The 57,671-nt window shown below is 44.3% G+C and carries 43 protein-coding genes and 3 pseudogenes (2 of these 46 only partly in view); 35 read left to right on the plus strand and 11 right to left on the minus strand.

Annotated features, from left to right (window positions below; genetic code table 11):
• The 6 genes from pcrA to BBR47_RS03825 form a co-directional block, all read left to right on the plus strand.
• Window positions 1-2,025, plus strand: partial view of a DNA helicase PcrA gene (gene pcrA / locus BBR47_RS03800; RefSeq protein ID WP_012684426.1) — the 3' portion only. The gene continues 324 nt to the left of window position 1, outside the view; 2,025 of the gene's 2,349 nt are visible here — the last part of the coding sequence; its start codon lies beyond the left edge, outside the window; the stop codon is at window positions 2,023-2,025.
• 54 nt (window positions 2,026-2,079) lie between these two features.
• Complete coding sequence (gene ligA, locus BBR47_RS03805; protein WP_012684427.1) at window positions 2,080-4,095, plus strand: NAD-dependent DNA ligase LigA; 2,016 nt, start codon at window positions 2,080-2,082, stop codon at window positions 4,093-4,095.
• 20 nt (window positions 4,096-4,115) lie between these two features.
• The gene (locus BBR47_RS03810) at window positions 4,116-5,042 is read left to right on the plus strand and encodes a WD40/YVTN/BNR-like repeat-containing protein (protein ID WP_041749234.1); all 927 of its coding nucleotides are present in this window, start codon (window positions 4,116-4,118) and stop codon (window positions 5,040-5,042) included.
• A 41-nt stretch (window positions 5,043-5,083) separates the two neighbouring features.
• Window positions 5,084-6,151 (plus strand): CamS family sex pheromone protein, encoded by a 1,068-nt coding sequence (locus tag BBR47_RS03815; protein WP_012684429.1) that lies wholly within the window; start codon window positions 5,084-5,086, stop codon window positions 6,149-6,151.
• Window positions 6,152-6,426: 275 nt separating this feature from the next.
• Window positions 6,427-7,974 carry an L-glutamate gamma-semialdehyde dehydrogenase gene (gene pruA, locus BBR47_RS03820; protein WP_012684430.1) on the plus strand — a complete coding sequence of 516 codons (1,548 nt, stop codon included), beginning with the start codon at window positions 6,427-6,429 and terminating at the stop codon, window positions 7,972-7,974.
• Between the two features lie 155 nt (window positions 7,975-8,129).
• Window positions 8,130-9,035, plus strand: coding sequence for an MraY family glycosyltransferase (locus tag BBR47_RS03825; protein WP_231850552.1), 906 nt, complete (start codon window positions 8,130-8,132; stop codon window positions 9,033-9,035).
• On the opposite strand, the gene BBR47_RS03830 is transcribed toward BBR47_RS03825, so the two are convergent.
• Window positions 9,036-9,956 carry a diguanylate cyclase domain-containing protein gene (locus BBR47_RS03830; protein WP_012684432.1) on the minus strand — a complete coding sequence of 307 codons (921 nt, stop codon included), beginning with the start codon at window positions 9,954-9,956 and terminating at the stop codon, window positions 9,036-9,038.
• A 159-nt stretch (window positions 9,957-10,115) separates the two neighbouring features.
• Here BBR47_RS03830 and asd point away from each other — a divergent pair, with 159 nt between their 5' ends.
• The 6 genes from asd to BBR47_RS03860 all read left to right on the plus strand — a co-directional run bounded on the left by asd (window position 10,116) and on the right by BBR47_RS03860 (window position 19,338).
• Window positions 10,116-10,958 (plus strand): archaetidylserine decarboxylase, encoded by an 843-nt coding sequence (gene asd, locus BBR47_RS03835; protein WP_012684433.1) that lies wholly within the window; start codon window positions 10,116-10,118, stop codon window positions 10,956-10,958.
• 1,760 nt (window positions 10,959-12,718) lie between these two features.
• Window positions 12,719-13,009, plus strand: coding sequence for an Asp-tRNA(Asn)/Glu-tRNA(Gln) amidotransferase subunit GatC (gene gatC / locus BBR47_RS03840; RefSeq protein WP_007717539.1), 291 nt, complete (start codon window positions 12,719-12,721; stop codon window positions 13,007-13,009).
• A gap of 32 nt (window positions 13,010-13,041) precedes the next feature.
• On the plus strand, window positions 13,042-14,514 hold the full coding sequence (gene gatA / locus BBR47_RS03845; protein ID WP_012684434.1) for an Asp-tRNA(Asn)/Glu-tRNA(Gln) amidotransferase subunit GatA: 1,473 nt from the start codon (window positions 13,042-13,044) through the stop codon (window positions 14,512-14,514).
• A 4-nt stretch (window positions 14,515-14,518) separates the two neighbouring features.
• Entirely contained in the window at window positions 14,519-15,955 is a 1,437-nt protein-coding gene (gene gatB / locus BBR47_RS03850; protein WP_012684435.1) for an Asp-tRNA(Asn)/Glu-tRNA(Gln) amidotransferase subunit GatB, read from the plus strand.
• Window positions 15,956-16,088: 133 nt separating this feature from the next.
• Complete coding sequence (locus BBR47_RS03855; RefSeq protein ID WP_012684436.1) at window positions 16,089-17,660, plus strand: YcdB/YcdC domain-containing protein; 1,572 nt, start codon at window positions 16,089-16,091, stop codon at window positions 17,658-17,660.
• A gap of 19 nt (window positions 17,661-17,679) precedes the next feature.
• Window positions 17,680-19,338, plus strand: coding sequence for a YcdB/YcdC domain-containing protein (locus tag BBR47_RS03860; RefSeq protein WP_012684437.1), 1,659 nt, complete (start codon window positions 17,680-17,682; stop codon window positions 19,336-19,338).
• 53 nt (window positions 19,339-19,391) lie between these two features.
• Here the strand turns inward: BBR47_RS03860 and BBR47_RS03865 are convergent, their stop codons facing one another.
• Entirely contained in the window at window positions 19,392-21,152 is a 1,761-nt protein-coding gene (locus BBR47_RS03865) for an RNA polymerase sigma factor (protein ID WP_012684438.1), read from the minus strand.
• A gap of 281 nt (window positions 21,153-21,433) precedes the next feature.
• Here BBR47_RS03865 and BBR47_RS03870 point away from each other — a divergent pair, with 281 nt between their 5' ends.
• Window positions 21,434-21,988, plus strand: coding sequence for a hypothetical protein (locus BBR47_RS03870; RefSeq protein WP_012684439.1), 555 nt, complete (start codon window positions 21,434-21,436; stop codon window positions 21,986-21,988).
• A gap of 171 nt (window positions 21,989-22,159) precedes the next feature.
• Here BBR47_RS03870 and BBR47_RS03875 read toward each other — a convergent pair whose 3' ends face one another.
• Entirely contained in the window at window positions 22,160-23,062 is a 903-nt protein-coding gene (locus tag BBR47_RS03875; RefSeq protein WP_012684440.1) for a DMT family transporter, read from the minus strand.
• Window positions 23,063-23,115: 53 nt separating this feature from the next.
• Between BBR47_RS03875 and BBR47_RS03880 the strand changes: the two genes are divergently transcribed.
• Entirely contained in the window at window positions 23,116-24,624 is a 1,509-nt protein-coding gene (locus BBR47_RS03880; protein ID WP_081437215.1) for a PLP-dependent aminotransferase family protein, read from the plus strand.
• A gap of 44 nt (window positions 24,625-24,668) precedes the next feature.
• On the opposite strand, the pseudogene BBR47_RS30040 reads toward BBR47_RS03880, so the two are convergent.
• Window positions 24,669-24,833: pseudogene (locus BBR47_RS30040) on the minus strand (zinc ribbon domain-containing protein YjdM); the annotation flags it as partial.
• A gap of 86 nt (window positions 24,834-24,919) precedes the next feature.
• On the opposite strand from BBR47_RS30040, the gene BBR47_RS03885 reads away from it, so the two are divergent.
• The 5 genes from BBR47_RS03885 (at window position 24,920) to BBR47_RS03905 (ending at window position 28,748) form a co-directional block, all read left to right on the plus strand.
• The gene (locus BBR47_RS03885) at window positions 24,920-25,258 is read left to right on the plus strand and encodes a hypothetical protein (protein ID WP_012684442.1); all 339 of its coding nucleotides are present in this window, start codon (window positions 24,920-24,922) and stop codon (window positions 25,256-25,258) included.
• A 111-nt stretch (window positions 25,259-25,369) separates the two neighbouring features.
• On the plus strand, window positions 25,370-25,840 hold the full coding sequence (locus BBR47_RS03890; RefSeq protein WP_012684443.1) for a hypothetical protein: 471 nt from the start codon (window positions 25,370-25,372) through the stop codon (window positions 25,838-25,840).
• A gap of 28 nt (window positions 25,841-25,868) precedes the next feature.
• Window positions 25,869-26,597: an ABC transporter ATP-binding protein gene (locus BBR47_RS03895; protein WP_012684444.1), complete on the plus strand. Its 729-nt coding sequence runs from the start codon at window positions 25,869-25,871 to the stop codon at window positions 26,595-26,597.
• The gene (locus BBR47_RS03900; protein WP_012684445.1) at window positions 26,597-27,778 is read left to right on the plus strand and encodes an ABC transporter permease; all 1,182 of its coding nucleotides are present in this window, start codon (window positions 26,597-26,599) and stop codon (window positions 27,776-27,778) included. Before BBR47_RS03895 ends, BBR47_RS03900 begins: the two co-directional genes overlap by 1 nt.
• A 67-nt stretch (window positions 27,779-27,845) precedes the next feature.
• Complete coding sequence (locus tag BBR47_RS03905; protein ID WP_012684446.1) at window positions 27,846-28,748, plus strand: DMT family transporter; 903 nt, start codon at window positions 27,846-27,848, stop codon at window positions 28,746-28,748.
• Window positions 28,749-28,820: 72 nt separating this feature from the next.
• On the opposite strand, the gene BBR47_RS03910 is transcribed toward BBR47_RS03905, so the two are convergent.
• Window positions 28,821-29,795: an ROK family glucokinase gene (locus BBR47_RS03910; RefSeq protein WP_012684447.1), complete on the minus strand. Its 975-nt coding sequence runs from the start codon at window positions 29,793-29,795 to the stop codon at window positions 28,821-28,823.
• 141 nt (window positions 29,796-29,936) lie between these two features.
• Here BBR47_RS03910 and BBR47_RS03915 point away from each other — a divergent pair, with 141 nt between their 5' ends.
• Together BBR47_RS03915 and rlmD are read left to right on the plus strand one after the other, a co-directional pair.
• Window positions 29,937-30,827 carry a diacylglycerol kinase gene (locus BBR47_RS03915; RefSeq protein ID WP_012684448.1) on the plus strand — a complete coding sequence of 297 codons (891 nt, stop codon included), beginning with the start codon at window positions 29,937-29,939 and terminating at the stop codon, window positions 30,825-30,827.
• 118 nt (window positions 30,828-30,945) lie between these two features.
• A complete protein-coding gene (gene rlmD, locus BBR47_RS03920; RefSeq protein ID WP_012684449.1) occupies window positions 30,946-32,403 on the plus strand; it encodes a 23S rRNA (uracil(1939)-C(5))-methyltransferase RlmD in 1,458 nt (485 codons plus the stop codon).
• Between the two features lie 204 nt (window positions 32,404-32,607).
• Here the strand turns inward: rlmD and BBR47_RS03925 are convergent, their stop codons facing one another.
• Complete coding sequence (locus BBR47_RS03925) at window positions 32,608-33,291, minus strand: site-specific integrase (protein ID WP_012684450.1); 684 nt, start codon at window positions 33,289-33,291, stop codon at window positions 32,608-32,610.
• 58 nt (window positions 33,292-33,349) lie between these two features.
• On the opposite strand from BBR47_RS03925, the gene BBR47_RS03930 reads away from it, so the two are divergent.
• From BBR47_RS03930 to BBR47_RS03970, 7 genes and pseudogenes are all read left to right on the plus strand, one after another.
• Window positions 33,350-34,897 carry a type I restriction-modification system subunit M gene (locus tag BBR47_RS03930; RefSeq protein ID WP_012684451.1) on the plus strand — a complete coding sequence of 516 codons (1,548 nt, stop codon included), beginning with the start codon at window positions 33,350-33,352 and terminating at the stop codon, window positions 34,895-34,897.
• Window positions 34,894-36,129 (plus strand): restriction endonuclease subunit S, encoded by a 1,236-nt coding sequence (locus BBR47_RS03935; protein ID WP_012684452.1) that lies wholly within the window; start codon window positions 34,894-34,896, stop codon window positions 36,127-36,129. The genes BBR47_RS03930 and BBR47_RS03935 overlap by 4 nt, the downstream gene beginning before the upstream one ends.
• A 1-nt stretch (window position 36,130) precedes the next feature.
• Window positions 36,131-37,327 (plus strand): AAA family ATPase, encoded by a 1,197-nt coding sequence (locus BBR47_RS03940; RefSeq protein WP_012684453.1) that lies wholly within the window; start codon window positions 36,131-36,133, stop codon window positions 37,325-37,327.
• 36 nt (window positions 37,328-37,363) lie between these two features.
• Window positions 37,364-40,462: a type I restriction endonuclease subunit R gene (locus BBR47_RS03945; protein ID WP_012684454.1), complete on the plus strand. Its 3,099-nt coding sequence runs from the start codon at window positions 37,364-37,366 to the stop codon at window positions 40,460-40,462.
• 139 nt (window positions 40,463-40,601) lie between these two features.
• A pseudogene (locus BBR47_RS03955) lies at window positions 40,602-41,468 on the plus strand (IS3 family transposase).
• A gap of 1,327 nt (window positions 41,469-42,795) precedes the next feature.
• The gene (locus BBR47_RS03965; protein ID WP_012684459.1) at window positions 42,796-43,446 is read left to right on the plus strand and encodes a hypothetical protein; all 651 of its coding nucleotides are present in this window, start codon (window positions 42,796-42,798) and stop codon (window positions 43,444-43,446) included.
• Between the two features lie 84 nt (window positions 43,447-43,530).
• Complete coding sequence (locus BBR47_RS03970; RefSeq protein WP_007718590.1) at window positions 43,531-43,776, plus strand: hypothetical protein; 246 nt, start codon at window positions 43,531-43,533, stop codon at window positions 43,774-43,776.
• Between the two features lie 461 nt (window positions 43,777-44,237).
• Here BBR47_RS03970 and BBR47_RS03975 read toward each other — a convergent pair whose 3' ends face one another.
• On the minus strand, window positions 44,238-44,750 hold the full coding sequence (locus tag BBR47_RS03975) for an SMI1/KNR4 family protein (protein ID WP_012684460.1): 513 nt from the start codon (window positions 44,748-44,750) through the stop codon (window positions 44,238-44,240).
• A gap of 374 nt (window positions 44,751-45,124) precedes the next feature.
• On the opposite strand from BBR47_RS03975, the pseudogene BBR47_RS31925 reads away from it, so the two are divergent.
• A pseudogene (locus BBR47_RS31925) lies at window positions 45,125-45,289 on the plus strand (IS256 family transposase); the annotation flags it as partial.
• Between the two features lie 824 nt (window positions 45,290-46,113).
• Here the strand turns inward: BBR47_RS31925 and BBR47_RS03990 are convergent.
• From BBR47_RS03990 to BBR47_RS04000, 3 genes are all read right to left on the minus strand, one after another.
• A complete protein-coding gene (locus BBR47_RS03990; RefSeq protein ID WP_012684462.1) occupies window positions 46,114-46,623 on the minus strand; it encodes an SMI1/KNR4 family protein in 510 nt (169 codons plus the stop codon).
• A gap of 65 nt (window positions 46,624-46,688) precedes the next feature.
• Window positions 46,689-47,789: an HNH endonuclease gene (locus BBR47_RS03995; RefSeq protein WP_012684463.1), complete on the minus strand. Its 1,101-nt coding sequence runs from the start codon at window positions 47,787-47,789 to the stop codon at window positions 46,689-46,691.
• 247 nt (window positions 47,790-48,036) lie between these two features.
• The gene (locus BBR47_RS04000) at window positions 48,037-48,234 is read right to left on the minus strand and encodes an aspartyl-phosphate phosphatase Spo0E family protein (protein ID WP_012684464.1); all 198 of its coding nucleotides are present in this window, start codon (window positions 48,232-48,234) and stop codon (window positions 48,037-48,039) included.
• 227 nt (window positions 48,235-48,461) lie between these two features.
• On the opposite strand from BBR47_RS04000, the gene BBR47_RS04005 reads away from it, so the two are divergent.
• The 6 genes from BBR47_RS04005 to BBR47_RS04025 all read left to right on the plus strand — a co-directional run bounded on the left by BBR47_RS04005 (window position 48,462) and on the right by BBR47_RS04025 (window position 56,023).
• Entirely contained in the window at window positions 48,462-49,745 is a 1,284-nt protein-coding gene (locus tag BBR47_RS04005) for a helix-turn-helix domain-containing protein (RefSeq protein WP_041749235.1), read from the plus strand.
• Between the two features lie 16 nt (window positions 49,746-49,761).
• The gene (locus tag BBR47_RS31135) at window positions 49,762-49,899 is read left to right on the plus strand and encodes a hypothetical protein (RefSeq protein ID WP_162837762.1); all 138 of its coding nucleotides are present in this window, start codon (window positions 49,762-49,764) and stop codon (window positions 49,897-49,899) included.
• A 257-nt stretch (window positions 49,900-50,156) separates the two neighbouring features.
• On the plus strand, window positions 50,157-50,810 hold the full coding sequence (locus tag BBR47_RS04010; RefSeq protein WP_012684467.1) for a lysozyme inhibitor LprI family protein: 654 nt from the start codon (window positions 50,157-50,159) through the stop codon (window positions 50,808-50,810).
• A 496-nt stretch (window positions 50,811-51,306) separates the two neighbouring features.
• Window positions 51,307-51,786 carry a hypothetical protein gene (locus BBR47_RS04015; protein ID WP_041749236.1) on the plus strand — a complete coding sequence of 160 codons (480 nt, stop codon included), beginning with the start codon at window positions 51,307-51,309 and terminating at the stop codon, window positions 51,784-51,786.
• An 838-nt stretch (window positions 51,787-52,624) separates the two neighbouring features.
• On the plus strand, window positions 52,625-53,821 hold the full coding sequence (locus tag BBR47_RS04020; protein ID WP_012684468.1) for a hypothetical protein: 1,197 nt from the start codon (window positions 52,625-52,627) through the stop codon (window positions 53,819-53,821).
• Between the two features lie 6 nt (window positions 53,822-53,827).
• Window positions 53,828-56,023 (plus strand): tetratricopeptide repeat protein, encoded by a 2,196-nt coding sequence (locus BBR47_RS04025; RefSeq protein ID WP_012684469.1) that lies wholly within the window; start codon window positions 53,828-53,830, stop codon window positions 56,021-56,023.
• A gap of 131 nt (window positions 56,024-56,154) precedes the next feature.
• On the opposite strand, the gene BBR47_RS04030 is transcribed toward BBR47_RS04025, so the two are convergent.
• A protein-coding gene (locus BBR47_RS04030) for a thiol-activated cytolysin family protein (protein ID WP_012684470.1) crosses the window boundary here: on the minus strand, window positions 56,155-57,671 show its 3' portion. It continues 19 nt past the right edge of the window; 1,517 of the gene's 1,536 nt are visible here — the last part of the coding sequence; its start codon lies off the right edge, out of view — the gene reads right to left on this strand; the stop codon is at window positions 56,155-56,157.

Raw genomic sequence — 57,671 nt, forward strand, 5'->3', positions numbered from 1 at the left:
ATCAATCGCAGCTTTTCCATTTTGGATGCGGGTGACCAGTTGTCTGTCGTCAAGCAATGTTTAAAAGAGTTGAACATCGATCCGAAGCAGTATGAGCCGCGTTCGATTTTGGCTGCGATCAGCGGAGCGAAAAACGAGCTGACCGATCCAGAAACCTATACGCGTCTTGCGGGCGATCCATTTGCACAAGTGGCAGCAAAGGTTTACACGGCCTATCAGAAAAAGCTGAGAAACAATCAATCGCTGGACTTCGACGATCTGATCATGACGACAGTTCGTCTGTTTAAAGAAGTGCCGGAAGTATTGGAGTTTTATCAAAAGAAATTCCGCTATATACACGTTGACGAGTATCAGGATACAAACCGGGCGCAATACCTTTTGATTTCCATGCTGGCAGACAAGCACCGAAATGTTTGCTGCGTGGGGGATGCTGACCAAAGTATTTATAAATGGCGCGGTGCCGATATCTCGATCATTTTAAACTTTGAAAAAGACTATCCCGAAGCCAAGCTCATCAAGCTCGAGCAAAACTATCGCTCCACCAAAACGATTTTGCAGGCAGCGAACCAAGTCATTGCCAACAACAAGCTGCGCAAAGAAAAGAAACTCTGGACAGAGAATCCTGGCGGCGACAAGATCATGTGCTTCCAGGGTGATTCCGAGCACGACGAGGCGTACTTTATCGTCGATACGATTCGCAAGCAGATGGCCCAGTACAAGAGCTACGACAAATTCGCGATCCTGTATCGGACGAATGCCCAGTCTCGTGTGGTCGAGGAAGTTTTCATCAAATCGAACATGCCGTACACCATCGTCGGCGGAACCAAGTTCTACGATCGCAAAGAGATCAAGGACATCTTGGCTTATTTGCGTCTCATCTCCAATCCGGATGATGATATCAGCTTGCAGCGCATTATCAACGTACCGAAGCGAAATATCGGGGATACGACAGTAGACAAGCTACAAGCGTATGCGAACGCAAATGGTCAGTCCCTTTTCCAAGCGATTCAGGAGACGGCTTACATGGGGCTGCCTTCGCGCACGACGAATGCGATCCTGTCCTTTAATGATCTTATCTCGAATTTGATGCAAATGACCGATTACTTGAGTGTGACAGAACTGGTGGAAGAAGTGCTGAAGCGCTCTGGATACCGCGATTCTTTAAAAGAGGAGAAAACGCTGGAAGCACAGGCACGTCTGGAGAATATCGAGGAGTTCCTGTCTGTAACCCAGGAGTTCGAGCGCAAAAATGAAGACAAGAGCTTGCTTGCGTTCCTGACAGACCTCGCGCTGGTAGCAGACATCGATTCCTTGGGAGATGACGGTGCCCAGGAGGAAGTATCGGCAGAGGGACAGGTTGTATTAATGACCTTGCACAGCGCCAAGGGACTGGAGTTCCCTGTGGTATTTCTGGTAGGTTGCGAGGAAGGTGTCTTCCCGCATAGCCGCTCTTTGTTTGACGATGCCGAGATGGAGGAAGAACGCCGTCTGGCTTACGTGGGAATTACACGGGCAGAGGAGCGTCTGTACATGACATGTGCCCGTATGCGGACGTTGTTTGGACGGACGAATGTGAATGCGCCGTCTCGCTTCCTGCAAGAAATTCCGGCTGAGCTGTTGGAAGGAAATCCAGCGACAGCGGACCGAGGCTTCTCCGGCGGTGGACGCAGCAGTGCATTTGGACAGCGGGATGGCAGCGCATTTGGACGTGACACGGGAGCGAGACCGTTTGGAGCGCCCTCCTCACAAGCAGGCTCTGCTCCGAAATTTGGCAGTGCTCAGCGAACCCCAAGCAGCACACCAGCTACATTTACTCGTCCAGCGGGTGAAAAACTGCCTGGACATGGTCAAGGAGCAGGCGTTGATTGGAAGGTTGGCGACAGAGTGGCACATGGCAAATGGGGCAACGGTACGGTCGTCAAAGTAAAAGGAACAGGCGACGACATGGAGCTCGACATTGCTTTCCCAAGCCCGACTGGCATTAAAAAGCTTTTAGCGAAGTTCGCCCCTATTCAAAAAGGATAATGTGCAAATACAAATGCAAATACAGGCCAATCGCAAAAGTAAAGGATGAACGAAATGGATCGATTGACGGCGGAAACAAAAATTAAAGAATTAGCGAAACGAATTGAGCGGCATAATCGTCTTTACCATGAAGAGGATCGACCTGAGATTTCTGACCAGGAATACGATCAATTGATGCGGGAGCTAAGGGAGCTTGAAACCAGCTTTCCTGATTTGCAGTCACCTGATTCTCCTTCCTTGCGTGTAGGGGGAGAACCGCTGCCCTTCTTTGAAAAGGTCGTTCATAAGACACCGATGCTCAGTCTCGGCAACGCCTTTAATGAGGAGGACATCAGGGATTTTGACCGCCGGGTGCGTCAGGCCGTTGGCAGTCAGGCTGTCCGATATGTAGCTGAACTGAAAATCGATGGTTTGGCCGTGTCGCTTCATTATGAAAATGGGCTGTTCGTCCGCGGGGCTACTCGTGGAGACGGAACAACAGGCGAAGACATCACACAAAACCTGAAAACGATTCGTTCCATTCCTTTGCGGCTGACGAAGCCGTTAACCCTTGAGGTTCGCGGTGAGGCTTACATGTCCAAGGGAGCATTTGAAAAGCTGAACAAAGAGCGCGAGGAGCGTGGAGAAGCCCTATTTGCCAACCCGCGCAATTCCGCAGCAGGCTCGCTCCGTCAGCTTGATCCAAAAATTGCCGCATCCCGTCAACTCGATACGTTTATTTACGGCATTGGCGATTTGCAAGGGGAAACAGTGGAATCGCACAGTGAAGGGCTTGATTTGCTGGAGACGCTCGGCTTCATGGTGAATCAGGAGCGACGTGTATTTGACGACGTCGATGAACTGCTCGCTTTTATTGCGGGCTGGACAGAAAAGCGTCCTCATTTGCCTTATGAAATCGATGGCATGGTGATCAAGGTCGACAGTTACGCTCAGCAGGAGGAGCTTGGTTTTACTGCGAAAAGTCCGCGTTGGGCTATCGCATACAAGTTCCCTGCCGAAGAAGCGGTTACGATTCTCGAAGGGATTGAAGTATCTGTGGGGCGTACAGGGAATGTCACCCCGACTGCTTTATTGAAGCCAGTCAGCTTGGCAGGTACGACCGTGAAGCGCGCTTCCTTGCACAACGAAGACATTATTCGCGAAAAAGGCCTCCTTATCGGCGATCATGTTGTCGTCAAAAAAGCGGGGGACATTATCCCGGAAATTATCGCAGTCTTGCCAGAGCGTCGTACTGGAAATGAAGTGCCATTTGCCATGCCAACGCATTGTCCTGAATGCGGGAGTGAGCTGGTACGCTTGGAGGAAGAAGTGGCTCTGCGCTGCATTAATCCAATGTGTCCGGCCCTAATCCGTGAAGGCATGATTCATTTCGTGTCCCGTACGGCTATGAACATTGACGGCTTGGGAGAAAAGGTCGTGGCCCAGCTGTATCGCGACGGTATCATCCACAGTGTCGCTGACTTGTATTATTTGCACCAGCAGCGCGATGCTCTACTGGGCTTGGAGCGCATGGGTGAAAAATCCGTAGATAATTTGCTTGCGGCTATTGAAGCGAGCAAGGAGAACTCGCTGGAGCGCGTATTGTTCGGTCTTGGCATTCGTTTGGTCGGAGCCAAGGCGGCACGTGTTCTCGCGGAGCATTTTGGCAATATCGATACCATTATGCAGGCTTCTGAAGAAGAGATTACGCAAATCGATGAGATCGGGCCGAAAATGGCGGCGAGTCTCGTGAACTACTTCGCACAGCCGCAGGCTCAGGCAGTTATTGAGAGACTGCGAGCGGCCGGAGTAAACATGGAGTACAAAGGAATCCGCATTGAGAGTGGCGCAGACCTCCCATTCTCAGGCAAAACAATCGTTTTGACCGGTACCTTGACGCAAATGTCGCGGCAGGAGGCAGAGGAAGCGATTGCGCGCTTGGGTGGCAAGGTAACAGGCAGCGTCAGCAAAAAGACAGACCTGGTGATTGCAGGTGAAAAAGCCGGCTCCAAGCTGGAGAAGGCAGAAAAACTAGGCGTGGCTGTTATGGACGAAGCAGGCTTCCTGCAAGTATTGGAGAGCAACGCCTAAGAAAACGGTGGCGACAACGGATGAGTAAGGGAAGGGACGTGAAGAGCATGAATAGCTTCCTGAAATGGGGAATCGGTGTAGTAGCCATGCTGCAATTGGTTGGCTGTGGAAATAACAGCAGTACTGGCAGTAAAGAAATCAATGCGAATCCTCCAACAGTTACAGCTGCTGCTCTACAAGGGAACTTGACCTATCAGGACGTATTGGAACTGGGAGCAACGATTCACAATCTGATGATGACCGATGACGCTCGTCAAGTATGGGTTGGTACGAATGCTGGATTGTATAGCTCAGCTGGCGGTGGAACGTGGGGATCTCTCTCGACAGATTTAGAGCAGTATGCGATTGAAGGATGGTTTGTGGACCCGGATGATCCGAAGCGAATATTTGTCGGTGGAATTGATGGGGTTCTTCATTCAACAGATGGTGGTAAAAAGTGGACTTCAGTCAACAAGGGGTTACCAGAGCCAGCGAATATCACCAGCTTTGTGGGGAATCGCCGAGGAGACGAAGTACGTCTGTTTGCCTTTGTCTCGGGTGAAGGCATTTATCAATCGATGGACGGGGCCCAATCTTGGAGTCTGTGGCAGCCAATGGACCAGGAAGTATTTGCCATGGACTTTGATCCCGAACAAGACCGACTCTATGTAGCGGCCCAATTCAGCTTGCTCTATAATGAAGAGGGGCAGTGGAAGACAGAGGAGATTCCCGGAGCACAGCAGATCTATTCGCTCGCTATTAACAGACGAACTGGTACTCTCGCTGTCGCAACCGAAAAAGGTATCTATGAGAAAATCAAGGGCGAATGGCGTTTGCTGGATGCTCGTTCACCAGAAAAGCTGATTGTCATTGCTTCAGGTGGCGAGGATACAAAATGGGTGGGAATTGGCGAATCGGCGTTGATCTACAAGCTCGAAGACAATCGATGGGTCAAGTGGAACGAATGATTTGTACATCGCCCACCTTTGGATACGAAAAGGAGTAATCTATGAAAGTGAAGTTTTTGGCAGGATGCAGGTTCTTGACAGCTGTACTTCTTGTGATGGCATTGACTGGCTGCTCGCTGATACCTGGGGGCAAGGACAAAGCTCCTGAGCCTACTACACCGTCCTTGTCGGAGGTAGTGGAAGTATCCGAGGATTACTACGGAAGCATTACCCCGTACAAGCAAAACCAGACACGAGGAATGCTTGCTGATACGAAATATCGCGTCGATTTCAGTCACCTTGAATTAGGCTTGATGGAGTTTGCTCGGGAGACATACCCGACGTCCGATTATTATTTCCAAGAAGGTCAAGTGATAAAAAAAGAGCAAGTTACCCAGTGGATTGCACAGGAAAAGACGGCTGGGGCCAACGGGAAAAAGAAAAACGGAATTCTCGTGCACGTATTGGAGCATGATTATCTGAGCAAGAAGGATAAGAGCCTTGCTGGCATGGTGTTGGGCTTGTCGCTTTCGCCGAATTATCAGGATGCAACCGGTCAGGACAAGGTGTACACGGCACAAGAACTACAAGCAAAAGGTCAGCAGGTTGCAGCTCGTATCGTGCAGTCTGTACGTGCAACCAATCCGGAAGTTCCGATCCTGATTTTGATGTATCAAGTACCGGAAGTGAATTCTACTCTGGTGCCGGGGCACTTCATCATGTCAGGAACAGTAGGGGCGAATGAAGCAACGATATCCAAGTGGCTACCGATCGAAGAGGAATATTTCCTGTTCCCGAGTTCAGAGGTTGAACAGAAATACCCAGAGCAGTCGTTGCAGTACGACAAGCTCATGCGTCAATCGAAGGGCTATTTCCCTGAATATATCGGAATGACTGGTCTGGGACGTTTCATGGACGGCAAGCTCACTGAGATTACGATTACCGCCACTGCAGAGTATGACTCCAGAACAGAGGCATTGCAGTTTACGCAATTTGCAGCAGGAAGCATCAATCAGCTCTTCGACAAAAGCGTTCACGTCAACCTGTATGTACAGTCGATGAACAAACCATTGTCGATCTACATTCGACCGACAAGTGGAGAGCCGTATATGCATATTTACAGACAATAAGGAAAAGCATAAAACACCCGAATGATCTCCTGAGAAGGTGAGGAGGTCGGGTGTTTTTTTGTACACAAAAAATAACGGATTGAACAAATGTGTGAAATGTTGAACGGTGTGTGCACAAAAGTGTTCGAGATACTTCTTGAATCTTGTCGGTGATTTTTCTGCAAAAATGCAAACACTAATAGAGTCGAGCCATAAATGGTTTTGTTGGTATGATCCTTGCATATGTTTTATGAGTGATCCGAACATGGAAGATATCGATAAGGAGGCGTCACAAGATGCAAGTGGAATTCAAAAACGAGGCGTTTACCAATTTTAGTCTGCCAGAAAATAAAAAGGCATTTGAAGAAGCTCTCGCTAAGGTAGAAAGTGAGCTTGGCCTTGAGTATCCGCTTATCATCGGCGGAGAACGCATCACAACTGAAAAGAAATCCAACTCCTTCAACCCTTCTAATAAAGAACAAGTAGTGGGCGTTGTTTCCCAGGCTGATCAAGCACTGGCTGAGAAAGCGATCCAAACAGCTGCTAGCACTTTCGAAACATGGAAAAAGGTGCCTGCACAAGCACGTTCCCGCTATCTGTATAAAGCAGCAGCAATCATGCGTCGCCGTAAGCATGAGTTCTCTGCTTGGCTCGTAAAAGAAGCAGGAAAAAGCTGGGCAGAGGCTGACGCTGACACAGCAGAAGCAATCGACTTCATGGAATACTATGGCCGTCAAATGGATAAGCTGTCCCAGCGCCATGATCTGCCTCGTATCCCTGATGAAGACAACGAATTGTACTACGTTCCACTCGGTGTAGGTATCGTTATCCCGCCTTGGAACTTCCCTCTTGCGATCATGGTTGGTATGACGACAGCAGCTCTCGTAGCGGGTAACACTGTCGTATTGAAGCCTGCTTCTACCACTCCAGTAATCGCTGCGAAATTCATGGAGATTCTCGAAGACGCTGGCGTACCAGCAGGTGTTGTAAACTTCGTACCAGGTTCCGGTAGCCAAATCGGAGATTATCTCGTAGAGCACAACCTGACTCGTTTCATCAGCTTCACAGGTTCCCGTGACGTAGGTCTGCGTATCAATGAACTGGCTGCGAAACATCGTCCAGGTCAAAAATGGATGAAGCGTCTGGTTGCTGAAATGGGCGGTAAAGACTCCATCGTTGTTGATAACGACTGCGATATCGAGTTGGCTGCACAGTCCATCGTGGCTTCTGCATTCGGTTTCTCCGGTCAAAAATGTTCCGCTTGCTCCCGTGCTATCGTTCACCAAGACGTGTACGACCAAGTACTGGGCCGCGTAGTAGAGCTGACCAAACAACTGACTGTGGGTGACATCAGAACCAACGATTTCTACACAGGTCCTGTGGTTGACGAGAAAGCATACAACAAAATCCTCGAGTACATCGAGATTGGTAAAACAGAAGGCAAACTGGTTGCAGGTGGCGAAAAAGGTCCAGAATCCGGCTACTTCATCATGCCAACTGTATTTGCAGATGTAGATCCACAAGCTCGCATCATGCAAGAAGAGATCTTTGGCCCAGTGGTAGCATTCTGCAAAGCTAACGATTTCGATCATGCAATGGAAATTGCGAACAACACTGAGTACGGCTTGACTGGCGCTGTCATCAGCCGCAACCGTGAGAACCTGGAGCGCGCTCGCGAAGAGTTCCACGTAGGTAACCTGTACTTCAACCGCAAGTGCACAGGCGCTTTGGTAGGTGTACATCCATTCGGAGGCTTCAACATGTCCGGTACAGATTCCAAAGCGGGTGGACCAGACTACCTCCTGCTCTTCACACAAGCAAAAATGGTTTCCGAAAAACTGTAAGCTACACAATAAAAAAAGCTGCCTCCTTTACAGGGGCGGCTTTTTTGTTCCTATTTTGTCCACACTAAAGACAAAATGATGGGCAAAGCAGGTGAGGGTAGCTGTTTACTTATATCGTGTCAGGACTCTCCTCGTTTTTTGTTGTGTATTTGTTGATGCCGGCAGCAAATTGGCTGGCTTGGAAAACAAAGCTGCTGGATATGCCAAAGGGGAGAAAGGGACATAGCAGGCCGATCCCATTATCTGGTGGTTTGGCGATGTTTGTCGGTCTCTTGTTGGTGTCAACTTTTTTTGCAGGGGCGCAAAAAACCGTTGCAGTTTTGGCAGTTGGAGGGGCCGTGTTGGTGGCCATTGGATGGATAGACGACACGTACAAGTCGCAGAAAAAAGAATTTCCGGCACTGCCGAAACTAATGGTGCAGTTACTGGTAGCAATGATGACATTCCTCATGGATATTCGCTTTCGGGGAATCAATTTGATGTGGCTGGGGGGAGAGGAAGGGACGTACATTTCATTTCCAATCCTTGTTTCCCTGTTGATGACCGTGCTGTGGATCGTCGGCTTGATCAATATGGTGAATTTTTTGGATGGAGTCGACGGGCTTGCTGCCGGTGCTACCGCGATCTCAGCGGTGACCTTGTTCTTTTTGTCGATGCTCAAAGGTCAAGAATTAACAGCATTATTGGCAGTTGCACTGGCAGGTGCTGCACTCGCTTTTCTACGCTTCAATTTCTATCCGGCGAAAATTTTTATGGGTGATGCGGGATCGATGTTTTTGGGATTCGCTCTCGGCGTGATCTCGTTGGAAGGAACAATGAAAGGGGCTACGATCATTTCATTAGTCGTGACTGTCCTGGCAGTAGGCTTGCCCGTCGTAGACACCGTGCAGGTCATCATCAGTAGGCTTTTGGCAGGCTCCCCCATGTACCAAGCGGATCGCCGACATGTTCATCATCGGCTCATGTCCCGGGGGTTGTCAACGAAGCAGACGGTCATCATTTTGTATATGGTGAGCTTGCTGTTCTCCGTCTTGGCAGTGTTTTTGTTTTACAGTCAATAATCAAATGGGGTCAAAGAAAAAGAAACGATTACGGCCTGTCTTTTTAGCCTGATAAAGTGCTTTGTCTGCATTGCTCAACAGCTGTTCAGCTTCGCTTGCAGATGCCGGATAGAGGGCAATGCCTATGCTTGTCGAAAACGGTATGGTCCGGTCCTCAATCATCCAAGGCTCTTGCGTCGCCAGCAGGATACGATTTGCAATTTTTTCAACCTGACGTTCAGAGTGAATGCCGGTCAGGACGATGACAAACTCGTCTCCACCCAGCCGTGCGACGATATCGCCATCTCGAACAGATGACTTGAGGCGTGTAGCGAGCATTTGCAAAAACAGATCTCCTGTGTCGTGACCCCATGTATCGTTGATTTCTTTAAAGCGGTCACAGTCCAAATAGAGGGCAGCGACCATCTCCTCTTTTGATTGGGCAGCACGTAGAGCTTGCTGGAGCTTTTCGGAGAGGAGGCGCCTGTTCGGCAATCCCGTAAGCACATCATGATACGCCATATAGGCCAGCTGTGACTCCAGGTTTGTGCGCTCAGTAACATCGCGGGTAATGGAAAAGACATGCGTGCATACACCATTGCTATCGTAGACAGGAGAAAGAATGGATTCGCCAATGATGTCACCATTTGCAGTAAAATGGATCGGACTCCCGCTTTTTACAGCTTGTGTGTACATGTGCTGTAATAAGCTGGCTTTTTCATGAGGATACACGTCGTCAAACGTTTTTCCGTATGCTTCCTCGCTCAATAGGGCGACGTGCATAGCGGATGGATTCATCAAAACATAGCGAAACAGATACTCCCCGTCCGCATCTTGTTCGACAGCCATGAGAAAGAACATGTCCGACATATGGTCGAATAGACTGGTTAGGATATCACCATGCTGACTGATAAGTGTAGTAATATCGAATTTCTTCACCATAACCGATATCTCCTGATAAGTGGCTTCTTAAAATGATTATAGTATAGCAAGACTGCCGAAGAAAATGATGAACCTCTGGTAATAGTGCGGGGTTTACTGGCTGTTAGCAGAAGTGGTAAAGTAAGGGTATTGTTGTTTTACGAAGGAGCATATTTTCTTATGGGCAAAAAGCTGCTCCCAGGTCTCATCCATCGCTTGCCACAAAACGCGATGTCACGGACTATGGGCAAAATTACCGCTACTCCCTTTAGTCGATTAGCCATTCAACGATACATAAAGCACTATCAAATTGATACGTCGATCATAGAAAAGCCGGCGTCAGAATACCGTACGCTGAAGGAGTTCTTCTCCCGACGCTTGAAGCCCGCAGCGAGACCGATTGCACCTGGCCCAGATACCATCGTCAGCCCGGTAGATGGAACTGTTTCGCAGCTGGGGGATATTTGCGAAGGTACCTTGATTCAAGCAAAGGGAAAAGATTTCAGTGTGAGTGAGCTGTTGGGCGGTTCGGAGGAAGAGGCCAAGCGTTACTACGGTGGTAAATTTATCACCATTTATTTGAGTCCAAGGGATTACCACCGGATTCATATGCCAGTAACGGGCGATTTGAGTAGTTACTGCTATTTGCCTGGCAGACTCTATCCCGTTAACAAGCTCGGGATTGAAAACGTAGACCGTTTGTTTGCTCGCAATGAACGCTTGGTAACTCACATCAAAACAGATAGCTTGGGCGATATGGCTTTGGTAAAAGTAGGAGCCTTGTTTGTAGGCAGCGTGAAGGTCTGCTACAACACAGCTACGACGAACATCAAGCACGGTCGCCAAACCCACGAGAAGATTGCTGGGACACCTCGTTATGAAAAAGGCTCAGAGCTGGGCTGGTTCGAATTTGGATCCACCGTCATTTTGCTGTTGGAGTCCAACGAGCTCGAATGGGCAACAGGCGTTGAAAAAGGGAAGTCTCTCCTGATGGGGCAGGCGCTCGCGACAAAGAAGGCGTAATAACGTACGAGAAGAAGAGTTCACAGTCCAGGGCAAATGCCTTGGACTTGTTTTTTCTTAGGAGATGAAGATGTGGCTGCGGTGGGGAGAAGAATATTTCCAGTCTAGGCTCAGTGCTCCGTCCTGCTGAGGGTAAGTACTGTCCGCTCCGAAGGGATTCGCGGGGAAACGCAAAAGTGGTAGCCGCTACGTCGTATGGGCACGGTTGCGTTTCTTTTGCCCGCAAATCCCTTCTCCGCTTGGTAGGACTCCACAAGTCGCTACGTCTGGAAATATTCTTCTCTGGCGTAACTTCTTACATTCTTCAATCTTTTAAGTTCGTAAAAGATCGGTAAACACGGAAAGCTCGTAGAGGAAACAGGAGAAAACAGCGAAGATCTTAGGGACACCGCCCGAGGCGCAATGAAAAAAAGAGAAACAAGCCCTTAGCGTCCACCTCTGAGACGCTCCCAGAATGGACAACTTTGGACGCGGGTTTCGCTTTTTTCATGGAGCCGTGCAGTCAATCCCCCAGCGGTTGGCCCTAGAAGCTGAGCGTTTTCTCCTGTTTCCTCCCCACCACTACAGCAACAGCTCAAGCTCTCTAAATATGTAGCTACGGTGGGGAGAAGAATATTTCCAGTCTAGGCTCAGTGCTCCGTCCCACTGAGGGTTGGGACTGTCCGCTCCGAAGGGATTCGCGGGGAAACGCAAAAGCGGTAGCCGCTTCGTCGTATGGGCACGGTTGCGTTTCTTTTGCCCGCGAATCCCTTCGGAGCTCGGTAGGACTCCACAAGTCGCTACGTCTGGAAATATTCTTCTCTGGCGTAACTTCTTACATTCTTCAATCTTTTAAGTTCGTAAAAGATCGGTAAACACGGGAAGCTCGTAGAGGAAACAGGAGAAAACAGCGAAGATCTTAGGGACACCGTCCGAGGCGCAATGAAAAAAAGAGAAACAAGCCCTTAGCGTCCACCTCTGAGCCACCCCTTGAATGGACGACTTTGGACGCGGGTTTCGCTTTTTTTCATGGAGCCGGGCAGTCAATCCCCCAGAGGGTGGCCCTAGAAGCTGAGCGTTTTCTCCTGTTTCCTCCCCACCACTACAGCAACAACTTAAGGTCTCTAAATATGCAGCTACGGTGGGGAGAAGAATATTTCCAGTCTAGGCTCAGTGCTCCGTCCTGCTGAGGGATGGGACTGGCCGCTCCGAAGGAATTCGCGGGGAAACGCAAAAGTGGTAGCCGCTACGTCGTATGGGCACGGTTGCGTTTCTGTTGCCCGCGAATCCCTTCTCCGCTTGGTAGGACTCCACAAGTCGCTACGTCTGGAAATATTCTTCTCTGGCGTAACTTCTTACATTCTTCAATCTTTTAAGTTCGTAAAAGATCGGTAAACACGGAAAGCTCGTAGAGGAAACAGGAGAAAACAGCGAAGATCTTAGGGACACCGCCCGAGGCGCAATGAAAAAAAGAGAAACAAGCCCTTAGCGTCCACCTCTGAGATACCCCCTGAAAGGACGACTTTGGACGCGGGTTTCGCTTTTTTTCATGGAGCCGGGCAGTCAATCCCCCAGCGGGTGGCCCTAGAAGCTGAGCGTTTTCTCCTGTTTCCTCCCCAGCACTACAGCGATACAAAGTTTTTTATTGGCGAATAATCGATCAATATTTTTTTGCCGAAAACATTATTTGTTTTTCCTGACGAAATCCCCGTGAAAATTGACTGAACCCGCTCTTTTCAAGTAAGATCAAAGTTATGTGATACGATTCGGAGGTGGAAAGAATGAGTGCCATTACTCGCAAAGAAGTGGAACACGTAGCTAATTTGGCCCGTTTGCAGCTCACTGAGGAAGAAGCGGAGCGGTACACAAAAGACCTGAATGCCATTCTCGATTTTGCAGCCAAGCTGAATGAGCTCGATACATCCAATATTGAGCCAACCAGCCATGCGACAGACGTGAAAAACGTCATGCGCGAAGACGTAAACAGACCGTCCCTGCCGCGTGAGGACGTGCTGAAAAACGCACCGGATCACGAAGACGGACAGTTTAAAGTACCGGCTGTATTCGAATAACCTACTGGATAACGAGAAGGGAGGAACCCACTGTGTCGCTGTTTGACAAGCGATTGTCTGAGATACATAGCGCTCTGCGCGCAAAAGAGATTTCGGTAACGGATCTGGTGCAGGCTTCCATCGCTAGCATCAAGGAGCATGACGGAGAAATCAAATCCGTCCTGCATGTAGATGAAGAGGGAGCCTTGGCTCATGCTCGTCAATTGGACGAGCGTCTGGTTAAGGGAAATGAGGAGCTGGGTCTTCTCTACGGCTTGCCAGCCGGACTGAAAGACAACCTGGTTACAAAAGACATTCGCACGACTTGCGCGAGTAAATTTTTGGCGAACTACGATCCTGTCCATGACGGGACGGTTTCCAAAAAGGTGAAGGATGCCGACTCGGTTATCGTTGCGAAGCTGAACATGGACGAGTTTGCGATGGGCGGCTCCAACGAAAATTCCGGCTTTTTCCCAGCGAAAAACCCGTGGAACACCGACTACGTTCCGGGAGGCTCTTCCGGTGGTTCAGCGGCGGCAATGGCTGCACGTCATTTCTACTACACACTTGGCTCTGATACAGGTGGCTCCATCCGTCAGCCAGCTGCTTTTTGTGGCGTTGTCGGCTTGAAGCCTACATATGGACGCGTCTCCCGTTTCGGGCTGGTTGCGTTTGCGTCCTCGCTGGATCAAATCGGGCCTGTGACGAAAAACGTTGAGGATTCCGCCTATGTGCTGCAAGCGATTGCGGGACATGATGAATACGACTCTACCTCTGCCAATGTGGACGTACCGAATTACTTGTCCGCATTGACTGGAGATGTAAAAGGTCTGCGTATCGGGGTACCGAAAGAGTTGATCGGAGAAGGGATTGACCCTGAGGTTCGCGATGCTGTTTTGGCAGCATTGAAGCAGCTGGAGAGCATGGGTGCTACATGGAGCGAGGTTTCCATGCCGCACACGGAATATGCAGTGCCAGCTTACTACCTCTTGTCTTCTTCTGAAGCTTCGTCCAACCTGGCTCGTTTTGACGGCGTTCGATATGGTGTGCGTGCAGACAATGCGGCCAACCTGATCGAGCTGTACAAGGAATCCCGCAGCCAAGGTTTTGGTCAAGAAGTGAAGCGTCGCATCATGCTCGGAACCTACGCGCTCTCGTCTGGTTATTACGATGCTTACTACAAAAAGGCGCAGCAGGTGCGTACCCTGATCATCCAGGACTTCAACAGCATTTTTGCTGACTACGATGTCATCCTGCACCCAACGACGCCTTCTACGGCTTTCAAAGTAGGCGAAAACGTAGATGATCCGGTGAAAATGTATCTGGAGGATATTTGTACCGTTCCTGTAAACCTGGCTGGTTTGCCAGCAATCAGTGTGCCGTGCGGATTCTCCAAAAACGGTCTGCCGATCGGTTTGCAGATCGTAGGTCGTGCATTTGACGAATCCACCGTATTGCGCGTAGCCCATGCGTATGAGCAAACCGCAGGCTTCTACGGGCGCAAACCGGAATGGGTGAGGGGGTAAGAGCATGAGCAAGTACGAAACCGTCATCGGCTTGGAGGTTCACGCCGAGCTATCGACCAACAGTAAAATCTTTTGCGGCTGCCCGACTGAGTTTGGTGCACCGCCGAATACACATACATGCCCGATCTGCTTGGGACATCCAGGTGTACTGCCTGTAACGAACAAGCAAGCGGTAGAGTTCGCGATGAAAGCAGCTCTCGCCCTCAACTGCGAGATTTCCCGCGAGACCAAGTTCGACCGCAAGAACTACTTTTATCCGGATTCCCCAAAAGCGTACCAAATCTCGCAGTTTGACCAGCCGATCGGCTACAATGGCTGGATCGACATCGAAGTAAACGGTGAGACGAAGCGCATTGGGATCACTCGTCTGCATTTGGAAGAGGATGCGGGCAAGCTGACGCACAGCGATTTTGGCGGAGAGTCTCTGGTAGACTTCAACCGCGTCGGGGTACCGCTCGTCGAGATCGTTTCCGAGCCGGATATCCGCACACCGGAAGAAGCACGTGCGTATCTGGAAAAGCTGAAAGCGATCATCCAGTACACCGAAGTATCTGACGTTCGCATGGAACAAGGCTCCCTGCGCTGCGACGCCAACGTATCGATTCGTCCGTATGGTCAAGAAGAATTCGGAACCAAGGCCGAGCTGAAAAACATGAACTCCTTCCGCAACGTGCAAATGGGCTTGGAGTACGAGGTACTACGTCAAACGGAGGTAGTTTCTTCCGGTGGCAAGGTCGTTCAGGAAACGCGCCGTTGGGATGAAGCGAACAAGAAGACGTTGACGATGCGTTCCAAAGAGGAAGCACACGACTATCGTTACTTCCCAGACCCGGATCTGGTTCGCATGCAGATTTCCGAGGAGTGGATTGAAGCGGTTCGCGCAACCATTCCAGAGCTGCCAGATGCTCGTCAGGCACGCTATGTGAACGAGTTTGGTTTGTCTAAGGATGATGCAGGAGTCATTACGATCTCCAAGGAGACGGCTGATTTCTTTGATGAGACGGTGAAAACAGGAGCAGAGCCGAAGTCAGTAGCAAACTGGCTGATGGTTGACCTGTTGGCACACCTCAACGCCAACAACCTGGTGTTTGCCGATGTGAAAATGACACCAAAAGGCTTGGGTGAGATGATCAAGCTGATCGAGGACGGAACCATTTCCTCCAAAATCGCCAAAACCGTCTTCAAAGAGATGGTGGAGACCGGAAAAGAGCCGAAGCAGATCGTCGAAGAAAAAGGACTCGTCCAAATCAGCGATGAAGGCGCTCTGCGTCAAGTCGTCGTGGATGCCGTCAATTCCAACCCACAAGCCGTGGCAGACTTCAAGTCCGGAAACGAAAAAGCAGCTGCTTTCTTCGTTGGACAGGTCATGAAGCAAACCAAAGGGAAGGCAAACCCGGGAATGGTAAACAAGTTGATTCAGGAAGTATTGAACAGCCTGTAGGGCAAAACATACGACAGCACTTTCTCTGTAAGGGGAGGGTGCTGTTTTTTTGTGTTTTGATCTATGCTAAATAGTGGGAAAAAAGTAAGATAGAATGCATAGCTATCATCATAATTGATTAGGAGAAATGTTCATGACACAAAAATGGAAAAGTGCGACGGCTGCTTTTGCAGTGACAACCATGCTGTTGGGAACAGGTGCCCAGGCATTTGCTGCAAGTCCGGAAATGATCTTGAAAAATGCTGAAAACCCATCCAAAGAACAAGTCAAGCTGCCTGCTCGTGCGGTAGAGATTGTCGCTGCACTGGAGAAGCTGGAGCCTGCTTTAAAAGCTCTGACGCTCCGAGAGGTCGTTATTTCTGATTACGATGAAAATCAAGTGGATTTGTATATAAGCCATCCTGCCGATACCGAAATGAGTGCATATCTGCTTTTTGATCGCCAGAGCGGTGAATTACTTGGTTACGAGGCTTCCCCATTCATTTGGGAAGAGAATGAAAAGGTAACGGACGAAGCAATCGTGCAAAAAGCTGAGAAAGCTGTGCAAGAGTTGTTCGGAGAAAAGAAGCGAAAAATGACAGATGCGCCTCAATTGTCGAAAACGGTATACGATGAAGAAGAGTTGTTTATATACCCGAATGTGTACTTTCCGATTCTGCTAAATGGTCTGGAAATAGACGAAGCGCGCTACGGTATCGAGGTGGAAATGGATTCAGGCGGGCATTTGTTGGGCCTATCTTTTCAACCGCTAGATTTGACGGGTATACAGGTGGCTGATCCGAAAAAAGCTGTTACAAAAGAAGAGATTCGGAAGCAAATATTTACGCCCGAACGCCTTCGTTATGGCTATGTATGGGAAGGAACAGATGGGAAACCCGGTATCGAATATACAATGAGAACGGCGCCTGTATTTGATGCATTGACGGGAAAGGAGATCGAAATGGAATGGGGAGCAGATGAAGGGGATGGAAAACTCCATACATCTGATATCAAGGACATTTCCTTGAAACCCCAAGGGAAACCATTCATTGCAAAAGACGCAACCGATCAGCAGATTTTAGAGAATTTGTTTGAGGTTGATGCCAAGAAGTTGTATACAACCTATCGAAAAGATGAACAGCAGGGCGAAATCACTTATGATTGGTCGAACCCTATCGATTTTAATCGGGCCTCTATTATGGTGAACAAAGTGACTGGCGATATCGGTGGATACGTAAATTTGGCACATATCGAAAATCTCTCAGTGCCTCTAACAAAAGAGCAATCCTTGCAAAAGGCGATTACGTTCCTTGAGCCTCATGCTAAAAAAGCCGAGTGGCAAGTCGAAATGTATGAGGAAATCAAGAAAGAGGACAAGAAATCCGTCGAGCAGTATGGCTTTTTATTTTTCGAAAAACAAAATGGGATACCGCTCATGGAATATTCCTACGGAGTAGCAATTGATCCAAATAAGGGAAAAGTCGTTGAATTCGTGGCATCAGTTCCAGCAGAGGATCGTAAATATCCTGTGCTCAAACCATCTGTAACAGCCCAACAGGCAGCAGATAGTGTTTCCAAACAGGTACCGGTCAAGTTGACCTATATTTGGCCGAGGTCAGGAGAGAAGAATGCACCCATTCTCGTTTACAAACTCGATACCAGCAAAGGCTGGCCAACCGTCGATGCCGTAAATGGATCTTTTAAATGGGGAGAGTACGAGGATTAAGAAAGAAGGAGGGGATTTAATGAAACGAAATGGAAAACGCACAGCAATCGCATTGACAATAGCAATGATGCTGCCAGGAACAAGTGGAACAGCCTTGGCTGCAAGTCCTGAAATCCATCCTAGCCACATTGCATCTGCAACAAAAAGCGAGGAAAAGCTCCCGGAGCGGGCCACTCAAATCGTAGCTGCTTTAGAAAAGCTGGAGCCTGCATTGAAAACGTTGACGAAACGAACGATTGTGAAAAGTGAGATGGATGAAAAACTGTTAAACCTCTATCTGGAAAGTCCCGAATCCAATGACATGGGTGCCACTGTTGTCTTTGACAGCAAAACAGGGGAGTTGTTCACGTACAACGCTAGTTTGTATATTTGGAAGCAAGGGGAAATTGCGACAGACGAGGTTATTTTGCAACGGGCAGAAAAAGCAGTGCTTGAGTTATTAGGGGCAGACAAAAGAAAACAAGCAGGCTCTCCTCAATTATCCAAAGCTGTTGAAGAGGTAGACCCTGAAGAATTGACTGATCCCTTAGCAATATACCGTACCATTTATTATCCAGTTGTACTAAATGGGCTGGAGATATTGGGGAATAGGACGGGCATATACGTGACGACGGATTATGCTGGTCATATCTTGGGTGTATCCACTGAGCTACTCGATTTGAAAGAGACCAAGGTCCCAGATCCGAAAACGGCACTGACACCAGAAGCTGTCAAAAAGCAGTTTTTCACTCCTGATCGTCTTGAATTGGGCTATGTGCTGGAAGGGAAAGATGCCAAGCCGGGCATGCAATACTTATGGATGAATAACGCTTACATCGATGCCGTGACAGGAAAGCAGATTGACTTCACTCATGGAACTGAATTAGCCGGGAATGGAAAAAGAAATCCTGACAACCTGAAGAATATTACGCTATCGCCAAAAGGAGAGCCGCTTATTGTCAAAAGCAGGGCAGATGGAGAAAAAGTCGTCGCGGGCTTGTTTGACGTGGATACGAAGGTAATGTTCCCAGAATACTACACAGGAGAAGTAGATGGTGAGATCATACATTCCTGGAGCGATGAGTTTGGGTATGAAGACGTGTCCATTTCGGTGGATGCTTCTACGGGAGCGGTCACTAGTGCGGATATTTTTATGGAAACAAAAAGCTTGCCTGTTCCCTTATCGAAAGAAGAAGCCTTGAAAAAAGCAATTTCCTTCATCGAGCCATATGCCGCTAAATCCTCTACTGAATGGCAGGTTGAGATATTTGATCCATATAAACAGCCGAAATTGGCTGATTGGATGATCGAGTTGAATGAAGGAGAGGGTGAAGAGGAGGAGGACACAGGAACAGGAACGTATACCTTCATTTTTTATGAATTGCACGATGGGTTGCCTGTGTTCGACCGTTACTATTGGATGAAGGTTGATATAGAGAGTGGACAAGTATTTACTTTCATTGTGAATATGCCGGAAAAAGAGGGTACTCTTCCCATCCTGAAGCCATCCGTAACGGAGCAACAAGCTGCTGAAATCGTAGCCAAAAATCTCCCTGTAAAGCTGTCCTACTTCTGGCCAACCTACAAAGGCAAACAAGCTCCTTTTCTCACCCTTGTCTATACGGTTGACAAGAGCAAGAGCTGGCCTTACGTAGATGCTGTAAAAGGCACACTTGAATGGGGCGAATACGAGGAATAATTCGAACGAAAAAGAACGCAGCTTTTCTGACTGCGTTCTTTTTTCTATCCCTTTTATGTGGATGCCTGATTTGCAGTGAGTCCCGCCTGTATTTGTTCCAGTACCGATACGGCAGCACGTTCATTTCGCTCAATCGCCTGCAACAACGCAATAGCCTGCTTGCCCTTCTCCGCATCGTTCGGCTCGCCCCCAGCCGGGAATGGGAAGAGCTTGCTTAACGTGTCAAAGCCATCGGCAATCGCCCCGTACAAGCCAGCTGCTTCTTTCATCAGCGGACGAACCTCATCAAACACAGAATCTGTCCACGTATCTACGATCTCGCTCCAGAAAAGAGAGGCGTAGCGACGTGCATCCCCGTTCACCACGGTCGTATACGCGTTGCCATTTGGCTCTACCGTTCCCTTTTCATAGGCCTCCTGCCAAGCAGCATAGGTGGCTAGACCATTGACACAGCTCTGGTCCTGCGGCTCTTCTCCACGATAATGAACGAGTGCAGATTGGAGAGCATTTGCGAGCATCGTGCGTTGATCGATCGGAAACGCACGGTCGATGGCAAGGACAAATAACTCCTCGACGATACCCCGCCCCAAGTTTTCATAGGGAATGGTACTGTCATTTCGGCAGTTGTCTCCTGCGTAAAACACTCTTTTTTCATCATCATAGCCGTAGATCAATCCGAACTCTGGCATGAACAGATCCCAAGCAAGCACAGGATGCCCTTTGTCGATGGAGCGGTGAACCAGCTCCAATGCTTCTGGCAAGAGGACAGACAGCTGGCGCTTTTCGCGTGCCTCCGGGCTCAATAGCGAGGGAGCAACTTGATTGGCATTCATGCTTGGTTCGCAGGAAAGATGATACGAGGTGACGGCACGAGATTCAAAGCCCATGTTTTTCAAACCCTGCTGCAAGACTCGTTGAAAGTGAAACATTGTCGGGCCCGCAATATGGATATTTCCAGGGACGATCGTCAGGCGAAAGGCATGGCCGCTCAAGCCAAGGATCATCGGCAAAGACATTTTTCGTTCGGTCGATTCTACCATTCCGTATAGTGCCGCTGCGCAAGTAACCCAAGTAGGCATCGTGAATGCTTCTGGCTTATTCAATACTGCTTGTTTCATACTCCCCGCAACCTTTCTCGTCTTCATGTATTGATCAACAACGACACGAGTTTTTTCCTGAATCAGTTTTTTGCGAGAACGCGATAGCACTTGATAGACATTAGCCTGGGACATCTGGAACATGTGGGCGATCTCATGAGGGGCCAAATGATCAAAAAAATGAGATTCCACAATGCGTCTCTCCCGAGGATTGAGGCAGTACAGCAGGCTCCTGATTGTCTCAAACAGCTCACGCCGCACCATGACCTCTTCGGGATTGGTGTTCTGCGCAGAGTGCGACCAAGATCGTCCCAGCCTGTGCAGGATACTATCGAGGTCCTCCCAGTCAGCCGGTTCCTGCTCATGTGTTTGTTTGCCCATACTCGAGAAAACGGTTTCCCTTTTTTGCGGCCCCTTCGAAAGCCGTGTGTACGCCTGATTGCGCACAATCCGATGCAGCCAAGGAAGGAAACGTCGGCTGTCCACCAGCGTTCCCAGGTGCAAAAAAGCACGAATGAGAGCATCCTGAACGATGTCTTCGGCAAGAAAGGCTTCTTGTGTATACGACCGAGCATAGCCGTATACTTTGGAGCGATGACGCCTGACCAGCTCGCTAAACGCCTCCTGATCTCCGGCTTTTGCCTGCTCTACCAGAGCCTCGTCTTCTATCTGGGTGTGTTCCTCATGAGTCTTAGGCTTGATTATCAAGTGATCCATCGCAAAAACTCCTCGTGATTTGTTGATTTACTGTGTAGACTTCTGGTTCACGGATTTTCTGACATGGGATGGGAAAAAATTTTTGGAGTTTTTTAACCGACACATTTAGTTTAACAGAAGGGTGAAGTTCCTTATGATAGCGAAGATTTATTTATGCTTTAGGCAACGGGGTTACGGATAAAGGTGATATGTATTTGCTAAAATGTTATGACATGCTCTGGTAATTAAAGAGCGCTGTGGCAAGTATTTTTGTCGCAGTGTAATTCTTTTAGGAGGGTAGCATGAATAAATTTATTGGAGTAGTAGTTTTTTCGCTTTTAACAGTCATTATTTCTGGGTGCAATGGGACTCAATCAGTAAATACACCAATAGAAGTAACGCAAGAATCTCAAAAAGCACCTTCACAGATATGGATTCAAGCGTATTTGAATGGGTCAAATAAACCACAACCAGAATTAATAGAATCTAGCGAAGATAAAAGGCAAGTCGAACAAATTTACAAATGGATAAATGAAGGGGAAAAAGACCAGAAAATTACAGTTAGTAATATTGACCGAGTCTATCTCCTTCGTTTTGAATTTATGAGAGATGGCAAGATTGCAGAGAGTCAAAACTATTTGTATGTCATTACTACTGACAGTAAACTATATGCGAAACATGTGGAAGTGAATGAAAAGTATAACTTTGATAAGTATGATAGTAGCAAACTTTCTAACCTAATAAATGAAGCAGGAATTGAAGGATGGCAGGAATTGAAGTCTGGTGTAATTAATAATGAAGTGCTCCCGGGGTCACAAATTTCCAGAAGCTTCATAAGCTTGGCGTCAAGCGGTTAAGTATCGGCAATGCGCTATTTGACAAAATGGTTGCTCATGTAGAGAGCAGCGCAGCTCATCTTTTTGAGGCGAAGGATACGTCTTTGTTGTTTGAGCCAATAGACGTGTAACGTGAGTATAGTTTGGGAGAGAAAAAGCATGTTGCTGCGGCAGCATGCTTTTTCGTGCTGGTTATCCTGCCTTTTGACTGGGTTTGTTTTTGGCGGGCTGAGGTCGAATATCATAGATGAGAAAAATGCTTCCCAGAATCACGATCAGTCCCGTAATCATGCCGGCGGTGATCGTTTCATCCAGGAAAACGACACCCCAGATCATACCGAACAGCGGAATCAGCAGCGTAACACTTTGGGTCTTCGTCGGGCCTGCATTGGAAATCAAGTAAAAGAACAAAGGATACGCGATCGCCGTGCAGAAGATCGCCACTCCAACCACAGAGAATATGGCGGCAGGTGTCAATGAATCCATGGAAGTAGGCAGATTGAAGAGAGTAAACGGAATCAGGAGAATCGATGCACCGATTTGCTGACCAACTGCCACTGACAAGGGAGGAACGCCGGCAAGCGCTTTTTTGGCATACACGCCTCCAAATCCATACGACACGGTAGAAAGAATAGACAGTCCAACCGCTACAATCACTTCGAATGTAAGCGGGATGGAACTCCACCCTACCAAAATAGCAACCCCGATAATTCCTACGATGATGCCAACCCATTTTCCAAGCGTTAACGTTTCCTTGATCCACCCCCACGCGACGAGGGCCGAAAACACAGGAGTCAGCGAGTTGAGGATCGCCGACATGGACGCATTCAGATGGATCGCCGCAGTCGCAATGAGCATGAAGGGAATCGCTGCATTGAGAGCGCCCAGGATCAGATACTGTTTCCAGCGTGATTGAAAATCAGCGGAACGCCCGATGCAGGCAGTATAGATCAGCAAAGCAATCGCGGCGATCGTTACGCGTCCCTGGATGGTTAGAAACGGTCCCAGCACTGGGGATGCGATTCGAATAAAGAGAAAAGAAGCACCCCACAATGCGGCCAAACAAAATAAAGCGCTTAACACTTTACTTTTCATAATGCAGTTCTCCTCGTCCTCTTCTTACGACTCATCATACAGAGCGGATTGACATGAAAAAAGATCCAATTTACAGTTCATTTATTGTACCAATTTTACTGGCGGTGATCGTGGTGGATTTTCGTGTGTCATTCCACAAGTTTCTACAGGAATATCGGTTTACTTATTTAGCGCTCTATCACGCGATTAAAGAAGCGATTGCGACAGGTGCACTCCATCATGGAATGAAGTTGCCTTCCAGCCGTGAATTGGCGGGGCTCCATCAAATTTCGCGGGGAAGCGTGAATCAGGTCTATGACATGCTGGTTGCTGACGGATACGTCGTCTCGGAGGTCGGGCGAGGCACTTTTGTAACCTTTCAAGTGAATCATGAACTTCCTCTGGAAAAAGCGGAAACACCGCTGCAGCTGTCGAATTGGGGAGAAAGAATTTGCCGGATGCCGCTTCGGAAGCAGATCGAGGAAGGTTCCCCGATCAAAGTTGATTTTCGGATCGGGCGGACTGACTATCATCAGTTTCCCTTTCAAGAATGGAATCGCTTTATGTATGCAGAAGTGAGAAATTTCCTGGCCAAGCAGCATGAGGAGGCCAATGTCGCGCAAGGGCATCTCCCTTTGCGGGAAGCGATTGCGGTCCATTTGCGCAGAACACGAGGTATCCCGGCAAAAGCCGATCGGATCGTCGTCTGCAACGGATCCATGCAGGTGATTACCCTGCTGGCGCAATTACTGGTGAATCCGGGCGATCCGGTTATCGTGGAAGAACCGAGCTTTACGGGCATAAAAAAGGCGATTGCCTCGACAGGAGGCGTGCCCTCCCCCGTCCAAGTGGACAAATTCGGCATACAGGTTCATGATTGGAAGTCGCGTTTGCTCTTTGTTACACCTAGCAGACACTTTCCAACTGGCTCTATATTAAGCCAAGACAGGCGCAGGCAGCTTCTCGATTGGGCATCTCGTCAGGGAAGTATCATCGTAGAAGATGATTACGACAGTGAGTTCCGCTGGGGTGGAAGGCCCGTTGAGCCGTTGAAGGCACTGGATCAAGAGGATCGAGTCGCGTATGTCGGAACGTTTACGAAAACGACGCTCCCAGACTTACGAATCGGCTACGCTGTGCTGCCGAAGTGTCTTGTAGAGCCGATGATTCGGGCGAAACAATTATTTGAGCCGCATCCTTCGAACATGATGGAACAGCGGGCGCTGGCCGCATTTATGAAAAGCGGTCACTATGAACGGCACATACGCAGGATGAATCGAGTGTACGGGAAAAAATACGCTTTGTATCATCAAATGCTGCAAGAGAACATGGGATCGTTGTTTACTTTTCTCCAATCGGATGCGGGACTTCATATTTACAGTGTCTGGAAAAGGACGGAAGATGAATATATTCGTCTGCGAACTGCTTGCCGGCAAAAAGGCGTGATTTGGGAAGATGCTACTACTTATTTTATGCGCCCACCCGCTTCCGCTGCGTGCTTTGGTTTCTCGCATTTGAACGAGGAAGAGATGAAAGAAGGGATTCGCCTTGTCTTGGAGGCATGGGAATCTATAAGCACATAGCCACTCCGCTGATTGGAGTGGCTCTTTTTGCATGAAAAAAGAATCTATACCTTTTTCACAAATTCAGACTTTAACTTCATCGCTCCAAACCCGTCAATTTTGCAATCAATGTCATGATCGCCATCAACCAATCGGATGTTTTTGACTCGTGTTCCGATTTTAAGAACGGATGAGCTTCCTTTTACTTTCAGGTCTTTGATGACGGTTACTCAAAAAAACGACATCGACCGATTTGTAACAATTTCCACTCTCCCCTATAATGAACGTACAGGAAGAAAAAGGAGGATGGAAGCACATGAAGCTCATTTCTGTGGCAGGAGAAAGTGTGGCACCTGGAAAAGGTGGTTCACCGTCTGATACATTTGATCGTTCCATTGCTACGTGGCAAGAAAACGGTCAAGAAAAAACAATAACAGTCACCTACGTACGTTATTTTGGCAAAGTGCTCGCTGAACGGGGCATTTACGATCAAGAGGCAGAAGGTGTTCCTGTCAGCCATTTGGTAGCGACGCTGTTTTTAGAAAAGCACCCTGAGGCAAAAGAAACCCGTCATTATATTAACGATACGGCGGCTTTCGTCGCGCTGTTTGAAGGCTTTTCCCTGACCAAGTGGAAAGAGCGTTATCCGCTGTAGGATACGAGAGTTACCGTTTTTAAAGTCAAAAGATTCTGATTCGCCTAAGACACATACGGGTAACTTTTGTAAGGGCATGCTAAGGGCAACCAATTATTGGAGGGAATTAGCATGTTTTCTATTTGGTTGCCACTGGTGATGACTTCTTCTGCACTTGTGTTTGGTGCAATACCTTCGCATGTCCCTGCGACTATGATTTCCTCGGCGGCGTGGATGGTTGCTGTGCAGGAGTTTGACGCGTTTTTGCAGGACTGGAAAAAAGGGCAGACGCTTGAGAACCTGCGTCATCCGCTTTTTGACCTCACAGGAGTGTCAGCGGTGTCAGGAATGATGGAGATCATCCGTTTTTCGGGAGAGGCCCACGGGCAAAAGGGAGAAATCACTCTTTCGTTTTACACACTGGAAGGCGACAAGGTCTTTTCGCCCCCAGGATCCGTGTCTGTCGCGCGAGTCGATGAGAAGCGGCGGGAATTTCAGGTCACTGGCGCCATACCCCGGGTTTTGCGCGGGCGGACGGGTGTCGTACAGGTGACGTTTATGGGAGAAAAGCGGGCGTCGTACTTACTGAAGGTACGATTCTAGTGAAAATACGGGAGAGGAGGGGCTGCTGTTGATTGAGGTCAAGGATGTTAGCAAGCGATTTAAGGAAATCGCAGCGGTCCAGCATGTATCGTTTCGGGTCGAGGCAGGCGAGGTTTACGGACTTCTCGGCGAAAACGGTGCGGGTAAGACAACGACGATGCGCATGATGGCGACGGTTTTGAGCCCGACCGAGGGAGATATCGAGATTAGCGGGTTTTCCGTTCGGCAGCAACCGCTTGAAGTGCGCCGCAGAATCGGCATTTTGTTCGGGGGAGATGTGGGTCTTTACAGCCGTTTGACAGCGCGGGAAAATATCGCGTATTTTGGTCGTCTATACGGTTTGGAGCAAGCGAGGCTTGAGGAGCGGACCCGCAGTCTGAGCCGGATGCTTGAGATGGACGCTTTTTTAGACAGGCGAGTGGGTGCCTTTTCCCGGGGAATGAAGCAAAAGGTAGCGATTGCCCGGACGCTCGTGCACGATCCCGATGTCATTTTGTTGGATGAACCGACGACAGGACTGGATGTAACGGCTGCCACAATCTTTCGAAGAATGGTCGGAAAGCTGCAAGAAGAGGGGAAGACGATTCTGTTTTCCAGTCACAACATGGGCGAGATTAGTAAGCTGTGCAAAAGAGTTGCGCTCATGCACAAGGGCAAGCTGCGGTTCGCCGGGGGCTTGGATGCTTTACGTGAGGAGTTTGGGACAGAGGATCTGGACGACATTTTCATGGCTGTCGTGGAAGGGAGCGAGGGCTGATGGGCTTACATGTCGTTTGGACCGTATTGAAAAAAGAGCTGATGGACTTGTTTCGCGATCGCAAGGCGTGGATGGGGACGCTATTGGTGCCACTGCTCGTCATTCCGTTCGTCTTCTTTTTACTGGGGACGTCGTATAGCAATGTGGAAAAAGAAGCGAGGGAGTACATCCCGCTAGCTGTGCAAGGATCATCTTCGTTGATTGCTGTTTTGCAAAAAAATCCCGCTGTTCAAATTCTGGAGCCGTCCAATCCGGAGCAAGCACTGCAAGCAGGTCAGCTGCGCGCTATTTTGACAATCCCGGCTGGTTTCGATGAAGAGATCGCGGCGGGAAAAACAGCGCAGTTATCGGTTGCCTATGACTCGACTAATCAAAAGTCTGTCTATGCCCGTACGTTGCTCGAGCAGACAGTAGAGGCTTACAGCAAGGAAGTCGTAGCGAAAAGGCTGAACCAAGCGGGCTTGTCTGAGCAGACGATTCAGCCGATTGTCTCCACCTTTCAAAATGCAGCCTCTGAGGAAAGGAAGTCTGGAGGGATGCTGGCTGGCATTATTCCGTTGATGTTGGTAGTCTCACTCGCATCCGCAGGAATGGCCGCAGCGAATGATCTCGTCGCCGGTGAAAAAGAACGGGGAACGCTCGAATCGCTGTTGACGGCGCCGATTGCAGCCCAGCACATCCTCACGGCAAAGCTGTTGGCTGTCATGACGATGAGTACCATGGGGGCAGTAGCATCGCTAATTTCTGTCACCTTGGCCATGCGTCTGGGACCGATGGCGACGGAAGGAGATCATTTTACACTCGCGTTCTTCTCGCCTGTCACCTTGTTGGTGCTTATCGTGACTATTTTGTTGTTGGCGGCGCTTTTTGCAGGGTTGGAGCTTGTTTTGAGTACGATTGCCAAGTCTTTTAAAGAAGGACAGACGTACATGAGTGCTGTCCTGTTTTTGGCGATGGTCCCCTCGTACATGCTGATGCCAGTCAGTCCGGTCGACATCCCTGCACATTATTACGTGATGCCTGTGTTCAACGGCGTCGCATTGTCCAAGGAAGTGTTTTACGGCAAGGTCGACCCGATGCATGTGCTTCTGGGGATTGGCTCCCTGCTTGTCTATGTGGTTTTCACTATTTTTCTCGCGTCGCGCATATTCCGCAGAGAAGGAGCGGGGTTAAAGCACTGAACACGGAAATGAACCTGCCCTGTTGCTTCTTTTGTCGCTGTCATTTCGAGAAAGCTGGTGAAATGTTGTGAATCCGCTGTATGTCGGTGTGTTATATATTTTCGGATCGGCTGCTGGTTTTGGCGTCATGTCTATTTTTGCTGTGTACGCCTACGAAGCGGGTGTGTCTGTTTCGACGCTCTTGTTTTTGCGATTTTTATTGGCGACTGCCCTGTTTTTTGGTTTGTTGCTCTGGCGCAAGGAGTCACTTCGCTTGGATAAAAGACAGGTGCTCGCGATGTTTTGTCTCGGCGGGATTTTGTACACGCTGCAATCCCTTAGCTTTTTCTCGGCGGTACAGTACATCCCGACCTCCATGGCGGCCTTGCTGCTGTATACATTTCCGGTGTTTGTTGCCATATTGAGCTACTTCGTCGAGAAAGAGCGGCTGACGAAAAAGACTGTCATCGCCATGCTGATTACACTCGTCGGTCTTGGACTGGTGCTCGGCTTGTCATTTGGCGGGATTCAGCCGGTTGGCGTATTGTTGGCTCTTGCTGCGGCGCTGTTTTATTCCGTATATATTGTGGTGGGGAATCGTGTGGTAAAAGGTGTTTCGTCTTATGTAACATCTGCGTACATCGCCCTGTTTGCTACCATTTCTACCTTTTTCATTGCGCTAAAAGACGGAGGGGTCGATCTGTCTTTTGCGGTACAAGGGTGGTGGGCGATTTTGGGGATCGTCGTTTTTTCTACGGTGGTCGCCATCAGTTTTTTTTTCCGCGGCTTACAACTAATTGGGTCAACCAAAGCGTCGGTGCTAAGCACGCTGGAGCCTGTTGTCACGTTTGGGTTTTCGGCGTTGTTGTTTGGCGAAGCTTTTAGCTTGCTTCAGCTGTTGGGGGGATGTGCAGTGCTCGTCGGTGCTGCGCTGATTGTTTCGGGGAAAGGCGGGGAGCCAGAGCTGGCACCCAAGCAGGCTTCTTCATAAAGCTATACCAAAAAGACGCTCTTGCTGTGAGGCTTCACGTGCAGGAGCGTCCATTCATTTTATGTGACCCGATCAGGATTCGTGCATCTGTGAGCGGATTAACCAGCCCGCACCGTACACCCCCGCATCATTGCCGAGTTTGGCCGGAACGATCTCTGTGGACTCAACGACATAGCTGAATGGAACGAAGCGTTTGAATGATTCGCGGATTCGGGAAAAGAGGAAGTCACCTGCTGCAGCCACGCCACCACCGATCATAAACTTAGCAGGATTGAGCACATTCGCCAAATGAGAGAGAGCGAGACCGAGATAGAGTGCCACTTGATCGATAATCGCGAGAGCTGCTGTGTCTCCTGCTACGGCTGCCTCGAGGACATCCTTGGCGGCAATGCTTCCTTTGGCGGCTAGTACAGCGGCAAGTGCTGGGCTTGATCCGTTTGTAGCGGCAAATCGCCCTTCACGAATGATGGCAGTCGCAGACGTATATGTTTCGAGACAACCTGTTTTGCCGCAATTGCAAGGGGCACCGCTATCTGGAGTCATCGTGATGTGACCGATTTCGCCGCCCACACCGTTAATGCCATGGATGACCTTTCCATTCAAAATGACGCCTCCACCTACACCTGTGCCGAGTGTAATGAGAACGAGGTCTTGTGCACCTTGGCCTGCACCTTGCCACATTTCCCCGAGGGCTGCGACATTGGCATCGTTGTCGACCGCTACCGGCAGACCTGTAAGGGCTTCCAATTTTTCTTTTAACAAAACGGGTTGGCGCCAGTGAAGATTCACCGCTTGGAAGACGATTCCCTTCTCGCCATCAACGGGGCCGGGTACGCCTACACCGATTCCGCAGACTTGTGCAAGAGAATAGCCATGCTGCGCAAGAAGATCATGAGACATGTCTACGATTTTTTGCAAAATGCCATCCTCGCCGTCCGCAACTGGCGTCGGTTCTTGCATTTTTGTAACCAGCTCGCCGTCTGGCGTAATCAAAGCCATCTTGATTGCAGTGCCACCCACATCTACTCCCACGATGATCTTCTTCACAAGCGTCTCCCCTATCCCTTGATTTCCATCTTTTTCTATCTTATCACGCTATATGGAGCATAGCGATTCCCAAAAATGGCTATACAGGATATGATGGAAGAGAGTACCCCCGTGAGCGAGGGAAGGAAGAAGGGATCTGCCTTGAAACGAGCCAGATTAATCTACAATCCAAGCTCCGGCCGGGAGATCGTGCGTCGGCGATTGCCGGAAATCCTCGATTTAATGGAGTCGGCCGGATATGAAACTTCATGCCATGCGACCAGAGGGGAAGATGATGCGACAGAAGAAGCTGCTCGTGCAGTAGCTCGCGGTTTTGACGTCATCTTGGCCGCTGGTGGAGATGGAACCATATATGAAGTAGTCAATGGGATGGCAGAGCACAAAGCACGCCCATCTCTTGGAATAATCCCCTGCGGAACGAGCAATGATTTTGCCCGTGCGGTCGGTATTCCGAAATCGATCACACGAGCAACGGAGATTATCACCAAGGGCAAGAAGAAACGCATTGACCTGGGACGCATCAACAACCGCTATTTTATGAATATCGCAGGTGGCGGCTCTCTGACGAATTTGACCTACGAGGTCCCAAGCAAGCTGAAAACGCTAATCGGCCAAATGGCGTATTACGTCAAAGGTTTGGAGAAGCTGCCGTCGCTGCACCCGATCCGTGTTCGTCTGGAGAGCCGCAGAGAGGTGCTGTTGGATGAAGAGATCATGGTGTTCCTCATCGCCAATAGCCGATCCGTAGGCGGCTTCGACAGGCTCGCCCCAGATGCGGACTTGTCAGACGGCAAGCTGGATGTCATCGTCGTGAAAAAGATGAATATTGCGGAGTTTATCCGCCTGGCGACACAGGCAGTTCGCGGCGAGCACTTAAAGGACCCGAACATCCTGTATTTCCAGGCAGATTACATCAAAGCCACTTCGCCGGGCGGAGAGAAGGTTCAGCTCAATCTGGACGGTGAGCTGGGCGGACAGCTGCCTTGCGTGGTGGAAGCATTGCCGGGGCATATCGAGTTGTTCGTCCCGTAAGAAGATAGTAAAATGAATAGCAATAGCCGTGGGGATGCCGCTTTTCGCTGTGCATCCCTGCATGTTTCCTGGAGCGAAAACGAAAACCTATTGAGCAAGATAAAAGGAGCAATAGATAGTGGCGAAGACAACAAAGAAGCGGCGCGGTCCGCACCCGACAGCCAAAGTTGAGCTGGACGTCCCTGTACGTGTCGGACAAACCGTGGAAGTGGAGATAACCGGACTGAACCACGAAGGAGCAGGAGTCGGCCGGATTGAAGGATATACGCTGTTCGTGGATGGCGCACTTGCAGGAGAGCGGGTTCATGCGCGTGTCGATCATGTGAAGAAAAACTTCGGCTTTGCCAAGCTGACAGAAGTAATAGAAGCGAGTACCCATCGCTTCCTGCCGCCCTGTCCGCTGTACGACCGTTGCGGAGGCTGTTCGTTGCAGCATCTCGCATATGAGGAGCAGCTGCGACACAAGCAGCAAATCGTGCGGGACAACCTGCGGCGCATTGGCGGTTTCCAAGTCGAAGGGGAAGGGGCCATTACCGTACATCCGACACTCGGCATGAGTGATCCGTGGCGCTATCGCAACAAGGCTCAGGTACCAATCGGCGAGGAAAACGGGGCGTTGGTCGGTGGTTTTTACGCAGAGAAATCCCACTCGATCATCGACATGAACGAATGCCTCATCCAGCATCAGGTGAATGATGAAGCAGTGGCAGTCGTGAAGCAGGCGGCGACCAAGCTGAATATCACGGCCTATGACGAGGTGCGCCATTCAGGCTTGTTGCGTCATGTGGTTGTAAAGGTTGGAGTCAAGACGGGGGAAGTCATGGTCGTGCTCGTAACGACGGAGGAGCAGATCCCGCAACGAGATCAGCTGGTGGAAGCGATTTGTACACAGGTCGCTGGTGTGACGAGTATCGTGCAGAACATCAACCCGGACAAGACCAATGTTATTTTTGGCAAAAAGACCGTGACGCTCTGGGGCAGCGATGTGATTTACGATTACATCGGTCCGATCAAGTTTGCCATTTCGGCGCGGTCGTTTTATCAGGTCAATCCTGCTCAGACAGAGGTGCTGTACAACAAGACGTTGGAGTACGCGGGTGCTACTGGTACGGAGACGGTCATTGATGCGTATTGCGGTATCGGGACGATTTCGCTGTTTTTGGCGCAGAAGTCCAAGCATGTGTACGGTGTGGAGATTGTGCCGGAAGCGATTGCGGATGCGAATCGGAATGCGCAGTTGAATGGCGTGGAGAATGCGACGTTTGAGGCAGGGCCTGCGGAGGTTGTGATTCCTGCTTGGAAAGAGAAGGGCATACGGGCGGATGTGATTGTCGTTGACCCGCCGCGCAAAGGCTGTGATGAGGCGTTGTTGACGACGATTTTGGAGATGCAGCCGGAGAGAGTGGTTTATGTGTCTTGTAATCCTTCTACGTTGGCGAGGGATTTGAAGGTGCTTGCTGAGAGGTATGAGGTGAAGGAAGTGCAGCCGGTGGATATGTTTCCGCATACGGGGCATGTGGAGTCGGTGGCTGTGTTGGTTAGGGTTAGTATAGTTGCCCAAGAACCATATAAATAGAGAACATACTCATTAGGACAGATTGTTGAGTTGATTGGCACAGAGGTAGTTAATGGGTATTGTTGCTAAATTGGTGTTAAACATGAGCAAGGACTAGCCTAATTAAGCATAGTTCTGTAGATTATTACATGGAGAAAGTGCGGCTGTTATACTCCAACAGAAAACCAAGAACCCGAATAATTGTAATTTCAATTACACGGGTTCTTAAGTTTCTTTTTGATTATTAAGGGGAATAATTTGATCAAATTTATTGGCGGCTTCTTTATCAGCTTTTGATAAGACATGGCCGTATATGTTCATGGTCGTGGTGATGTTGGCATGTCCCAATCTTTCTGAAAAAATTTTTGCATGAATCTCTTTGTTAATTAGCATAGTAGCTGATGTGTGACGCAGATCATGGAACCTGATATATTTTAAATCGTGCTTTTTAAGGAAACCTCGGAACCACAAATACGGATTTTCAGGGTAGAAAGCTCTCACATACTGGTTAAAGAACACAAAGAAAAGTTCTTTGTCACGAGTTCCTGTTAATTTATCCCATTCCTGAGTGCACAGCTTGTAATATTCTTTTAACTTAGAGAGAACACCATCAGACAAACTAATCTTGCGTATGGATTTTTTTGTTTTCGGTTCCTTTATGATCGGTTCCCCGTTAATAAAGTTAGTGATACTTTGTTTGACATGGATGGTTCCAGCTTCTAAATCAACATATTTCCATTCAAGGACAACAAGTTCACCGCGGCGAAGACCTGTTGTTAATGCGAGGGTGATCATCATTTTCCAGTGATAGGGCTCGCTCTCTAAGGCATGAAACAACAGCTGGATTTCATTTTCATCGTAAACTTCACTTTCTTTATAAGCAACTTTAGGGGAGAAGGAAAACTTCAAACCTATTTAGAAGTGCTTCTATAATCAATGTATAAGAAGAAAAATTGGAGGTATAGAAATGTCAAGTGCAGCACAACGTGCCGAATTACAATCTCAAATCTGGAAAATAGCCAATGATGTCCGTGGCTCAGTAGATGGATGGGATTTTAAACAATATGTTTTAGGAACGCTTTTTTATCGTTTCATTAGCGAGAACTTTTCTAGCTATATTGAAGGTGGAGACGAAAGCGTCAAGTATGCAGAACTTCCTGATGATATTATAACGAAAGAAATCAAAGAGGATGCCATTAAAACAAAAGGTTATTTCATATATCCGAGTCAGTTGTTTGCTAATATTGCGAAAACCGCCAACACAAATGAAAGCTTGAATACAGATTTAGCCGCTATATTTTCTGCTATTGAAAGTTCAGCAAATGGTTATCCATCTGAACTAGATATTAATGGATTATTCGCTGATTTCGACACCACAAGCAACAGACTAGGAAATACTGTAAAGGACAAAAGCAGTCGTTTAGCTGCTGTCATTAAAGGCGTTGAAGGACTTAATTTTGGTGATTTTGAAGATAGTCACATTGACCTTTTTGGTGATGCCTATGAGTATTTAATCTCTAATTATGCTGCCAATGCTGGTAAATCTGGAGGAGAATTTTTTACACCGCAGTGTGTGTCTAAGCTTATTGCTCAATTAGCAATACACAACCAAACAACCATTAATAAGATTTATGACCCTGCAGCTGGTTCAGGTTCATTGCTATTACAAGCAAAAAAACAGTTTGATGCTCATATTATCGAAGATGGTTTTTATGGACAGGAGATTAACCATACAACTTACAACCTTGCTCGTATGAATATGTTTTTACACAATATAAACTACGATAAATTTAATATTGCTTTAGGAAATACGCTATTAGACCCTCACTTTGGTGACGAAAAGCCTTTTGATGCCATTGTATCTAATCCACCTTATTCCGTAAATTGGATTGGTAGTGATGACCCAACACTTATTAATGATGAAAGATTTGCTCCTGCAGGCGTATTAGCCCCAAAATCTAAAGCCGATTTTGCCTTTGTACTTCATACGCTTAGTTACCTTTCAAGTAAAGGTCGTGCTGCTATCGTTTGTTTCCCGGGTATTTTTTACCGTGGTGGTGCAGAGCAAAAAATTAGAAAGTATCTGATTGATAATAACTTTGTTGAAACGGTTATTTCATTAGCACCTAACCTTTTTTATGGGACTTCAATAGCGGTTAATATCTTGGTTCTTTCTAAGCATAAAACCGATAATAAAACTCAATTTATTGATGCAAGTGGAGTAGATTTCTATAAAAAAGAAACAAATAATAACATACTCACAGATGAACATATTGAGCGAATTATGAAAATATTTAACAACAAAGAAGATATTGACCATGTTGCAAAATCCGTTGATTATGATGCAATCGTTCAAAAGAATTACAACCTATCTGTGAGCTCCTATGTGAAAGCAAAAGACACAAGGGAAGTCATTGATATAAATGAGCTGAATGCAGAGATAAAAACGACTGTAGCAAAGATAGACCAACTTCGTGCTGAAATTGATGACATTATTGAGGTGCTTGAATCATGATTAAGCCAAATTATATGGAGAAACTCCTTGAGGGGGTTGAGGTTGAGTGGAAAGCATTAGGGGATGTTACATTACCAACTTCCAATATTAGGTGGAGAGATACAAAGGATACTTATCGGTATATTGATTTAACTTCAGTTAGTCGCGAAAAAAACATAATAATTGAGACAACTGAAATATCCGCCGAAAATGCACCAAGCAGAGCCCAAAAATTAGTCATAAAAAATGATGTTATTTTTGCAACAACTCGTCCTACCCAGCAAAGACTTTGCTTGATTACTGAAGAATTTTCTGGAGAAGTTGCTAGTACTGGTTATTGTATCTTAAGAGCCAGAAAAGATGAAGTTTTACCGAAATGGATTTATCATTCTATTACTTCATCGAGATTTAAAAATTATGTAGAAGAGAATCAAAGTGGTTCAGCATATCCAGCTATTTCAGATGCGAAGGTCAAAGATTTCAAAATCCCCATCCCACCTCTAAAAGTACAAGAGGAAATAGTCCGTATTTTGGACGCCTTCACAGAGTTTACATCAGAGCTTACATCAGAGCTTACATCAGAGCTTACAGCTCGTAAAAAGCAATATACCTATTACCGTGATAAGTTGTTGACTTTTGAAGAGGGGGAGGTTGAATGGAAGACATTGGGGGAAGTGGCGAAATTTCGTCGTGGCTCATTCCCTCAACCATATGGTAAAGATGAGTGGTACGGCGGTGAAGGTGCAATGCCTTTTGTTCAAGTAGTCGATGTTGGGGAAGATATGCGACTTGTACAAAACACAAAAAATAAAATCTCGAAATTAGCACAACCTAAAAGTGTGTTTGTACAAGAAGGTACTGTCATTGTAACTTTACAAGGCAGTATAGGTAGAGTTGCTATTACACAATACGACTGCTATGTAGATAGAACTCTTGCTATATTTGAGAGTTTTCAGGTCAAAATTAACAAAAAATATTTTGCATATCAACTACAAGCCAAATTTGCATTTGAAAAAGAAAAAGCTCGTGGCAGTACGATAAAAACTATTACCAAAGAAGAATTTACAAAGTTTCAAATCCCTATCCCACCTCTTACCGAGCAAGAGCGTATAGTATCTATATTAGATAAATTCGATGCCTTGACATCCTCAATTACTGAGGCTTTACCTCGTGAAATAGAATTGCGTCAAAAGCAATACGAATATTACCGTAATTTGCTTCTCAGCTTTCCAAAAGAGGAGGTAGAGGAGTAGTATGAGCGTTTCATTAACTGAGATCGCACAAACGTTAAAAAATGCTAAACATAAAACCAAAGCTAAAGATGCGAGCGAATCTGATGTAACAGTTCAACTGATTTACGCTTTTAATGGGACTGGTAAAACTAGGCTTTCGCAAGCATTCAAATCGTTAGTGGTACCGAAAGCAGATGAGGATGCAGAGCTAGAGGAATCGGAAGTTATTAGTAAAAAAATCCTTTATTATAATGCATTTACGGAGGATTTATTTTATTGGGATAATGACTTGGAAAATGATGTTGAACTAAAACTTAAAATTCATCCTAATTCTTTTACAAGATGGATATTTAAAGATCAGGGCCAAGATGGGAATGTTATTTCTAATTTTCAACGCTATACGGATAAAAAATTAACGCCATATTTTAATGAAGAATATATTATTGAAAATAAAGATGGGAAAAATATAAAGGTAGAAGCTTTTACAGAAATAACCTTTTCATATGAGCGCGGTAATGATGAGCGTTCATATGACATTAAAATTTCAAAAGGAGAAGAAAGTAACTTTGTATGGTGTGTTTTTTATTCTCTTCTTGAACAGGTTATTGGTGTATTAAATGTAGCTGAACCAAGTGAGAGAGAAACAAATCAGTTCGACCAGCTAGAATACGTATTCATAGATGACCCTGTAAGTTCATTAGATGATAACCACTTGATTGAGTTAGCAGTAAATCTAGCACAATTGATAAAATCCAGTGAATCAAAGCTTAAATTTATAATAACCACACATAATCCTTTATTTTATAATGTGCTGCATAATGAGTTTAAAAAAGGTACTTTTAAAAAATATGTTCTCAAAAAAAATGAAGGTGGAGAATATGAATTAGTTTCCCAAAACAATGATTCTCCTTTTTCCTATCATCTTTTCTTAAAAACTGAAATAGAGAAAGCTATTGAAACAGATCAATTAAAAAAGTATCATTTTAATTTTTTTAGAAATATTTTGGAGAAAACATCGACATTTTTAGGTTATGACAACTGGGGGGAACTTTTATTTAAAATTACAGAGGGAAATCCTGAACCTTATATTACAAGAATCGTTAATATTTCAAGTCATTCAAAACATTCAGGAGATGAAGTAGCTGAATTATCAGATGATGATAAACGTGTTTTAAATTATTTACTAAAAGGACTTAAGGAAACATATCAGTTTAAATAAGATGAAAGAAATGAAATTGAAATAGGGGGGAAATTAATGATAGATTTCAAACCCATCGCAGAATCAAATAACTTTATAGTATTAGATAAATATACGAAAATAGATCAACAAGGAGTTGGCTATCAAACAGAAGCTGATTTAGAACGAGAACTCATTCAAGATTTAGTGAATCAAGGTTATGAACATCTAGCAAGTTTAACCACTCCTGAAAAAATGCTTGCTAATGTCCGGGTGCAACTGCAAAACCTTAATAATGTGCAATTTTCGGATGCTGAATGGATTAGATTTTGTGAGCAGTTTTTAGATAAACCCAGTGATAACCACATTGATAAAACCCGTAAAATTCATAACGATTATATTTATGACTTTGTTTTTGATGATGGGCATATTCAAAACATTTACCTAGTAGACAAAAAGAATATTTCGAACAATAAAATGCAGGTAATTTCCCAATTTGAACAAAAAGGAACGCAAGCCAATAGATATGATGTTACCATTTTAGTCAATGGCTTACCTTTAGTACAAGTAGAGCTTAAAAAGCGTGGGATTGCCATTCGTGAAGCCTTTAATCAGATTCATCGATATAGTAAAGAGAGCTTTAATTCAGTAAACTCTCTGTTTAAATATTTACAGATTTTCGTGATTTCTAATGGGACAGATAGCCGCTATTTTGCGAATACGACTAAACGTGATAAGAACAGTTTTGATTTCACTATGAATTGGGCAAAATCGGATAATACCCTGATAAAAGATCTAAAAGATTTTACGGCTACATTTTTTCAGAAAAATACTTTATTGAATATACTACTGAAATACTCCGTTTTTGATGTGAGCGATAACCTGTTGATTATGCGTCCCTATCAAATTGCTGCCGCAGAGAGAATTTTATGGAAAATCGTAAGTTCATACTTAGCCAAAAACTGGAGAACCACTGAAAGTGGCGGATATATTTGGCATACAACAGGTTCCGGGAAAACACTTACGAGTTTTAAAGCAGCTCGTTTGGCTACTGAACTGGATTTTATAGATAAAGTATTTTTTGTTGTAGATAGGAAAGACCTAGATTTTCAGACAATGAAAGAGTATCAGCGTTTTTCTCCTGATAGTGTTAATGGTTCAGAAAGTACCGCAGGATTAAAGCGTAACATTGAAAAAGATGATAATAAAATTATTGTGACGACGATTCAAAAACTGAATAACCTAATTAAAAGCGAAACAGAGTTACCTATATATAATAAGCAAGTGGTATTTATTTTTGATGAAGCTCACCGTTCACAATTCGGTGAAGCTCAAAAAAATATCAATAAAAAGTTTAAGAAGTTCTATCAATTTGGATTTACAGGTACGCCTATTTTCCCGGAAAATGCGTTAGGTTCTGAAACGACTGCTTCTGTCTTTGGTCGAGAGTTACACTCTTATGTAATTACGGATGCCATTAGAGATGAAAAAGTTTTAAAGTTCAAAGTAGATTATAACGATGTACGTCCCAAGTTCAAAACGATTGAAACAGAAAAGGACGAGAAAAAGCTGTTGGCAGCAGAAAATAAAGAAGCTTTACTGCATCCTGAACGAATCAAAGAAATTTCTCAATATATCCTCAATAATTTTAGAGTAAAAACCCATCGTCTAAGCGCGAGTGCAAAAGGATTTAACGCCATGTTTGCTGTGAGTAATGTTGACGCAGCCAAACTCTACTATGAATCATTAAATAACTTACAAAAGGGAAGTAATAAACCCCTTAAGATTGCGACAATCTTCTCCTTTGCTGCTAATGAAGAGCAAAATGCTATAGGTGAAATTCCTGATGAAACTTTTGAACCTTCAGCAATGGATAGTAGTGCAAAAGAGTTTTTAAGTTTAGCCATTAAAGACTATAATGCCATGTTTAAAACCAATTATGGCGTAGAAAGTAAGGAATTTCAAAATTATTATCGTGACCTTGCTAAACGAGTAAAAGACAAAGAGATTGATTTGTTGATTGTTGTTGGAATGTTTTTAACTGGTTTTGATGCACCTACATTAAATACTTTATTTGTTGATAAAAATCTTAGGTATCATGGATTAATGCAAGCTTTTTCGAGAACAAATCGTATTTATGATTCCACCAAAACCTTTGGAAATATTGTTACTTTTAGAGATTTAGAACAAGCAACCATAGACGCGATTACTCTTTTTGGGGATACAAACACAAAAAATGTGGTGTTGGAAAAAAGCTATAAAGAGTATATGGAAGGATTCACTGATGTGGTAACGGGTGAAGCCCGTCGTGGTTATGTAGACGTAGTAAAAGAGCTACAAGAGCGTTTTCCTAATGTGGAAGATATTGCTACTGAAAAGGATAAAAAAGAGTTTGCGAAACTCTTTGGTGAATATTTGCGTATTGAAAATATTTTACAGAATTATGATGAATTTTCAGGTCTAAAAGCTTTACAAACAATAGATATCAATGACCCTGAGGCTTTGGGAAATTTTAAATCTACTCACTATGTAAGTGATGAGGATATAGCTGTTATGCAAGAGATTAAAGTACTAGAAGAAAGAACGATTCAGGATTATCGTTCATCATATAATGATATTCGTGATTGGCTTCGTTGTGAAAAAACTGGAAAAGAAAAAGATAATTCCTCTATTGATTGGGATGATGTTGTCTTTGAAGTAGATCTTTTAAAATCCCAAGAGATCAATTTAGATTACATTCTTGAACTTATTTTTGAAAATAACAAAAAAGTAAAAGATAAGGGTTTATTGGTTGAAGAGGTACGTCGTTTAATTCGTTCTAGTGTGGGGAACCGTGCGAAAGAAAGTTTAGTAGTCGATTTTATCAATCAAACAGATTTAGACAATATTCAAGATAAAGCAAGTATTATTGATGCCTTCTTCTCCTTTGCTCAAACTGAGCAAAAACGTGAAGCAGAAGAATTGATTAATACTGAAAATCTTAATGAAGAGGCTGCAAAAAGATATATTTTAACTTCATTAAAAAGAGAATTTGCCAGTGAAAATGGAACGGAGCTTAATGAAATTCTTCCTAAAATGAGTCCTCTTAATCCTCAGTATTTAACAAAAAAGCAGAGCGTTTTTCAGAAAATCTCTGCCTTTGTAGATAAGTTTAAGGGAGTAGGTGGAAAGATTTAATAAATCTAAAATAGAAAGTGCAATGTGAACAAATGGCAGAATTCAAATATAAAGTAACTCAAATACACGGCAGATGGATCGGCTACACTAATAAGGGCTTGTAGAATAAACCTATCGTGTTAAGGAGCGGATCTCTACAATGCCAAAACAACAACGACGTACCTTTACTTCAGAATTCAAAAAGCAAATGGTAGGACTCTATGAAAAGGGAAATCCAGAGCAGCGATTGTGGTGGAATATGACCTCACAGCCTCCGCTTTAGACCGCTGGATCAAGCAGCCTCAAACAACAGGCTCCTTCAAGGAGAAGAAAAATAGCTCTTCAGAAGAAAATGAGCTGATCGCTTTGTGAAAAGAGAACCAGCGTTTGAAAATGAAGAACGATATTTTAAAGCAAGCCGCGCTGATCATGGGACGAAAGTAGCTATCATCCAGAACAACCTTGATAAATACTCGGTATCAGCAATGTGCGACGTCCTGCAAATCGCAAGAAGTACATTTTACTATGAAGCGAAAGAACAACCGAACGAAGACGCTCTAGAGATCTGACGTATGTAAAGGTCTAGAACCGATGGCATTACATTTGTGTGCTGGTTAATTTGTTCAATCGAGAGATCATTGGGCATAGTGCGGGTCGAAACATGGACGCTGCACTGATTTCCCGCACTTTTGCGGCGGTACAAGGCAATTTACGCCAGATTGAGTGGTTTCATACCGACCGTGGCAGCGAGTTCAAAAATCAAAAGATGGATGAGCTCTTGGAGACGTTTGAAATCGGCCGATTACTAAGTATGAAAGGCTGTCCGTACGACAACGCTGTGGCTGAAGCCACCTACAAGGTCATGAAAACAGAGTTTGTGAACCAGATGAACTTCCAGAGTCTTCGTCATCTGGAGTTGGAATTATACGATTACGTGAACTGATTTAACAAGCATAGTATTCATGGGACATTAGGTTATATGACGCCTGTTCAGTATCGCCAAGAAGCCCTTAAAATAGTTGTCTGATTTACTATTGACAATCCATTAATAATTGCACAAGGAACAGAGTTTTGGACTTGGTAAGTGGAAATAAAGAAGGGGCTGTTTCAAAAGTCGATTTTTCCGACTGAGAGACACCCCATTTTTAATATCGAAACTCATGATTCATCAGCGTTTCAGAGGGACTTCTCTAGTTGTATAGTTGTAAGGAAGATGTGGAAGCATTCATTCAATCTTACTCTAAACAGATTGAATCTGCCCCCTACTTGCACATAGAGTACAATGCCAACAGGAGAAGCAAATTTTATAGAAGTTACCTCTGATACAGAAAATTGTTATACGTGCTCATTTGAAGGGGTGGATGTTTTTAATATCAAGGTAGAAAAATTGGTCGAAGAGATTCATAAAATATCCCCATATGACCGAGATCACTGGGAACTGAGGGGACAGTATATATTTCAGCAAATTGGTATGCGTCTCTGGAGACCTATTATTCGAAAGGAAGAGGATTTCGAACAAGAATGGTTTAGGATATGTCTCTTAGCTGCTGGCAGTATTAAGTTTTGGCGTGCTACTCTCAAGTAGTTTCAGTCAACCGTGGACGGCTACAGGCCGAAGAGATAGGGACAGGACGGATAGTAAACTTAGACGATCAGAAACTTGTCAGAGCAGCTCTTGATGGGACGATAAAGCGCGGTGACGTCACATCCATTGTTAATGGCGTTATGCAACGCTACATATCCTCTCGTGACAGCGTAGTGGTCTCTCAGTGTGCAGTGTACTGAATGATGTTTAATTTTCGGGCGATTTTGAATTGAGATCAGGAAGGAAACGCACGTGGAGCTGCCGCGAGTGGCATCGACTCATTCCCGGGGCATGTATGGAACCTTGATACAGATTGCGGATAATCTCGACTTCCGGAATCCAATATTTCATGGAAGGGCGAAACGGAATTGGTCATTAGGGAGTACCCAAGCGTTTGTTGTTGAGTTGGCATGTTTCGCGAGAAGCTGAAACGGTACATGATCGCAGGGGGAGCTCAGTTTATTTATACTTTGGATTACATGGATAGGTATTTGAAATGAAGAAAATCCCTCACCTCGGGATCGCGGATTTTCTCATAGATTGGCACTGATTAATAAATTCGTAGCCTCGACAGCCAGCGCGCGACGCATTGAGATAATTTCTGACCATCACTGGGTGCTTTAATCCATGCAATTTTTCAATTCAATCAGCTTATTCTCAATTGAGGTTCTATTTACTACCATTTATGCAAATGTATTTGTAAAATAATGGTATTAGTGGTAATTTGATATCGGGGAAGAATTCCAAAATTATCAAGGAGTGACGTATAATGAAAAAGGTAACTAAATCGATTTGTGTTTCAATGAGTGCGCTATTAATCATGACTTCAGTGCCGGTGGCGGGTTTTGCAGCTGAGCAAAATGCAAATGTGTCTTTCCAAGAAGTTGAAGAAGCCTTTATCAAAAAGGTCGATAAATATGTAAAAATCGACTCCAAAACGAAGAAATTTTCACTATCAGCTAAGGCAAAGGAAAATTTGAATAGGGAGGAATTAGGAAAGGCAGAAGCTCTTATCAAACAAGCAAATTTTGCCGTTGATCAACACGGAAAAGACTTAAAAATAAAAGGTAATACCTTAGTTTTAAGTGAAGATGTAAAAAAACAATCTTTAGCTGCAATTGACACTAGTGAATATTGGGATTATGAATTGTTTTGGTGGGGTTACCGGATCTACTTCTCTGACGAACTATGTGAAGATATTAGACGTCGTGCGATGGAAGTTGGGGCTAGTGGAACGATAACTGCTGGTGTTTTAACATATCTTGGTGTACCTGGATGGGCTGCTGGTATTATTGTCGGTTTTGGGGTTCTTACATTGGCAAAGATTAACAGAACTAATGAAGGTAATGGAATATACCTTGATGCATTTCATGGAACTAACCCATCAAATTTTCATACAATAAAAATATATCCAGCATAATGTTTTAAAATCGAAAATAATCGGATGGGTGTGTAAGATATTGCCATCCGATTATTTATTGATTTAGCGAAGGGGAGGAAAACAATGTTCTTACTTATCCGTTTCATTATTCATGGCATCTTAGGAGTTGCGTTGATGGTTGCAATAAGGAATAACACATTTGTGAATACAATGGAGGTAGCATTGATAGCTCTTCTACTATCTTTTTCCGCTATCTCTCTATTTTTAGACTATAGACAAGAAAAAGGCATGACGGGAAAATTCCAAACAGCTTTGTTTACGCATATAGGCGTGAATGCGTTTGTTATTTTTCAATACTTCCTTTTTTAACTATCAATGGGATGCTAAAATATCCTGCAAAATTCCACTTTTTTTAGAACACCTAAACAGTCAGTGAAAAACGAGCCTAGATTCGCTTCTAAGGCTCGTTTCACGTTTAGGGAGACATATATTTGTCCCCCTAAAATCATTGGTTTTTCGAAAACCACGATTTTTGCAGCAGTCTCTGTGAACGCTCGCTAAATTGTTGACCACATTGCTCAACAAAAAGTTACCCACCTGACAGGCTGAACACACATCATCATTTTCACACCTATTAGCTATTTTTTTACTGAGCCGAGGAGAGTCAAGGACTTACGTAGCAAGGGGGGAAACTCAGGTGATCAACTCGGAGATGAGCGTTTGCCCCAAAAAGGGTCAACTTTTTGATGAGCGTTTATATGAGGAAAACGAAACGCTTTTCTCCACCTTCTTTACTTTTTTAGGGACTTTTTAGACAACCCCTTTTTTTCTTACTCTTCCTCCCCAATGGGTTGATCCCAAAACTCAATTCCGTCATGCTCAATAAGTTGTTCCAACAACTCTGTGAACGTCAGGTCTATGTCGATAGTATCGTCTGGTAGTATCGATCCAACCCATGTGAGGTAACCTTTGCCACTATGTATTCTGTCTTGATCCACACATATACAGCTATTTGAGATATCACTCCAAACGATAGGATAGTAAGGATGGTCGATGCTGTAGCCTTTCCAGTACCCAATGACGAGTTCGGTACTTAGCACATCATAACCCCCAGAGTTGTGCTTGGCGCTCTTGAATACTGTTGCACTTTCGTAGTGACTTAAAAAACTGACGTAATCCTCTGGTAACTCAAACGATTTTAATTTCTCCTTTGTGTCTGTGATAGACTCGTTCGAGAAGTAGAATGTAAATTGATATTTTTCGTTTTTGATATGAACGTTCCCGTCTACACTTGTCTTACTTCCCCTGATCTTACTAATGAGGGCTTCAAAAGGATTACTCACAGGATCACATCCTTCAATGGGAATAGGGACTGGAATGACAGCCCAATTTTACGTTAATTTCTGCGATAACTTCTCCACCAGTCAGTGACATCATCATGATACAGGATGTTAGAGTTGCTGTTTGGATATCTGAGAAGAGGAATCAACTTACTCATATCATTCGATCCATAGTAGTCTAGCGGGATCATATGATGGATTGAAACTTCATCCCAAGCCAAAGTGTTGAGCGACACCATAGTTTTTTTCGTAGTTATCTATAAAATTATTTCTAAAGTTATTATCGCTCACCCAGTTGTTCGCAAGCTTGCGAGGATATATACTCTGCTTTTCCTCTAAACTACAATTAGTTTTAAAAAGGTTGGGAGATTTTTGTGATGTCAAAAGAGCAGATCAAGCGGTGGATCAAAGAGAAGAATATGAAGTCGGTAGACGCAGTGAAATCAGTGTTAAAGGAATTGTTTGCAGAGACGATCCAAGAAATGCTCGAAGGAGAGATTGAGTCCACTCTTGGGTATGCCAAGCATGTCACGAAAAATAAGTGGAGATGGATTGGCGGACTGAAAAAGTGGGGCGGAGAACCTCTTTTTTCTATACTAATATGCTACCTACTACAAATGAAACACTATCCGTTGAAAGTAGAGAGTGGGTCATGGCTGCTACCAAGTAACTGAATAGGTGCATCTATTCGGCATGTCTTGTATGCATCTGGTTTATCACCAGACATGTTCCCCTAACCAAAAATAAGATTCACCAGCGATTTAATAATCCAAATGCTCATAACAATAGCAAAGTACTCAAGAATAATAAACTTCCAAGTGGCATTATGCTTACTTAATCCATACCTAAACAAACTGAAAAAGAATATGCCTCCAGCAATCTCAAGCAGCTCTATAAAACTAAAGACAGTTTCGCTCATATTCCTTTACTACCCTCCACCACCTAAATTATACCAAAAATGAAAAGGACGCCTATAAGACTCTTTTTAGTCTTCAACTCTATTAATCCACTACCCTATGATCTACTTTAACTGTTCCATCCTGCTCAACCTGAAAACTATCTCAGGGCTATTTTTCCACGTAGTGTCTACTATGGTTTCTATGTTTTGGCGTTTACGTTAACGGCGGATTGAGCATGAGATTCCTTTGCAAAAGAGACAGAGGGGACAAATAGTATGACTGTGCATAGGAGAGAAAGTATAAACTATTGCTATTAAGAAGTTTTAAATATTTCCGTACAAGGGCCAAAAGCGGCGCTGGGATTACCCCCAATTTACATAAAAAGCTAAGAGCTAGTCCCAGCTTTTTGGCAGTCATGCATTAGTCGTCCGATTCATCCTGAGCACTATAAAAGGCATCCTTTTTTCCTACTCTTCCTCCTCATGGAACGGAATCCAGAATTCCTTCCCCTCATGCTCGATGAGCTTATCCAACCATTCTGTAAATGTCAGATCAATGTCAATCGGGTTGTCGGGGTCCATCGATTCAATCCATGTGAGGTAGCCGTTTCCGCTGTCTAGTCGGTCTTGATCTACGCATATACAGCCTAAAGAGTGACTGCTCCATGCGATAGGATAGTAAGGGTGATCGATGCTGTATCCCTTCCAGTATTCAATAACATTGTGAGGGTCTAATATCGTGAAGAGACTGCTGCCAAATTCTAAATCGCGAAATAATACGGCTCTGTTGTACTGTGAGAAGTAGCTCACATAATCCTCGGGTAGCTCAAATGACTTTAGCTTCTCTAACTCAGCGGCAGAGTCAGTAGACATTTGAAAAACAAACTCAAATTCTTCACCGATAATATGCAAATCACCGTTCAGTTGCTCTCTTCTTCCCTTGATCTTGTCTAAAATACGGTTAAAAGAATTGCTCACGGAGTATTCACACCCTTTCTAATGAAAATACGGACTACCGTCCCACAAACGGTAGTCCATTTTTCTCAATTCTTTCGGTAACTCTCCCACCATTCAGTTACTTCCCTATGTGGCAGAATGTAATCGTTTTTTCTATCCTTTTTGAGTAGAGGGATCAGGTTGTCGAAATCGTTTTCCCCATAATATTCTAGCGGAATCATATGATGGATTTCAACATCATCCCAAGCGAAATATTGAGGCTGACCGAAGTAACCAACGTAACGTCTCTCGAAGTCCTTTCTATACCCCGAATCTCGCTCTCTCTTCTGACGCACCATGTCAGCGTCCGGTTTAATTAACTTGATGTTTGACTGCGGATCGACGTAATCAGGGTAAATTTCGCCTTTATTGTTAGTCAGGATACTTTTTACTTCCTTCAATGTGTTGATAGGTGCGGAATTACCACTCTGGAATGTAACAGTGCCGGTAAATTCACCTGACCACCAGTAAGTCTCTGCATTCGCACGCACCCTATCCTGTGTTAGATTGACGTAAGGGAGTCTCCAATATGGCTTATTCGTTCTTTCTACTCGATATTTCCCGTCCTTGGTTACTGAGCGAGTGATAGAGTGAGTAGCCGATACAGAGGACACGCTACCGATCACTGCGGATACTTTAACATTAGAATATATATCACCGCCTGCCCAGTCGGCTGTCATGAAGTGGTCAAAGAACACTCCAACAGGTCTAGGATACCCACTCATCGGTTTAGAGGCTCTAACCTGATTCATGTCAGATTCATCAACCTCGTTAGCCTCATCGGCCTCGGCAGCTTCGTCGTAAGTAAAGACACCGAAGTCAAATTTAGAATCGTCTTCTTTTGCAACTGGTGCTGCATTGGGGCTGAACACCATTTGACGCTCCCCGATGACTTCATCCGCTGTGCTGCTCTCTATAATCGTTACGTTTTTGCTTTCAAGGATGCGTGGTTCATTGATGGCCTCTGCCAATTCCTCTAGTGTTACTCCCTCCGCCAGTTGTATGGGAAGGTTTTCGAAATCAACAACTTCTTCTGTCTCGGCAATTTCCTGTATACTTTCAGCAGATGCTGGCGTCAAGACTGACATAGGAGCAACTAACAATGAGAACACAACAAAAGGCACAAATACTCTTTTGAATTTCTTCATAGGCTTCCTTACTCCTCTTTAAAATTTATTCTCTAAAATTAATTATCCGAGTTCTTCGAGCAAATGCTCCGCTATGTTTTTTAGGTCTATTTCGTAAGAATCTCCTTCTTCCGAATCTGAACATCTCGTGATAGAGTTAAAAAGAGGAGTTTCAAGCAGCTCCTATTAAGGGCGTTCCTGTTGCCGGGAAGCAAAGGGGGAACGTCCTTCTTGTTGATCCACTTTCTCAAAACAAGTCTATTCACTTTTACAATTTGGCTCCTTTCTGATTAGTAAGATTTCTTCGTTGGTACTCTAAGATGTACTCATCCAGTTCTTGACTTATCTTCAACACATCGGAGTTTGTCAGTTTGCCCTGTTGTTTGAAGACTTCTTTAAGCTGATATTGTAGATTCTTGATGATTTGTGTAAGGTCTTCGTTGCTTACTTCTTGCCATTCAACCATCGTTATCAGTCCCCCATAGTCTCACCCCCTCTTTTTTCACTATAGCACCTATATCAAAAAAACCATGGGAAAATTTACCTTGATACATTTGACATTATTCGATGATTTTCGCAAATTCCAGTCGAAATATGTCTGTTTGTTTTTGTTGAATTAGCAAACATTAACTTGCTATAATCCTACTCGATTGCGTTGTAAAAAAAAGGAAGTTTGTGTTGTGGAGGGATATAGTGCAAAAGAAAACAATTGGGGACATGTTGTCTGAGAGCCGAAGAAATAATGGCTTGTCTTTTGCTGAGTTAGAAGATAGAACTGGTGTAAGTAGGGGCGTACTACAAAAGATTGAGAGCGGAGAGACAAAACGCCCTGAATTTAAAACAGTGAAGTCGATAGCCGCTCTATTTCCGTACTCGTATGAAGAAATTATTGAAGGATACCTTGAGGATGAGACTAGGATTGAGACGTTATTTGAAATTCTTCAAGAGGTCATTCAGTGTGAATATTCTTCATTAGTGGAAAGAGTATCATTGAAAATTCTCCAATCGCCGAATGAAAAGATTGAGAAGGCATTAGAGCGACTTTATAGCTTCTGTGACTCCATTGCTATAGCTGAAACAAATGACGAAATTTGTTTAGTTCTTTTCAAGGTAATTGCAAATTATGCACGACAATGTGGAGAGCCGAAGTATATTGCAAAAGCATTATTGAAAAAATATCTGATTGAAAGAAATGATCTGAAAAGGCTAGAGGAAACATTCCGAATGGGAGAAGAGGTTTTATATTACACAGACTTCCTTACGATTGAGGAAAAGATCATCTACTATTTTAGAATGGGACTCCATGCTCATAACACCCAAAAATATTCAATGTGTATTGAACTATGCCAGAAAGGTCTTGCACTTGAAACAAGTATTACTGAGTTAAAGGCAAGAGCCTATCTTGCCATGATTAACTCTTATTTCTTCTTAGACAATTTCGATGCAGTTGAACAGCATCTAGATGTGTTTGAAGAGTTTGAATATGATTTCGTTGTAGAATCCACCAAGATTAACCGGGCAACTACTAAAGCAAGGAAAAAGGATTACGAAGTCGCTATTCCGATGTTAAGAAAGTACATGGATGAACTTCACAAAGAGAACAAGATACATGTGGTAAACGAGTTACTCGAAATTTATTTAGAATTAGGTAATATGGATGCTATCGAAGAAGTGCTGATGAACGAGAAAGCAATCTTACCTGCTACTCCTCAGACACCTTATAAACACCGCTCGATTGGTGCTTACTACCAGCTAAAAGGAAAATTCCAAACTAAATTAGGGCGACTGGATGAGGGCATGGAAAGCTACGTTAACAGTTTAAAAGCGTATGGTGTCATTAGTGCATTTGAAGAGATGCATAAATGTTTGAACGAAATGCTAACTTATTTTGATGAAAATTCACTGCCGATGGATTTACAGTATGTCCAAAAGCTTAAAGGGGTGTATAATACAACTATGGTTAATTTTGGTAAATAAGGAGGACGTGCCCCAGATGAAAAAAGTAATGGCTTTGATGGTATTATCGTTGTCATTGGCTGTGTGTGTTAATTTGATGCCTACGGATGTGACCTACGGTAATAAGCCGCATATATTTGAAGTAAAACAGAACGTGGCTGACCCCGGACATTGATTAGATGACATATTGACATATTCCTTTTACAGAGAAATAAGTTCCTTTTGTACCTTGATGAAAATAATAATCAGGGTGCTTTTTATTTTGACATTTTGTGAGTCCAACTACAATGGTGCCTTTCTTAAAGTTACGGGCAGGATAGTTCAAAAGTTTTCGAGAATACCCTATATATGGGATTATTTACGAAGTTCGTGAATAAGACGTTATGCCCCATTACAGGTAAATAGTAAAGATAATAGTTAAGGAGAGAATTTATGAAAGGTAAGATACTCTTATTACTTTTTATTACGATAATGTTGTCATCTTGTCAAAATATTAGTCAATCGACTACTTTGAACAGCGAAACTAAATCAAAAATGAATTCTGAACTGCCTCCTGATGTAGTGAGTACAGGTAATGGAACAGAATCGAAAGAAATAACAGAAGGTCGTTCAGATCCTTCTAACAATGAAGTGTTATCCATGAACATTGGGAACTATGAATTGAAAGGAGAATTTTATGATGAAATGCTTCGAAATCCTATAGATCATGATTATGAAGTAGAATTTAATGAATATCAAAATTCCAAAGAGATTATTACAACATTGAAATGGGGGGCTTTGGAAAGCAAATATACAGAGATTTGGGATAAAGAGTTGAATCAAATATATAAAAAGCTTCTTTCTAAGTTGGATAGAGAACCAAGAGAAGCACTAATTGAATCGCAGAAAGAATGGTTACAGTATCACTTAAGGGAAACAAAATTTGTAGAGAAGACATTTATTGATAATCGTTACCTTGGATCACAAGGATCGGTAAGCCTGGGCAGGGCTATACGGGAGAGAATTAGGGAAAGAACAATGCAATTATTTGAATATCGATATTTGCTAGATCGTGAAGTTGAGTTTTTATACCAAAGTAAAAAATAGAGTTGGAATCTTGATCAAAGGTTTTTAGGTGATGCTTCTTTATCCAGTCCTGTACTTGAGTTTTGCTACGTATCCCTAACTGTGCTGCAATCCGATACGGACTCTATCCGTCCTCTAGGTACAGACTAACTGCTTCAGCTTTAAATTCATCCGTATACCTTTTATTGATACGTCTTGCTTTAGGCACGAAAAATCCCCTCCGGTCAACAATAGTAAGCTTATCTTATCAGACAGACTTTTTTCATTGTCAACCACGAGGGGATAATACCAAATCTTAAGGGTTTTAGCCTCTTTCATTAATGTACTATCTGTTCGATTTTCAAGAACAAGAAATGAAACAAACTCTTCTCCAAGTCTCTCAAGAAATTACATCACTCTGCTTTACTTATTAGTTTTGTTATTTTCAAAAAAAAGTTGGTATTCCATTTTTTTCCTTATACTATAGTTATAGTCGTGCACGACACTTGTCTAAATTAATTGCGACGGAGGTTTTTTTGTGAAGAAAGTTATTAAAGGGACAATTGCAATAGCTCTCTTACTTAGCAGTCTATCTATTGGGGCTGGTGTTATGGCTTCAACTGATTCTGTTGAAACAAACCAAGTGATGTTAAGTAAAGTTGAATCCAGCAAAGCTGGAGCTTTCGAACCTTACGGAAAAAGACCTGGAATTAAAAGTGGAACGTTGCCTACTGATGAAAAGAATGTTAGTTATGCATTCAGCGTTCCTAATGGTTACGCTTATGGGAAAGTGTGGATAAAAAATAGTGGAAAAGCTAAACTCACGTTTACAGTTAAAAATACGCACTTTGACGAAATAGTGATGTCAGGATCAGTAAAAAAAGGGGAATCTAAATCATTTTATGTTGACCCTAATGAGGGATGGGGTGCTGATAATCATTTAATTGAATTTTCATCAGATGAAAATTTTGATGGTTCCTTTTCTGTAATGTGTTTTGACAACGACAAGTTTGAGTAATAACTAAGCCGTACCCTCTTGAAATACCGGTACGGCTTTACTTATCAGTTCCAATTTTTAAAAATCACTTTGTCACACTCACTAGGTCCTCTAGCTATCGAAGAAGTGCTGATGAATAAGAAAGCAATCTTACCTGCTAATCCTCAGACACCTTATAAGCACCGCTCGATTGGTGCTTACTACCAACTCAAAGGCAGATTCCAAACTAAATTAGGGCGCTTGGATGAGGGTATGGAAAGCTACACTACAATCAATATACCTGAAGGATTACTCCATAGTGACTAGACCTCAGAAAAAATTCTGAGGTTTTTTATTTATATGGGGTGGGTGACGAATGAAATGATTTGTTTTTCTTAATCGGATATAACCCTCGTTTGCTCGGTGAGAAATTTTCTATAGTCCTTTTTGCGACAAAAATTGCTTGAAAAATATAACCTAATTCCCCTACGCTCGCCTCGTAACAAAGGTTAAACATCCCTAGTTAGCATAAGTTTTAATCCTAATTTACCTACCTTCGTTCTCTTGTGTTTATCAGAAAATATTTTATTTTCAAAAAAATCAAAAGATTATTGACAGTCTGAAAAATACAAGCTATCATTACCAGTATATACCATACATTCGCGAATATGGTATAAATAACAATTTATCGGAGGCCATTATTATGAAAAAAATTACTGTGCAAAAAACCGAGCCTGTAAAATTGACTTCAGTAGCTAACACAATGTACGACTGCACATGTGAGCAGGCATAAAATATTTGTCAGTAACATGGAAAAGTGGGGCATTTGCCCCTCTTTTTCAATTATGAAGATAGCATGACAACATCCGGGAGGAAAGTCATGAACGAAAATCGCATGATCCAATTACACCCGTTAACATTTCTGGAGGATAAGCAAGGAGTCCTGATTGGGCGGTTTGGAACGGATACGTTTGCTGTTTTTCCTGAGGATGGAGCAGCACTTGTACGAAAACTGCAAGAGGGCATGGGGGTTGCCGAAGCGCATTCCTGGTATCAAGATACCTATCACGATGAAGTGGACATGGATGATTTTTTGCAGACATTACGTGACCTGACATTTATTTGTGATGTTGAGGAAAAGGAAACGAAAGCGCAGAAAGTATCGGGGCAATGGTTGGGTAAGCTAGCTTTTTCTCCACTTGGTTGGCTGATTTATGGTGCCATCATAACCTGTGCCTTGTGGTTGTTATACCAATATCCACAGATTCGTCCGGGTCGATTAAGCATCTTATTTTCCGAATACGCCATGGTGGTTTTTCTTGGCATGACGATCGGTCAGATTCCAGGGATCTTGTTTCATGAAATGATGCACATGCTTGCCGGACGAAGACTGGGTATCCCGTCAGAACTAAGTATAGGCAGAAGAATGTACTTTTTGGTTTTCACTTCTTCCATGCCAGGTATTTGGGGATTCCCAAAACGAAAGCGTGTTCTTCCCTTTTTAATTGGAATGTTCGGTGATATTTTGTGGTATTCCTTATTAGTGATCGTTGCTGGTGCAATTTGGATAAATACAGGTGAGAAGACAATCATAGCTGCATATTGTATGGGACTAGCATTTACAACACTGTTGCGTTTCTTCTGGCAATTTTATTTTCATCTTCAAACAGATATCTATTATTTAATGATTACGATGTTGGGGTGTGTAAATCTTCAGGAGGCTACACGTTCCTATTTGAAAAATAGATGGTATGGACTAATTGGAAAAAAGAACAAGATGGTCGATATGTCCAAGTATACGGAACGGGATCATCAGGTAGCAAGATGGTACAGTTTTTTTTACGCAACTGGCTGGCTGATGATGACAGGAATGATGCTCTATATGATTCCGGTCGCTATTCAACTTTTAACGAATATTTTTCTCTCCATATTTACAGGAGAAGATATGAAATTCTGGGATTCCGTTGTTTTCTTGTCTATAACGGGAGTCCAGTATGGAATTGTATTTTATCTATACCTAAAAGAGCGTAGAAACAAAAGGGAAATTCGGAATTTATCATTGGAACAGAGGGGATGAGTCGAAATGAAACAATCGATGACACACCAATGGCTGATTGGATCTCGACGCAGCGACCGAGAAAAGAAGTACTTCGAAGAGCAATACTCCACATGTTATGTTAGCAATTGTCATTGCAATCTCCGAGGACCCTATACAGGTACTGGTGACCTTCTGCGCCAGATTATTCCAGAAGCTTATTCGAAATGGCCAGACCTGATTTTATCACACTGCATCGAGATCTTATCCATAGCACCAGAACTGAAAGCAGTCATTCCTGTTAGTGTAGAAACACTTACCTCTCTTGCTATTCCGAAAGAGAGAACACGTTATTATTCGAAATTGCGTACACTTCGCATGTCGAATGGTTTGATCGATCTTTTATTGGCATTAGCGAATCGGGAACGAATGGGAAAACTGACCCTGGTTTTTGAAAATGTGCAGGCCTGTGATCAACTTGATGCAGAATTTATAAGTACACTTCTGCGTCGTGCGAAGTCTGACCTGATTCAGGTGATCGTAAGTTCAAGTGAAATAGCGGAAAAGGAAGCCCTGAAAAAGGCGTTACAAACGTATACGGAGCCTACTACTATTCTTTCTGACATCGAACAAGATAGGGGGATAGTAAATCTATCTGACGAACAGCGACTTGAGCTAACGAAACGATACATATTTTCTGACTGCACATCAGATTGTGAGCAGGAATTGCTCGCCTATGAAGCAACTCCTATTGAAATTCGTCAGAGCCTTCACGAAGAGCGGGCAGAAGCTCTTAGAAAAGAAGAGCAGTGGTCACTGCACTTAGGCGCCATTCCGTTTCATCTGGAGCGCGGCACTTCTGAGAAATCAGCAAGCGAAGCGTTGTTTAAAGCAGTTAGTTATAGCATTAACATGGGTTTTTACGATGCGACTATCGATATGAGCCTACGTGGCCGGAAATTGATGAATTGGAGCAGCGAATTTGATAATAGCCGGTATTTTACAATGAAAATGGCTACGTCTCTGGCTGCATTGGGTGAAACTGATGATATACCGACGCTTTTAGGAGAAGTGTACGCAAACACTGATGATTTTAGAGTTCATATGCAAATTTCATATGGATTTTCGATGTACTATACGAGGCATCACCGGGAACGAGAACACGAGAAGGCGAGAGAATGGATACAAAAAGCCATTGATTTGGCAGAATGGATTGAAGATGAAAAAGAACGTGCATTTCAACAAGTATTTAACCAAAATGGTTTGGCTTTAGTAGAGTTACATATGGATAATCCTGAAGAAGCGCTTCGATTGGTTACGGAAGGATGGCAAAGGTTAAATCAGGATCTTGCTCCTGATGAACATATGTTGCATCGCTCGGTGTTGCTTCATAATAAAGGGCTGATTTATGTAGCTTTAAAAAGGTTTGAAGAAGCAGCCGAAACATTTAGCCAAGTGATACAGATTGATTCCAATTATCCAGAATATTACTTTGATCGTGGAAACCTTTATAGCCGAATGGGGCGACTGGATGAAGCCATTGAAGATTATAACCAAGCGATAAAGCTTAGTCCTCCGTTTCCAGAGGTTTATTTCAATCGAGCTACTGCCTTCAATCGTCTTGGAGATGTGGAGAAAGCAATGGCGGACTATGACTACTTGCTTGATATAGACCCCGAAAATCTTGATGGATTACTTAACAGAGCTACATTATTGTATCAAGTGGAGAAATTCGAAATGGCCCGAAAAGATGCTGAATTCGGTTTAGAAATAGAGCCTGATCATGCGCGGCTCCTGTGTACACTAGGTTTAATTGAAATGTCGGATGGCAATAATGATCAAGCACTAAAAACGTTTACCGCTGCCCTAAACAAGGATAAGGAAATGATGGCCGCTTGGACAAATAGGGCTGTCCTGTACTATGAGATGGGGGAGTATGACAGGGCCATAGCTGATCTAACTGAAGCTATGGCACTAGAGAAAAATGCAACCGTCCTTTACAACCGTGCTTGGGTCTATGAAGCACAGGAGGAGTGGCAATTATCCATTTCCGATTATACAGAGGCCTTAGCGTTTTCTGATGCAGACGAACAAGATATTTACTATCGGAGAGGTTTGTGTTTTATCAAAATGGGTGATAGGGAACTTGGCACGGAAGATTGGAACAAGCATCTGATGTTTGGAGAATCACCGCATGTGAATGAAATGATGCAACTGTTACCCTCCCTGTTCGTTTCGAAATAATGAAATATTTTGTGAGATGAAATGTGACTTACATTTGCGGCACAAAACGGTGTTAGGACTGTTTAGGAATAAGAAAAAGAGAAACGGCTGAAGTCCTCGATAAAAAGGATTTCAGCCGTTTCTCTTCACAACTACTTAAATGTAATACCACCCGTTGGGTTTAATGTCGTTCCGCCAATTTCAACCTTAATTTCACTCGATAATGGAATGTTGTACTCATCAATAACGGTTCTCCACCATTCCCAAGCAAGGCCGGTACATTCTTTCGCAAAAATCCTTATGTTTTTTGCATTAGGTGGCAGAGGAATCACTGTAGTGAAAGGAGCTGTTCTATCTTGGTTGCTTCCTTCCCACGTTTTATGTGTGAGTACTTCTTCCCCATTTTTATCATAGGAAACTTCATCCCACGATACATCAAATTGAGCGACATACCAGCCATAATGGCCAAGCGATATTTTACCTTTCGAATATTCAGTAGCGGTAGTCTCAATATAATCTGTATTGTTATGAACGGCAGCAATGGCATTGTCTTTTAAGAAAACACTGGTATAGGAGATTGGATATGCTGGGTTCTTCAGGCTAAATTCCGCATTATCTTTGATGATATTCCGGATTTCACTAAAGTCTTTTGTAACGACCTTGTTATGCTCTTGTGAATCTCCGCCTAATACTACAGCTGTAAAGGAACTGTCTTCAAAAATATCCTTGTACTCGGCATTCGTTTCTACATTGGCAGTATTCTGAAGCAAGGCTTTAAATGCTGCTTTTACGTCTTTGCTCTTAGAGGTTGTTTCTAATTTCACATAAATGGTTCTACCATATGCGACATTGGATACCATAACAGGTGGGGATTGATCACTTACCCCTTTGCGTTTCAAATCTTTAAAAGTAACACTATCATCAAAAAGATCGGATGGATCGTTAGGCAGCTCCGCATTTACCGTATAAAATATTTGTTTATAGGCCGCGACCATTACTTTTTTCTCTCCATTAGCAATCGCATTAAAGTCAATTCCTAATGTAGAATCAAGATATTTCGCGTTAACATTCAGAGCACTTCCGATTTGAGATTTGCTATAAACCATTGATTCTGCATACTGCAATCGTGCAGGTAAAGTATGTGTTGCTGAATACTCATCGCTCCATTTAGATACAAGCTCATCTACTGCTCCAGACACATTCCCGTATGTTGGATTATCCACAGTAATGGAGTTTTCTTTTTTCAAACCTGGTAAATCAATACTAATCGTCAAAGGTTTTCTTGGTACCAGTAATACACTCGGTTTATTTTCTGCAAAAGCTTGATTGGCAAGTTGTAATGCACCCGGGTACGTGCGATTAGCCATAGAATCAATAATGGAAATATCTACTGGAGAAGTGGAAAGTGACTTTTTCTTGCGTTCTACGACGATAAACTTACCATGTGGGTTGAGTGCTTCTTTTGGAACAAAACTATCTATCTCATCTCCACTTACTGCTAAAACTTCGTCATTATCATAGTCCAAGTCTGCTATACCGGAATTAATGTCATCGGCGTTACTTGTTTCACTGACTTCACTAGAATCAACCGCTTCGGCAAAGGAGATAACTGGATAATTTACAGTAGCGAAAATAACAGATAAACTAGCGAGTACTTTTAAAAATCTAG

The sequence above is a fragment of the Brevibacillus brevis NBRC 100599 genome (assembly GCF_000010165.1).
GTDB classification, from domain to species: Bacteria; Bacillota; Bacilli; order Brevibacillales; family Brevibacillaceae; genus Brevibacillus; species Brevibacillus brevis_D.

Bases quoted from the DNA above. Each gene is read 5' to 3' on its own strand.
- ligA (WP_012684427.1), top strand. From the start codon at position 2,080: ATGGATCGATTGACGGCGGAAACAAAAATTAAAGAATTAGCGAAACGA.
- BBR47_RS03810 (WP_041749234.1), top strand. From the start codon at position 4,116: ATGAGTAAGGGAAGGGACGTGAAGAGCATGAATAGCTTCCTGAAATGG.
- BBR47_RS03815 (WP_012684429.1), top strand. From the start codon at position 5,084: ATGAAAGTGAAGTTTTTGGCAGGATGCAGGTTCTTGACAGCTGTACTT.
- pruA (WP_012684430.1), top strand. From the start codon at position 6,427: ATGCAAGTGGAATTCAAAAACGAGGCGTTTACCAATTTTAGTCTGCCA.
- BBR47_RS03825 (WP_231850552.1), top strand. From the start codon at position 8,130: ATGCCGGCAGCAAATTGGCTGGCTTGGAAAACAAAGCTGCTGGATATG.
- BBR47_RS03830 (WP_012684432.1), bottom strand. From the start codon at position 9,956: ATGGTGAAGAAATTCGATATTACTACACTTATCAGTCAGCATGGTGAT.
- asd (WP_012684433.1), top strand. From the start codon at position 10,116: ATGGGCAAAAAGCTGCTCCCAGGTCTCATCCATCGCTTGCCACAAAAC.
- gatC (WP_007717539.1), top strand. From the start codon at position 12,719: ATGAGTGCCATTACTCGCAAAGAAGTGGAACACGTAGCTAATTTGGCC.
- gatB (WP_012684435.1), top strand. From the start codon at position 14,519: ATGAGCAAGTACGAAACCGTCATCGGCTTGGAGGTTCACGCCGAGCTA.
- BBR47_RS03855 (WP_012684436.1), top strand. From the start codon at position 16,089: ATGACACAAAAATGGAAAAGTGCGACGGCTGCTTTTGCAGTGACAACC.
- BBR47_RS03860 (WP_012684437.1), top strand. From the start codon at position 17,680: ATGAAACGAAATGGAAAACGCACAGCAATCGCATTGACAATAGCAATG.
- BBR47_RS03865 (WP_012684438.1), bottom strand. From the start codon at position 21,152: ATGGATCACTTGATAATCAAGCCTAAGACTCATGAGGAACACACCCAG.
- BBR47_RS03870 (WP_012684439.1), top strand. From the start codon at position 21,434: ATGAATAAATTTATTGGAGTAGTAGTTTTTTCGCTTTTAACAGTCATT.
- BBR47_RS03875 (WP_012684440.1), bottom strand. From the start codon at position 23,062: ATGAAAAGTAAAGTGTTAAGCGCTTTATTTTGTTTGGCCGCATTGTGG.
- BBR47_RS03880 (WP_081437215.1), top strand. From the start codon at position 23,116: ATGAAAAAAGATCCAATTTACAGTTCATTTATTGTACCAATTTTACTG.
- BBR47_RS03885 (WP_012684442.1), top strand. From the start codon at position 24,920: ATGAAGCTCATTTCTGTGGCAGGAGAAAGTGTGGCACCTGGAAAAGGT.
- BBR47_RS03890 (WP_012684443.1), top strand. From the start codon at position 25,370: ATGTTTTCTATTTGGTTGCCACTGGTGATGACTTCTTCTGCACTTGTG.
- BBR47_RS03900 (WP_012684445.1), top strand. From the start codon at position 26,597: ATGGGCTTACATGTCGTTTGGACCGTATTGAAAAAAGAGCTGATGGAC.
- BBR47_RS03930 (WP_012684451.1), top strand. From the start codon at position 33,350: ATGTCAAGTGCAGCACAACGTGCCGAATTACAATCTCAAATCTGGAAA.
- BBR47_RS03935 (WP_012684452.1), top strand. From the start codon at position 34,894: ATGATTAAGCCAAATTATATGGAGAAACTCCTTGAGGGGGTTGAGGTT.
- BBR47_RS03940 (WP_012684453.1), top strand. From the start codon at position 36,131: ATGAGCGTTTCATTAACTGAGATCGCACAAACGTTAAAAAATGCTAAA.
- BBR47_RS03945 (WP_012684454.1), top strand. From the start codon at position 37,364: ATGATAGATTTCAAACCCATCGCAGAATCAAATAACTTTATAGTATTA.
- BBR47_RS03965 (WP_012684459.1), top strand. From the start codon at position 42,796: ATGAAAAAGGTAACTAAATCGATTTGTGTTTCAATGAGTGCGCTATTA.
- BBR47_RS03970 (WP_007718590.1), top strand. From the start codon at position 43,531: ATGTTCTTACTTATCCGTTTCATTATTCATGGCATCTTAGGAGTTGCG.
- BBR47_RS03995 (WP_012684463.1), bottom strand. From the start codon at position 47,789: ATGAAGAAATTCAAAAGAGTATTTGTGCCTTTTGTTGTGTTCTCATTG.
- BBR47_RS04000 (WP_012684464.1), bottom strand. From the start codon at position 48,234: ATGGTTGAATGGCAAGAAGTAAGCAACGAAGACCTTACACAAATCATC.
- BBR47_RS31135 (WP_162837762.1), top strand. From the start codon at position 49,762: ATGAAAAAAGTAATGGCTTTGATGGTATTATCGTTGTCATTGGCTGTG.
- BBR47_RS04010 (WP_012684467.1), top strand. From the start codon at position 50,157: ATGAAAGGTAAGATACTCTTATTACTTTTTATTACGATAATGTTGTCA.
- BBR47_RS04020 (WP_012684468.1), top strand. From the start codon at position 52,625: ATGAACGAAAATCGCATGATCCAATTACACCCGTTAACATTTCTGGAG.
- BBR47_RS04025 (WP_012684469.1), top strand. From the start codon at position 53,828: ATGAAACAATCGATGACACACCAATGGCTGATTGGATCTCGACGCAGC.